Here is a 57,671-nt window from a genome sequence, read left to right as displayed (position 1 = left end):
CAGGGCGGCAACGCCATATTGTCCACTTCGGCCGGATTCCAGGCCGAAACGATATGGCGGCGCGAATTCGGATTCTTGACGAGGCCCTTCACGAGATTGTCGATCTGATCGATATGCCCGCCATCGGGCGCCGGCCAGGAGCGCCACTGCGCCCCATAGACCGGTCCGAGATCACCGTTTTCGTCGGCCCATTCGTCCCAGATGCTGACGCCGTTGTCCTTCAGATAGCGAATATTGGTCTCGCCCTTCAGGAACCACAAGAGCTCATAGATGATCGAGCGCAGATGCAGCTTCTTCGTCGTCAGCACCGGAAAGCCGGCATCGAGATCGAAACGCATCTGATGGCCGAAGACCGAGCGCGTGCCTGTGCCGGTACGATCGCCGCGGTCGGTGCCGTTTTCCATCACATGGCTCAGGAGGTCGAGATATTGCTTCATGGTGTCAGCCGATTCCTTTTGCCAGCAATTTAAGGGCAAAGCGGCTGAAAACCAATGAGCTCTCCTGAATATCCAAGCAAAACTGCGGGAAACCGCGACGCTTTTATGACGTATCCCCTTCCCTTGCGATCACAAAAACACTATATCCCTCCTGCCGGCTTTCGGGCCGGCTATGGCGATAAACGGGCGGTGGAATAAACCTATTGGACCCGGGGGCGGTACCCGGCGCCTCCACCAAAAACAGGCGGATTTCCGTGAGTGGAAAAGGCCTGCTTTTGATGGGGGCGAAATAGGATCGACAAGGGTGTAAAGATCGACTTTTCGCTCGGCATGATACCGCCGTTATCGGGTCACAAGTGTAGTTGCAAACGACAACAACGCTAAGGAATACGCTCTCGCTGCCTAATGGCGGTGTGAGAATTCCGAACTAAGCCCTTACGGTTAGCCCCGTAAGGCGGGGTCCGAAGGCACCTGGCAACAGAAGCCTTCACCTTCTCCCCTTTTTCGACGAAATCATGTATGCTTGATGAACGCATGAATCGGCTTGCGCCTTTCCCAAAGCGCCCGGACGTGCCATATAAGTTCGTGAAAAGACTTCTAAACCGACGAAAGACAGGAAAAGCATGGGGCAGGATCATATCCGCTACGACATTCTGGCACAGGACGCGTTGCGCGGTGTCATCCGCAAGGTCTTGACCGAAGTCGGAACGACGGGCCGTCTGCCCGGCGACCATCACTTCTTCATCACGTTTCTCACGGGCGCTCCCGGCGTGCRCATTTCGCAGCACCTGAAGTCCAAATATCCTGAGCAGATGACCATCGTCATCCAGCACCAGTTCTGGGAACTGAAGATCACCGAATCCCATTTCGAGATCGGCCTGTCCTTCTCCGACGTGCCGGAAAAGCTCGTCATCCCCTTCAATGCCATCAGAGGCTTCTACGACCCCTCGGTCAATTTCGAACTGGAGTTCGACGTCCCGCTGAGCGACGGCGAGGAACTGCCGGCGGCCGAGATCACCGCCTATCCCGTCGATGCCATCAAGACGGAGGGTGCGGACGAAAAGCCTACCGCCGACGGCGAAGAGAAGAAGCCGGGCTCCGTTATCTCGCTCGATTCCTTCCGCAAGAAGCAGTAATGCAGAGGGAGGCGAATGCCTCCCTTTTTTCGTGATGGAGGCAACTGCATGAGCGCCGAAATCGTCAACCTACGCCAGTTCCGCAAGCAGCAGGCTCGCTCCGAGAAGGAAAAGCAGGCGGAGCAGAATCGTATCTCCCACGGCCGTACCAAGGCCGAAAAACAATTGACCCGCGCCCTCAACGAGAAGGCCGAAAAGGCTCTCGATCAGGGCCGTATCGAAGACGACGAGACCTGATCGCCAGTGGGTGAAAAGCCCGAGCGATCAAACAGATGCGATTCCTGCCTGAATCGCTTTCTCAACGAAGACGAAGCAGCCCGATGATCCGCAAACACTCGGCGACATTGCATGGGCACCGCACCAGTTTCTCGCTGGAAGATGAATTCTGGACCGAGTTGAAGGCGATTGCCGCAAGTCGCTCCCTGCCGCTCGCGGCGCTGATATCCGAAATCGATGATGGCCGCCCGCCTGACAGCAACCTCTCCTCGGCGCTGCGTCTGCACGTTCTGTGCTGGCTGAAAAATGCCGCGGCGAACGCCTGATAGGCCGGCCTGCCTGACCAGCCCTCTTACTGCGCCTGAACGCCCGGCAACTGATCGAAATTAAGCTGCCCGGGCGACAAGGGCTGTTCGGCCCGCCGCGCGGCCTCGGCCTCCGAAGCAGCTTTAGCCTTCGCTTCTGCCTCAGCCTTGGCGCGTGCCTCCGCTTCGGCAGCCGCCTTCGCCTCGGCTACCGCCTTGCGCTGTGCGGCTTCCTGCGCAAGGGCCCTCAGTCGCTCTTCTTCCGCCTTCCGCTGGCGCTCGACCTCGGCAGCCGCAGCCCGCTGGGCGTCATTGAACCGGTAGAGCGCCACCTCACGCCGCAGCCGCTGCTTTTCCAGCACATTGGTCTGCAGCCGCTCGACGCGCCGCCGCTCGCGCTCAAAAGCGCGCAGCGAAAGGTAGCTCGTGATGTCGGTCACATCCATCGTCTTGCCTGGAGAAGCCAGCAGGCCGGAGAAGTTCAACCGGATGCCGGGCTCCGCACCCGAAAGCGCCTCCGCGCCGGGATTGAGACCGATGCCCAGCGTCGCGCTGATGCGCCCCTGCGGCAGCTCGACCTGCGCATCGGCAGTCAAATGCGCCAGGTCGTTGGCGACGCTGACATTCTGGACCCGCAGCGTACCGTCAGTCACGTTGAAGGGAATGCCGAGCGGCGGCAGCTTCGCCTCGCCGTTGTTCAGCAGCGTTTCGACGATCGGATGTATCTTGCCGGCATTGATCTGGTCCTGCATCGGATCGGTAGCGGCCAGCAGCGGCGCCAGGATCGCGAGGTTCAGCCCGCGAACGCTGGTCTCGCCGAGCCGGATTTCGCCCGAGCCGTTCAGCGAACTCGCAATGTCCGAAACCGTCTTGCCCGAAGCTTCGAGCGCCAGCGACAGGCCGAACTTGCCGTTGGCGACAGGGGCGCCGTCGCGCGGCCAGACCACGCCGCCAAGATCGGAATCGGCAAGCACCAGCCGCGACTGCAGGAAGCCCGTGCCGTTGGCATTGGTAAAGAGCATATTGCCCGAAAGCGTGCCGCCATCCCAGATGCCCGCCATGTTATTGAGTTGCACCTCGTCGCCCTTGTAGGCGACATCGGAGGTGAAATCATTGACAGCCGTATCGAAGAGCCCTGGCCAGAACTGCTTGGCGGTGAGCTTCAGATTGACGTCGAGATCGCGGAAGAGCGGCTGGCCGAGGGCTGCCGTCGTCAACTGGCCGTTGGCCGGGTCGTTGATCTGCCCGAATACCGCCTCGCCGAGCCAGCCGAGATCGGCCTTGGAAAGCGCAAGGGCGCCGCTTGCCGTCGTCTTCGCCGCCTTGCGGTCGAAGGTCAGCGCGCCGGAGAATTCATTGTCGGCCGCATGGCCCTTGAGGTCGGAGAAAACCACCTTATCGGGATCGATGGCCGCGTTGGTCTGCAGACCAAAGGGCAGCCCGGTGCCAAGCTCAGGCAGCGCGATGCCGTTCATGACCAGATACGGATCGAGATCGGCGCTTTCGAGCGACACGGCGAGATTGCCGTTCATGAAGGTGTCGGGCCGCACATCGACCTTGCCGTTTGCCGTAAACGACGTCCGGTCTGTCGCGAAGGTCAGCGCGGCATCGGCAGGATCGTTGCCCGCCGCCGTTACCTTCAGCGTCATGCGGCCGTTGGCGCCTGCATCGATCGGCAGAGGATCGAGACCCGCCTGGCCGAAGAGGATCGACGGAACGGCGTTGTCGAGCGTCGCCTCCAGCGTCGTCGTGCCGTTGCCGGTCAGCGCCAGAAGGTCTGACATGCGGTAGTCGAGATTGACGCGGCTGCCGTTCGAAACACCTGCCAGCGTCACTGACAGCGCATTGCCGTCATCGCCCCCGAGCGTCAGCGCGCCGCGAAGAGCAGTATTGCCGTACCAGGCGGCATTACGCACCAGCCGGTCCATGACCGGGTGATGCGGCAGATGCTCACGCAGCATGGCAAAGAAGGAGCCGGGATCTGCGGACTTGAAGGTGATCTCGCCGGTGCCCTTGTAGTCGAGCAGCGACCCTTCCGCTTTGCCGGTCGCCGTCAGCTCGGCACCCGCAAGGTTCTTGATCGACATCCGGTCGACGGAAAGAGCTCCGTCGGCGAGCGTAAAGGTGGTCTCGACATTGTCGGCCTGCACACCGAAAGCCGTGAACTTGTCGGCCTTGAGCTGTGCGGCAATCTTGTGGTCGAGCACGTTGTCGCCGGCGTCCTGGCCGGTAAAGAGGCCGGTTAGCGCCCGCAGCGCATCGAGATCGAGCGTATCGCCGTTCAGTGCGACGGATAAAGACGGCGTCTGGCCGTTGGTCGCCTGCCGCTCCAGCCGCCCCTTCAGCGTCGCAGCACCGATCGCGATTTCCAGGTTTTCGAAGCGCTGCAGATCATGTGTCAGGCTGACGTTGGCTGAAAAGCCCGCCCGCCGCAGCTGGCGGATGGCCGGATCGACCGACCCCGCCAGCCAGGAGGCAAGCCCGGTCGGCTGGTTGGAGGCAACCACCATCTGGCCGTTGAAGGACGGATCGCCCGTGAGCGTCAGCTTGCCCTTGCCTTCCACCTGCGTGCGGCCGGGTAGCGTGCCGACGGCATTGCCGATCATCCAGCCATTGCCGGCGGGCTCCAGTTCCAGCGCCACATCGCGGATCGTCGTATCGCCGGCAACGATTGCAGGCAGGCGCACGGTCGCCTTGCCCGGCACCTGCGGGATCGGCACTTGGGCGATGATCTCGATCAGCGAATTCAGCCTCTGACGTGCCGAAACCGCCGGGTCGCGGTTGGTCTTGCCGGCAGCGCCCTGATTGCCGATCCGGTTCACGTCGATCTGCTGACCATCGGCGGTCAGCAGGAATTCCGGCGCGGTGCCGGTATCGAGCGTCGCCTCGCCGGAGATCACATAGGGATCGTCGGTCGAGCCGACTTCCATGCGGTATTCGGGAATGCGGATGCGGTCGTTGGTGAGCTCGAAACGGCCCTTGAGGCGCGGCGGCGGCGGCTCCCCCTTTTCGGCCTTGCCTTCGCGGTTTTCGATCGCCGCAGAGAGCGTGCCCTGATAGTTCGGACGGCTGTCGACGAGCTTCAGCTCGCCATCGAGATCGACGGTGACCGGATGTTTGTCGGGTGCAAGCCGGGTGCGCATGCGCAACACGCCACTCTCGTCCGGCTGATTGCTGGAGATCGAAAAGCTGCCATGCTCGCCGTCGAGCGCGCCGTCGCCCTCGATGTGCCACGGACCTGCGAGCGACTTGGCCGACATCTCGGCATTGAGCCCGGTCACGTTCCGCGAACGGCCGGACTGGTCGTCGACGAACTCGATCTCGCCACCGCTCACATGCACATTTTCCAGAACCACGGTCTTGGCCGGAATTTCCGGCCGGCTGCCGCGTGTCCAGTCCAGCGCACCATCCTTCAGAAGCCGCAGCCGCACCTTGGGGTTGACGACGCGCATGTCGAAGATCAGCGCTTCGCCCGAGAGGAACGGCGCAAGCTCGGCATCCATGGAGAACTGCTCGACCTGCACCACAGGCGTGCCGTCGTCCTCCTGGCCGACGCGTACATCGTGCAGCGTCACGGACGGAAACGGCAGAAGCCGTGCGTCGACCGTGCCATGCACCGTCACCTTCTTGCCGATGATGCGGCTTGCCTGATCCTCGAAATTCTTGCGAAAGTCTGTCCAGTCGATGAACAACGGCGCCAGCAGTGCCACGAAGAGCACTACGACGATCACTCCTCCTAGAAAGACGAGGAAGCGGCCTACCAAGTCAGGGATTCTCCATTCGGGATTCTGTTGCCGACACTAGCGCTATTCATGCCGGGAGCAAGGGCCAAGATCATGAGATTATTCCATTTTCAGCCCAGATGAAAAATCTTGCCGGGATTGAGGATATTGTCAGGATCGAGCGCCCGTTTGATCTGGCGCATCAAATCCACCGTACCGCCGAGCTCCTGCTCCAGAAACGCCATTTTCCCCTGCCCGATCCCGTGTTCACCGGTGCATGTGCCATCCATTGCGAGCGCCCGCGCATTCAGCCGGGCCACGAATTCCTCGGCTGTCGCGATCCCCGCGGCACTCTTGTCGTCGAACAATAGCTGCACATGGAAGTTCCCGTCGCCCGCATGGCCGACGATCGGCGCCAGCAAACCATTTGCCTCGATATCGGCCTGCGTCTCGGCAACGCAATCCGCAAGCCGCGATATCGGAACACAGACATCGGTCGAAAGTACGGCAAGTCCGGGTGCGAGCGCGCGCACCGACCAGTAGGCGTCATGGCGCGCCTTCCAGAGTTTCGTCCGCTCCTCGGGGCTCGCCGTCCACTTGAATTCGCCGCCGCCGCATTCGGCCGCGATCTCGGCAAAGGCCGCCGATTGCAGCGCCACCGTCTCATCCGTGCCGTGGAATTCGAGGAAGAGCGCCGGGCTCTCCTCATAGGGAAGGCCGGCATAGGCGATGCTGGCACGCATCTGCAGCGCATCGACGAGTTCGATGCGGGCCACCGGAATGCCCATCTGGATCGTCATGATGACGGCGTCGCAGGCCGCCTTCACGCTCGGAAAGGCGCAGACGCCGCCAGCGATCTTCTGCGGAATGCCATGCAGCCGCAGCGTCACCGAAGTGAGGATGCCGAGCGTGCCTTCCGCGCCGACGAAAAGCCGCGTCATGTCGTAACCGGCCGACGACTTGCGAGCGCGGCGCGCGGTGCGGATTTCCTCCCCCGTCGCAGTGATTGCCGTCACTGAAAGCACATTGTCCTTCATCGTTCCGTAGCGCACAGCATTGGTGCCGGAGGCCCGCGTCGAGGTCATGCCGCCGATCGAGGCGTTGGCGCCGGGATCGATCGGGAAGAACAGGCCGGTATCGCGCAGATGGATGTTGAGCGCCTCGCGGGTAATGCCGGGCTCGACCGTGCAGTCGAGATCCTCAGGATTGACCTCGATCACCCGATTCATGCGGCTGAAATCGATGGAAATGCCGCCATCCGGGGCATTGACCTGGCCCTCGAGCGAAGAGCCGGTACCGAAGCCGATAACAGGCACCTTATGGTCGGCGCAGGCTCGCACAGCGGTCTTGACGTCGTCAGCCGTCTCGGCAAAGAGCACGCCATCGGGCAGTTGGGCAGGGATATAGGTGGTCGTGTGTGCATGCTGGGCGCGAAAAGCCTGGCCGGTCTGGAAGCGCTCCCCGAAGCGCTGTTTCAGAATGCCCGTGACGGCTTCGATCCCCGCTTCGTTTCGCACCCCAGCCTTCGCGTCGCGCAGTGCCATGCCCTTGATCTCCCTGCATTCCACAGCCTGCTACAGTATCTGTAGCAGGCTGGGTATGAGGCAAGTCAAAGCGGCTGTCCAGCCGGGATTCCGGGAAGATTTCATCCCATCTTTGTTGCAGGGACAGCGGGTGGATTGAGCCGCGCAAAGCCCTCCTGCCGATAATAGGGGAAGTAGGGATAAGGCGGCGTCACGGCACTGGCTGTGTCCAGCCGCTCGATCTGCTCCCGCGTCAGGCTCCAGCCGACGGCACCGAGATTTTGCCGCAGCTGCTCCTCGTTTCGCGCGCCGATGATGACGCTTGAAACCGTTGGCCGGCCGATCAGCCAGTTGATGGCGATCTGCGGCACCGTCTTGCCGGTCTCGGCCGAGATCTCGTCCAGCACATCGACGATATCGAAGAGCTTTTCGTCATCGACAGGTGGACCGTAGTCGGCGGTCTGATGCAGGCGGCTTCCCTCGGGCAGCGGCGCACCACGACGGATCTTGCCGGTCAGCCGGCCCCAGGCGAGCGGGCTCCAGACCAGCGCGCCTACCTGCTGGTCTGCGGCAAGCGGCATCAGCTCCCATTCGTAATCCCGCCCGGCCAGCGAATAATAGACCTGATGGGCAACATAAGGCGGGTAGCCATATTTCTCGGAAATGCCGAGCGATTTCATCAGCTGCCAGCCGGAGAAATTGGAAACGCCGATATAACGCACCTTGCCGGCAGCTACGAGCCCGTCGAGCGTCGAAAGCACCTCCTCCACCGGTGTCGACGCATCGAAGGCGTGAAGCTGCAAGAGGTCGATGTAGTCGGTGCCCAGCCGGCGCAGCGCATCCTCGGTCGCGCGGATCAACCGCGCCCGCGAGCTGCCCCAGTCATTTGGCCCCTCGCCCATTGGCAGCGCCGTCTTGGTGGAGATCAACACAGCATCGCGCCGGCCAGAGATTGCCTGTCCCAGCACCTCCTCCGAAGCACCGGCGGAATAGACATCTGCCGTATCGAAAAGCGTCACGCCGGCCTCCAGGCAGATATCCACCATCCGCCGCGCCTCCTGCGCATCCGTCGTGCCCCAGGCGCCGAAGAGCGGGCCGCTGCCGCCGAAGGTTCCGGCCCCGAAGCTCAGCACCGGCACCTTCAGGCCCGATGCGCCGAGATTTCTGTATTCCATGATCCGATCTCCTATTCTCTCAGGTAGAGATAGACCCCACTATTACGATGATATAGATTGCCTGTGAGCATATCATCTGTGATTTGAATTCATCATCATGAGCCGTCAGGACATCAATCGATCCGGCGAAATGGAAGTCTTCGTCAGCGTCGTCGAGCGCGGCGGCTTCTCCGCTGCCGCGCAGATGCGGCGCATGACGCCGTCAGCCGTGAGCAAGCTGGTCGCACGGCTGGAGACCCGGCTCGGCACCCGCCTCGTCAACCGCTCGACGCGCAAGCTGCAGCTCACGCCGGAAGGCTGCGCCTTCTATGAACGCAGCATCGCAATTCTCGCCAACATATCGGAGGCCGAGCGTTTCGCCTCTGCCGGGGAGCAGGCGGCGGGCCGCATCAGTGTCAACACCAGCGGCTCCTTCGGCAATCATGTGCTGGCGCCGCTGATACCGGACTTCATGGCCGAGCATCCGGACGTCACACTCGATATCACCCACACCGACAAGATCGTCGACCTGCTGGAAGAGCGCGCCGATGTCGCAATCCGCGCCGGCCCGCTGAAGACATCGAGCCTGATCGCCCGCAAGCTCGGGGCCGCCGGAAAGATCATCGTTGCCTCGCCCGATTATCTGCAGCGACACGGTGAACCGCGCTCAGCCGCCGAACTGTACAATCATCGCCGCATCGGCTTTTCCTATGCCCGGGCGCTGGAAGGCTGGCCGCTCATAGACAATGGCGGGACGATCACCATTCCCCTGACACCGGGCCTGCAGGTCGGCGATGGTGAGGCCATGCGTTACCTGGCGCTCTCTGGCGCCGGCCTTGCCCGCATGACCGAATTCACCGTCCGCGCCGATATCGCCGCAGGCCGGCTCGTTACCGTTCTGGAAGAGCTCAGCCCCGGTGATGTCGAGGAGTTCTATGCCGTCTATATCGGCCAGGGCGGACCACTGCCGGCGCGCGTGCGCGCCCTGCTTGATTTCCTTGCCAAACACGTCAGGCTTTAGGGAGAGAAAGGCCAGATTCCGCAATTGACCCTCTGGCCGCCCCGCGCCTATACCGGGTCTGCGCCTGCCGGCCCTCGCAGCCGGCCTCTTCATAATGCCGGGGCCTCCTCCCACCTACGCCTTCGGGCTCGCTCCGGTCGAAAAGTTCGGGATTATAGTTTTGGACGCAAGCAGCTTCCTTCAGAAAGCGAGCCTGCCCAAATGGGCATTGCTGCTCGCCTTGTCGGCCATATCAGTCCTTTTCCTCGAACTCTTCGCGCTGCCCGCCTCGCTGCTGATCGGCCCGATGGTTGCCGCCATCGTACTGGCCCTGACCGTCGGCAGGGGTCAGCTGCGCGTGCCCTACTGGCCACTGCAGTTCGGCCAGGTGCTGGTCGGCCTCTTGATGGCGCGCAACATTACACCCGACATCCTCGGCACCATGGCCAAGGATGCGCCGCTCTTCTTTCTCTTCATCGTCTCGGTCATCGCCATTGCCGCCGGCCTCGGCTGGCTGCTCACGCGCTGGCAGGTGCTGCCCGGCACGACCGCCGTCTGGGGCTCTTCACCCGGCGGTGCCTCGGCCATGGTCATCATGTCGGAGGCCTATGGCGCCGATGCTCGCCTCGTCGCCTTCATGCAATACCTGCGCGTCGTCTTCGTCGCCGTCGGCGCCTCCGTCATCTCCCGTCTCTGGATTGCCGCAGATGGCGAGGAGCCGCCGCCGGTGATCTTCTTCCCACCCGTCGACTGGCCGGCCTTCGCCATGACCATGGTCTTCGCTGCTATCTGCTGCTACGGCGTCTTCCGCCTCCGCATCCAGGGCGGCAATATCGTCATCCCGCTGATTGGCGGCGCCGTTCTGCAGGGCTTCGGACTGTTGAAGATCGAGCTGCCGATGTGGATCCTGGCGCTGAGCTACGCACTGATCGGCTGGAGCATCGGCCTGCGCTTTACCCGCTCGATCATCAAGCATGCCGCCCGCGCCTTGCCGCGCGTCTCCGCTTCCATCCTCATACTGATGACGCTCTGCGGCTGCATGGCGGTGGCGCTCCACAAATTCGCCGGCATCGACCCGCTGACCGCCTATCTGGCGACCAGCCCCGGCGGCGCCGATTCCGTCGCCATCATCGCCGCCTCAAGCGATGTCGACGTGCCCTTCGTCATGGCCATGCAGACCGGCCGCTTCATGATGATCCTGTTGATCGGCCCGGCGCTCGCCCGCTTCATCGCCCGCCGGTCGGGGCTTGCGGAGCAGTCCGTCTAAGTTCGCGGCGAAAACCGAATTTTGCCCTTAGCGGGCATGATCTCAGGTCGTCGGCTCGAACCGGAGTATCCCGGCCACCTGCGGCCCGGACCCGGAATCCGCAGGATGGGAGACACCATCCATGACCTGAACCTCCGGGAAATCAAAGGGGCTGACGCCCGCAATGCATGCGACGTTGATGCCGAACTGGTTTGGATTCGAGCGGCGCTGATGATGGGTATAGATGCCGCAGGTCTTGCAGAAATAGTGCCTGGCGATGCCGGTATTGAATTGATAAAGCGTCAGATTGTCTTCGCCCTGGACAAATTCGATATCCGAAAGCTGTGCCGAGACGACAATTGCGCCCCGCATCCGGCAGTAGGAGCATGAACAGCGGCGAATCGTGTTGAATGCGTCGGCGAGCCGGACGCGGAACCTGACGGAACCGCAGTGGCACGCTGCATCATGTTGTTGTCTCTCGTCGCTCATTGCCAGCCACCCTCGTTGTTCTCAGTAGAAGCGCTACACATTTTTTGCTGAGATTGTTCTACGACCAGCGCTCGCAGAAGGCCTCGATGTCGTTGGACTGGAAGTCCGCGAGCCGCTCCATGATGGTCTCGAATGGCCAATCCCACCAAGCGATGGAAGCAAGCTTCTCTGCGATATCCCGCGTGAACCGCTCGCGAATGAATTTGGCCGGAACGCCGCCGACGATCGTATATGGCTGGACGTCTTTGGTGACGACCGCTCCTGCAGCAAGCACGGCACCGTCTCCGACCTTTACACCCGGCAACACGATGACCCCATGGCCAATCCAGACGTCATGACCGATGACGGCGCGATCTCCCTTGCGCTCATCGAAGAAGGACTGATCGCGCACGGCATCAGCTGAGTAATATTCAGGGCAATAGCTGAAACGATGCATGGACGGGCGGTCCATCGGATGATTGGGCGCGCCGATCCTGACCTCTGCTGCAATAGCGCAGAATTTTCCAATCGTCGCGTCACCGACGATACAGCGAGGGCCCAGATAGGAATAATCCCCGAGTTCGACCGTGTGCAGAGATGTGTCCGCCAAGATCTCGCAGCATCTGCCTATATCGGAATCTCTGATACTCGCCGTCGAGTGGATAACGGTCTCGGCGATTTTGGGGCGATTTGGTTGTGTGGTCGAGTGCATTGACAGTCTCCAGGTGTTGGCCTGCCTACCCGGGGACAATGAAGGATATGTGACGCTAGACTGCCAAAGAACCGGGCAGCGAAATCAGTTATAGAAGGCCATCAGATCAGGAGCGCGGCAGGCTGCCATCGCTGGCCTTCGCCGCATAAAAACGCTGAAGCCCTGCCCAACGCCCCGGCGTCATGCCATAGGCCTTCTTGAAATGCCGGATGAAATGCGCCTGGTCGGCAAAGCCGGTCGCGGCGGCCACGTCGGCAAAACCTTCGCCCTCGCCCATCAGGGCCTTTGCCTGCTGCAGCCGCCGCATCACCATGTAACGGTGCGGGCTGGTGGCAAAGGCTGTGCGGAAATGCCGTGACAGGGTGAAACGGTCGAGCCCGGTAATGCTCTCCAGCTCGCCCGAGCGCACCGGCCGCAGAGCATGCGCCTCCAGATAATCCCGCGCCGCCCGCACCTGTTTCCAGGCGACAGTGCCCAGAACCCGTCGGCGCACCTGCGAATGCCGCGACAGGCCACCTGCCACGCGGCTGACGAAATCATCGACGAAGAGTTCGTCCAGCTCCCGGTCCAGTTCGCCGAGTGCGGCGAGCAGTACCTGGGCCAGCGCTCCGTCGGCGATCACGGGCTGGTCGACGAAGGGAAGACCTATCTTTTCCGCCTCAAGGCATTCCATCAGCAGCGCCGGCTCCATATAGAGCATGCGGTAATGCAGCCCGGCTTCGGTCGCAGCTCCTCCATCGTGCTCCTCGTCGGGATGCAGCACGATGACCTGCCCCGGCATGCTGAAGCGCCGCTCGCCGCGATAGGTGAAGGTCTGCACGCCGTGCAGGGTGACGCCGAGCGCATAGGTATCATGCCGGTGCGGCTCGAACATGTTGCCCGAGAACTGCGCCTCGATGCGCTCGATGCCGGGAAAAGCCGGCGCAGTCAGGATGCCGCTGCCGGCGGGCGCGGCCAGTATGCCGCTGCCGGCCTGCGGCTCGCACAAACGTTCAAGACCTTCGAAGACCTGCGGCGTTAGATCCTGGCTCAATGCCCGTAACTACCCTTATGAAGTCGATACCCTGATGAAAGAGACTGGAATGTTTGATACCAAAATTGCGATCGTCCTGCGAAACAATCTTGCCGGCTGGCAGAAGCTGAATGTCACAGCCTTCCTTTCGACAGGCATCGCCGGGCAATATCCTGACATTATCGGCGAACCCTACAAGGACCGCGCCGGCAATCTCTACAACCCGCTATCCATCCAGCCGATCATCGTCCTGTCGGCCGACGAAGCGACGATATCGACGATCCACCGCCGCGCGCTGGAACGCGAGGTGACCTCCTCGGTCTTCATCGAAGAAATGTTTTCAACCGGCCACGACGCCGCTAACCGGGCCGTCTTTGCCGAATACGCCCCGGACGACGCCAAGGTCGTCGGCATTGCGCTCCGCGCCGATAAGAAGATCGTCGACAAGATCACCAAGGGCGCGACGATGCAGCATTGAGGCAAGACGGCCGGGTAACCCCCGGCCGTTCTCGTTTCAGCCTGGCAGCAGCTGTCGGCAATCTGCACGGCGTTCAGCGCCGCCCCTTCAGCAACTGGTCGCCGACGACGAAGAGCGCAATGCTGCGCCCGGAGGGATCGCCGAGATCTTTCCTGACGCGGCCGACCAGCACATCGTCCTGGCCTGATGCTTCCGACGGCATCAGGAAATGATTGTCCGCGCGGTCGCCCACCAGCCGCAGGCCCGGAGCATCGGCGCCCGGATACAGGTGATGCCGATCGCAAGCTCATCCGCGCCAAGGATACACCTGCCCTCTCTTCGATTCGACGCCTGAAACGCAAACGTCCCCCGCATCGCTGCGGAGGACGGTTAAAATCGACCAAGGACAGGGCAGCCGTCAGGCGCCGCCCGATCAGCTCTGGGTGATCGGCGCGATCTGGATTTCGACGCGGCGGTTCTGGGCGCGGCCGGCTTCGGTTGCGTTGGAAGCAACCGGCTGCGAAGGACCGTAGCCGACGGCCGAAACGCGGCGCTGGTCGATGCCCTGGCCGCCGAGATAATCGGCAACGGACAGTGCGCGGCGCTGCGACAGGTCCTGGTTATGCTGCAGGCTGCCGGTGGAGTCCGTATGACCGTTGATGTCGATCAGCGTGCGGTTGAACTTGCGCAGCACGATCGCGACAGAATTCAGCGTCTGGTAGAAGCCCGGCTTCACCGCATCCTGGTCGATGTCGAAGGTGATGTTCGACGGCATGTTGAGGATGATGTTGTCGCCCTGACGGGTGACTGAAATGCCGGTGCCTTCGAGCTGGGCGCGCAGCTCGGATTCCTGCTGGTCCATGTAGTTGCCGATGGCGCCGCCCGTGAGCGCGCCGATGCCGGCGCCGATCAGCGCCGCGTTGCGCTTGCCATGGCCGCCGCCGCCGACGGCGACACCGACGAGAGCACCGCCGAGCGCGCCGAGAGCGGCACCTCCGGCGGTATTGGATACCTTCTGCTCACCAGTGTAGGGATCGGTCGTCGTGCAAGCCGAGAGGTAGCTCGCCGCAACGGCCAGAAGGATGAATTTCTTGATCATGGACAGGAGGTTCTCCGTTCGAAGCTGATCCGAGCAAAATGTTAAGGAATGCGGCAACAAGATGAAGATGCTCACCTCATAGGTCAAATTCCGTTGGAGAAACATCGACCTGTTGCAGCCGCGCCCCGATATCACCAGCTTTATTGGTAAAACCGCTACTCGAGGCCGCGGCGTTTGGCATAGGCCGCGCGCGCCTCGTCCATCCGCGCGGAATTTGCAACCACCCACTCGGCCAGTCCCCGAACCGGAGAAAGGAACTCTCGGCCGAGGTCCGTCAACGCATATTCCACCTGCGGCGGCGTGACCGGCGTGACGGTGCGCGAAACGAAGCCGTTCTCCTCAAGCTCCCGCAGGGTCGATGCCAGCACTTTCTGGCTGATCTCCCCGACTTCACGGCGCAGCGCATTGAAGCGAAGGGGGCCATGTCCGAGCACCCGCACGACCAGCAAAGACCACTTGTCGCTGATGCGTGCCAGCATGCGGCTGATATGATCGCAGGCGCGGACCTGCTGGCAACTGTCCGTGGTCTCGCAGGCGGCGGTATCCTCGTGGTTATCTGGTTTCAACAAAGTGCCTCCTTGTGCAGTCGCGCAAACCATTCGTAATCTGGTTACTGTAGGAAACCAGCATACAGGAGGTTACTTTGAATTCTAAGCCCCGCATCGCCGTTATTATCGGCTCAACCCGCCCCACCCGATTCGCCGACGCCCCGGCACAATGGATATTGAAACAGGCTCAGGCGCGTGATGACTTCGACGTGGAACTGATCGACCTGCGCGATCACCCGCTCCCCTTCTTCGAGGAGATGGCGTCGAATTTTTGGATGCCGAGCCAGAATCCGGAAGCGGTCCGCTGGCAGGAAATGATCGGGCGCTTCGACGGCTATATCTTCGTCGTCGCCGAATACAACCATTCTATCACTGCCGTTCTCAAGAACGCACTCGACCAGGCCTACAAGGAATGGATGCGGAAGCCGTTCACCGCGATCGGCTATGGCGGCACGGGTGCCACGCGCGCGGTCGAACATCTGCGCGGAATCGGCGTTGAGCTTCATATGGTCTCCACCCGCAGTGCCGTGCACATCGGCGGCGGCGACTTCATGTCGATCCACCCGGCCTTCGGCAACAAGCCGATCGAAGAGATCGAGGCGAACCTGCTGCCGACAGCAAAGGCAGCCTTCGACGAACTGGTCTGGTGGGCCAAGGCAACGATGGCCGCAAAGGCAGCCGCAGCCTGACCTCTCCGAAAAGAAAACCGCGCGGCGAGCAGGGCTTGCCGCGCGGTCATGATGCTGCATCAGAACTTAGAAGTTCTGGAAGAGCTGGCGCACCTTGTCGTAGGAGGCGTTGGCGATGTTCAGCGATTGCAGGCCGAGCTGCTGCTGGGTCTGCTGGGCTTTCAGCTTGCTCGACTCCTCTTCCATATCGGCATCAACGAGACGGCCGATGCCTTCGGTGATGTTGTCGGACAGGCTCTTTGCGAAGTCGTCCTGCATGCTGATGCGTTTTTCCAGCGCGCCGAAGGCCGAGCCGACAGTCGTCAGCTGCTGGAGCGCGGCATCGACGACGCTGATCATCTCGTTGAGGTCCTGTTTGCTTGTCGCCGCCGTCAGGCCGATTTCCACCTGGCCGGCCGTATTGCCGTTCTTGCTCTTCGTCAGCACCCAGTTTTTCGCCGTGCCGAGTTCGGTTGCAAAGAAGGCGGAAGTCAGCACACCATATTCGCCGGTGCCCCCTGCCCGGTCATCGATCACATAGCGCGCATCCTTGGAGGAGGTCGCGCCGCTCGGCGGGATGTCGATATGGTAGCTCAGCATGCCGACCGATACCGTACCATCCGAATTACGGATGAAGGAGGCCGGGATCTGTCGCGGCTGAGTCGGCGTGGAGGTATTGTCGAGGATGATCCAGTTGTCGTTGTTGAAGCCCGCACCTTCCGAAACGCTGCGAAGCTGCGCCTTCAACTGGTCGAGCTCTTCATTGATCTTGGTCTTGTCGACGCCCTGCTCTGTTGCGGCGACAAGCTTTGCCTTGATCTCGGTGACGACGTCGATGACGCTATTAACGCCGGCAGATGCAGTGCCCATGGTGGCGGCAGCCATGCCGAGGGCATCCTGAACGGCCGACAGGGCCTTGTTGTCGTGGCGCGCCGTCGTCGCGACCGACCAGTAGGCGGCATTGTCCTGGGCTTTTTCGACGCGCAGACCCGTCGTGATATGGTTCTGCGTAACCTTCATATTTCGATTGATGTCACGCAGCACATAAAGCGCCGCATCCACGGAGGTGCGCTGATAAATACTCACGGTACGAACTCCAAAAACACTACAAAACGCAACGAAACAGGATGTACCGAAATCACACGGACGTTCATGTCCGCCGTCGCTGGAGGCAGCGCAATGGCCTTCGAAAAACTGAGAAGACCGGCCGGTTACTGATCGCAATCATTGCGGGTTATGCTTAAAAAACGACTAATCTTCAGAAGTAATTTATCTTATTTCACAAGACTTCATATACCATAGAAAAGCCCGCCGATGAGGTCCGGCGGGCGCTTCCGAAAGTATTGATAAAGACTTACTCAGCAGCCTGGAGGTGTTTTTGCGGACCCGGCCGCGGACGCGTCGCCTGCGTCATTTCCTCATGCAGGCGCGCCTCCTCATGGGCATGCGGTTTGGCGAAGCGGGCAATCAGCAGATAGGCGACGGGCGTGATGAACAGCGTCACCAGCGTCGCAAAGCCGAGACCGCCGACGATCACCCAGCCGAGCGCTACGCGTGCTTCGGCACCCGCGCCATGCGCAAAGACCAGTGGCACACCCCCAAGAATGGTCGCGATCATCGTCATCATGACCGGACGCAGACGAAGCGCGCAGGCCTTCTCGATAGAAGTGCGCACATCTTCGCCACGGTCACGCAGCTGATTGGCGAATTCCACGATCAGGATGCCGTTCTTCGCCATGACGCCGACAAGCAGCACGAGGCCKATCTGGCTGTAGATATTGAGGCTGGAGCCGGTGATGACAAGCGCGAAGACGGCGCAGGCGAGACCGAGCSGCACCGTCGACATGATGATCAGCGACGACAGCACGCTTTCGAACTGTGCGGCCAGCACCAGGAAGATGATGACGATTGCAAAGCCGAAGGTCAGCGCCATACCGCTGGAATTCTCTTCGAGCGTTGCGGCTTCGGCGAGCGGCAGCAAGCGCGCGCCGGGCGGCAGCAGCGGCTCGGCCATCTGCGTGACGTTCTTCACGGCATCGCCGAGCGACATGCCGTCCTTCAGGCCGGCGGTGATCGCAACAGAAGCGAGCTGCTGTTCGCGGTTGAGCTGCGGGGCGACCGAGCCTTCCTTCAGCGAAGCGATGACCGACATCGGCACGATCTTGCCGTCGCCGGTCTTCAGGAAGACGTTTTCGAGATCGGTTGGATCGTCGATCGGCCGCATCGTCGAGGTCAAAAGCACCGGATAGGATTCGCCACCGACGAAGACGTCCACCACCGAACGGCCCTCGAGCAGCGACTGGATGGCGGTCGAAAGCCCTGTTATGTCGATGCCGAGGTCGGAGGCCCGCTCGCGATCGATGGCGACCGAGACCTGCGCCTGCGACGGTTCGTTGGTCAGGCGCGGCGTGTCGTACTGACCGCTCGCGTCGAGTTGCTGCACCAGCTTGGCGGCAGCAGCCGTCAGCGCCTCGTGATCGTTGCCGATCAGCGCCATCTGCAATCCGCTGCCGGCGCCGCGGATGCGCAGGCTGTTCGACGAAATCGCATTGCCACGCAGCGCCGGCACCTTTGACGCCGCCTGGTTGATGTCGCGGACGATCTCGGCCTGCGTGCGGTCACGCTCGCCCCAGGGCGCCAAGGTCAGGACCATGAAGCCGCTATTGGAAGAGCCGCCCTGGCCGGAGATCGAGAAAATGTTCCTGATGTCGCCGCTGTCGACGAGCGGTTGGAGGTATTCCTCCACCAACTGCATCTTGTCGCGCGTATAGTCGAGGCTGGAGCCTTGCGGCGTCGTTAGCCGCATCATCACCATGGCGCGGTCTTCCTCCGGCGTCAGCTCGCTGTTGACCGTACCGAAGGCGACCACAGCGGCGGCACCGAAGATGAGCGAAAAGACGATGACGATGAAGGGTGCATTCAGGCAGGCATGCAGCCCCCATTTATAGACGCGGGCGAAAGCCTCGCCGAAGCGGCCGAGCAACCCGTGATCCTCGATCATCGGCTTGGTCAGCATGCGCGAGGCGAGCATCGGACACAGCGTCAGCGCCACGATCGACGACAGGCCGACCGAGAAGGCGAGCACGAAACCGAATTCGCGGAACAGGCCACCCACCTGCCCCGGCAGGAAGGACAGCGGAATGAAGACGGCGGCAAGCGTGGCCGTCGTCGCAATGACCGCGAAGAACACCTCGCGTGTGCCGAGCACGGCAGCCGCACGCGGCCCCATGCCCTCGGAGCGCCGGCGCACGATGTTTTCGAGCACGACGATGGCGTCGTCGACCACGAGACCGGTTGCCAGAACGATCGCGAGCAGCGTCAGAATGTTGATCGAGAAGCCGACCATGTAGAGCGCTGCGAGCGTGCCGATCAGCGCCACCGGCATCGAGACGGACGGGATCAGCGTCGCGCGCCAGTCGCGCAGGAAGAGGTAGATGACGATGGTGACGATGACGGCCGACAGCAGCAGTGCCAGCACCACTTCGTGGATCGCGCCCTCGATGAACACAGCGTCGTCACTGGTGATCGCGATCGTCGTGCCCTTCGGCAACGTCTTGGAAAGCTGGTCGACAGCAGCGTGAATGCCGGTGGAAATATTCAGCGTGTTGGATTGCGCCTGGCGGATGATGCCGAGACCGATGCCCGGCTTGCCGTTGGAGCGCAGCGCCGTCTCACCGTCGCGCGGCCCGAGTGTCACGGTCGCAACGTCACCGAGGCGCACATTGTGCTGCAGGATGACGTTCTGGAAGTCTTCAGGCGTCTGCAGGCTGGCGGTGGCGCGCACCACGATATCCTGCATCGGGCTCTTCAGCGAACCGGCCGGCACGTCGAGCGCGGCATTGTCGAGCGCCTTGGTGAGATCGCCGATGGTTAGCCCGCGGCTTGCAAGCGCGCTCTGATCGACGTCGACGCGGAAGACCTTTTCCTGATCGCCGTATTCTTCGACGTCGGCAACGCCGTCCACGGAGGCCAGACGATCGACCACCTCGTTTTCGACGAGCAGCGTCAGATCGTCCATGTTGAGCGTATCCGACGTCACCGCAAGGCGCATGATCGCCGAAGAATCCGAATCCGCCTTGACGATCTGCGGCGCATCCGCCTCGTCAGGCAGGTTCTGGGCGATGCGGCCGATGGCGTCGCGCACGTCATTGGCGGCAACGGCCAGATCGATGGAATCGGAAAACTCCAGCGTCACGCGGCTCTGGCCGAACTGGGAACTGGAAGAGATGGATTTGAGACCGCTGACGCGCGCGACCGCACCTTCGATGACCTTGGTCAATTCCTGGTCGACCGTCTGCGGCGAAGCGCCGTCGAAGGCCGTGCGAACCGTCACGACCGGCCGGTCGACATCAGGCAGCTCGCGCACTTCGACGCCCACATAGGCCGCAAGGCCGGCCACCACCATCAGCGTGTTGAAGACCAGCGCCAGGATCGGCCGGCGCACAAAGAGCGCAGTGAAGCTCGCCTTGCTGGATTCCGGTTTGTCGTGGTGGATCTCGGTCACGCTCATTGGGCGGCGACCTTGTCGTTCGAGGCGACATCGGTCGCCACGCGCACAGCGCCGTTTTCGCGCACGCGCTGCAGGCCCTGCGTGACGATCTGATCGCCATCATCAAGATCCGCGTTGACCAGCACATAGTCCGGATTGCGTTGCACGACCGTGACCCGCACCTTATGCGACTTGTTGTCGGTCACCCGCCAGACGAAGGAGCCCTGTGCATCCCACTGCACGGAGAGCGGGTTGACGGCGGGATATCTATCGCCGGCAAACTTCATGCTGACCGAAAAGGACATGCCGGCGCGCAGCTCGTCCGAGCGGTTGTCGATGCGTCCGCGCAGGCGCAGCGTGCGGCTTGCCGGATCGATGCGGTTATCGACCGCTTCCAGCACGCCGGAGAACACCTTGCCCGGCCGCGCCACCGACGTCGCCTCGACCCCCTGGCCGACCGAAACCGTATTGGCGAAGCGTTCCGGCACCCAGTAGTCGACGAGGATTTCAGTGCGGTCGTCCAGCGTGACGATCGGCGTCGAGGTGGTGACATTGTCGCCGATATTGACCGGCACGATGCCGACGATACCGTCGATCGGCGCCACGATGTTGCGGCGGGTGAGATTGAGCTCGGCGGCCTGCAGCTGCAGTCGCGCATTCTGCTCGGCGATCTCGGAATCGAAGACGTCCATGCGCGAAACGCTGGACTTGATACTGTGGTAGAGGTTTGATTTCTCGAGCGCGCTGTTCAGCGCCACCTGTGCCTGCCCCTGGGCAATCACCTGCTCTTCGCTGTCGAGCTTGGCGAGAACCTGGCCCTGTTTGACCATATCGCCTGACTTGATGAGGATTTCGCGGATCGTGCCCGTCGCCTGCGGCGTCACCGCAACGGAGCGGATCGCGTCGCCCGTGCCGATTGCGTTCAGCCGGTCGTTGACGATGCCCTGAACGACGGCCTGCGTGACGACGAGAGTAGCTGCGTTGCGTCCACCGCCACCGCCGTTACCTCCGCCATTGCGACGGCTCTGACCTTGCCCCTGATCTTGACCGCCCTGACCTTGTGCCTGCTGCGCATCAACCGTTTCGTCGGCCTTGGGCGCAATCATGGAAACGATATTGTCGGGAATTCCTGCATTCCGCATCGTCTCGCCGGCACCGGGCACAAAATAGACCCACGCGGCAAAGCCGGCCATGATGACGACGAGACAAAGTACAAACTGCTTCCAAAACGGCATTCACGTCTCCGGAGGGACTCGAGGTTGTCCAGGGTCTGTCGAAAGAGGCGTGCGAGACAAAAAGTCTCGCTGGTGCGACAATATCGCACCTTTCCCCGGCCGGCAGCAAGCGTAACCACCCGTCATTACGGATTTGTAATATCAGCAGACTTTGAAAATAACCCGTCCGCTCACTTTTACTTGAGTGGCTACAAAGTATGCCGGCAAAAGCGTGCAGCGGTTTCCGTCCGTAACTGCACCACGCCTTAAATACGTCGCTCCCGCCGCCATGTTCCGGGCGAAATTCCGTTGAGTGCGGTGAAGACCCGCGTCAGGTGACTCTGGTCGGCAAAACCGCAGGCAACCGCGATCTCGGCGATGGAGGCCGTGCCGAGCAGCATCTGCCGCGCCTTCTCCGCCCGATATTCCATCAGCCAGCGATGCGGCGTGCGGCCGGTCGATTTCTTGAAAGCGCGGATGAAGTAGCTGGTCGAAAGCCCACATTGCGCCGCGACATCGGAAACCGTCGCCTCCCGCGCCGTCAGCGAGGCAAGAAACGCCGTCGCCATGTTGAGCTGGCGGGCCGAGAGCCCACCCGATCGCTCCGCGGGCAAGCTGACACCGCCGTAGCGGGTCACCAGATGCGCCTGCAGCGCCAGCAGGACGTGATCGATGAAAAGCGCACTTGCATGCGCCGGTTGGCTCAACGCCGGCAAGAGCGCCATGGCAAGCCCCTGCACGACAGGATCAAGCTGCCCCTGCTTGCAATCGAGGCCCTTGAAGCCCGGCCGCCCCGCCTCGTAGCTGAAATCGGAGAGGCCCTGGCGCGAGATGTTGAAACGCACATTGTCGAAGGAGGAGCGGTGATGGCAGCGCCATTCCTCGCCCAGATCGGTGATGGCCAGCGTTCCCTCGGAATGCCCGCCCTCGAAGACGAGCTTGCCGCTGCGCCAGAGGCGATGGCTGTCGAAGGACTTCAATTGCGCGATGACACTGAAGGCATCCGCCTGGGGAATCGGCCCGCTCTCGTTATGATCCGCGCTGTTGCTGCGCATGCGCACGATCGAAACCGCGCCGGCTCTAAGCAATGAAATCTGTGGCCGAGTTGCCAATTCAATCACCCCCGTTTTCGAATTGCCTCCCGTTATCACAATCGCACGATTTTCCCTCAAAAACCACTCACGGGAACCGAAACGGCAGCCACCGTTCCCGAGGCTGCCGTCCGTCATACCGCTTCCTGAAAGATCAGGCGGCCTCCTGAAACGCCTTTTCCAGCGTGGCAATGTCGATCTTGACCATCTGCAGCATCGCCTCGGTCATGTTCTTGGCATTACCCTTGCGCGTGCCGGTCATCATCTCGATCAGCGCCTTGGGTACGATCTGCCAGGAAAGACCCCAGCGATCCCTGAGCCAGCCGCATTGTTCCGCCGTGCCCCCGTTGGCAAGGAAGCCATCCCAGATGCGGTCGACCTCCGCCTGATCTTCGCACATGACCTGCACGGAATAGGCATGGTTGAAAGGTTCGAACGGCCCTGCCTGCATGGCGACAAAATTCTGGCCGCCGAGCGTGAACTGCACGATCTCGACGCTGCCCGGAGGGCCGCTCGGCGTTTCCGCCGRCACGGTGGTGATCTCGCCGATCGCGGAATTGGGCACGAGCAAGACATAGAATTCGACCGCCTCGCGAGCGCCTTCGGCAAACCAGAGATGTGAAATGACCTTGACCATGAAACGTCCTCCTTGGGTCTGTTGGTCTCTGTTCATGGCTCTAGGACGCGTGAGCCTCGCCCGTCCCGACAGAGAAGTACGAGAATTTTACCGGCCTCCCGTTTCTCGGTCTTCCGAAGCCTCAACGAGGCCCTGCAGGTCAGGACAATTTTCGACAAAAGAGGGTGAAAACAAACAATCGGAATTGGTTTTTGCCAAGTAGGTTCGCCGGCAATACGCGGCCTCGCTCTTGCGGGGAAGCGATGCCGACCGACGCCCTGCCCCTCTCGGGCACGCATGCCGGCAACACATTTCCAGCCTTTAAGGCCTCATGACCAGGGAGAACGACCAATGTCCGGATATCTTGAAGTCCTCACACCCCAGAACAGCCAGCTTATCTTCATCGATCAGCAGCCGCAGATGGCCTTCGGCGTCCAGTCCATCGACCGCCAGACCCTGAAGAACAACGTCGTCGGCCTCGCTAAAGCCGCCAAGACCTTCAAGGTACCGACCACCATCACCACGGTCGAGACCGAAGCCTTCTCGGGTCACACCTATCCGGAACTGCTGGCCGTCTTCCCCGAGAATACGATTCTCGAACGTTCCTCGATGAACTCCTGGGACGATCAGAACGTCCGCGACGCGCTGGCGAAGAACGCTGCCAACGGCCGCAAGAAAGTCGTCGTTTCAGGCCTCTGGACCGAAGTCTGCAACACGACATTCGCGCTATCCTGCATGCACGACACCGATTACGAAATCTACATGGTCGCCGATGCCTCCGGCGGCACGTCTGCCGATGCGCATAAATACGCCATGGACCGCATGATCCAGGCTGGCTGCGTTCCCGTCACCTGGCAGCAGGTGCTGCTGGAATGGCAGCGCGACTGGGCTCGCCGCGAAACCTATGACGCTGTGACTGGCATCGTGAAGGAGCATTCCGGCGCCTACGGCATGGGCGTCGATTACGCCTACACCCATGTCCACAAGGCGCCCGAACGCGTCAAGCACGGCGATCGCATCGGCCCGAACCCGGCGAAGTAAGCTCCATCGGCGGAGGCGGTCTGTGGTCAGCCTCCGCCTGCCTTGCATGCCGCCCTTCCTTGAAGGCGGAAATGAATCGAGGATCCAATGAAAATCTATCTCCTCTCCCTCGGTGCCGGCCTTCTCGTCGGCATCGTCTACAGCCTGCTGAATGTTCGTTCGCCAGCTCCCCCCGTGATCGCGCTCGTCGGGCTGCTCGGCATCCTCGTCGGCGAGCAGGTCATTCCGTTCGCCAAAACGCTGATCAACAAGGAGCCGGCCGCAGTCTCATGGCTGAACCAGATCAAGCCGCACATGTTCGGCCACCTGCCGAAGGGCGGCCAGCTCTCAGACATCAAGGCCGCCGACATCAAGCCCTCCGACAAGGTCTGATAACGCTCGCGCTCGAGGACGAAGACTATGGAAAACACGACCGCCGACCTCATCCTGCATCACGGTCTGATCACCACGCTCGACCGCTCCAATCCGACCGCCAGCGCCGTCGCCGTCAAGGATGGCAGGTTCCTCGCTGTCGGCCATGACGCCGAGATCATGGCGCTCAAGGGGCCGGACACCAAGGTAGTCGATCTCAAGGGCAAACGTGTTCTTCCGGGCCTCATCGACAACCACACGCACGTCGTCCGCGGCGGTCTGAACTTCAACATGGAGCTGCGCTGGGATGGCGTGCGATCGCTCGCAGATGCCATGGACATGCTGAAGCGCCAGGTGGCGATCACCCCGCCGCCGCAATGGGTCCGCATCGTCGGTGGCTTCACCGAGCATCAGTTTGCCGAAAAGCGCCTGCCGACCATCGACGAGATCAACGCAATCGCCCCCGATACCCCTGTCTTCATCCTGCATCTTTATGACCGCGCGCTGCTGAATGGCGCGGCTCTGCGCGCCGTCGGCTACACCAGGGACACGCCGAACCCGCCGGGCGGCGAAATCACCCGCGATATCAAAGGCAACCCGACTGGTCTGCTGCTCGCAAAGCCGAATGCCGGGATCCTCTATTCGACGCTCGCCAAAGGGCCGAAGCTGCCCTTCGACTATCAGGTCAATTCCACCCGTCATTTCATGCGCGAGCTCAATCGCCTCGGGGTAACAGGCGTCATCGATGCCGGCGGCGGCTTCCAGAACTATCCCGATGACTATGCCGTCATCCAGAAGCTTGCCGATGACGGCCAGATGACCGTCCGCCTCGCCTACAATCTCTTCACCCAGAAGCCGAAGCAGGAGAAGGAAGACTTCCTGAACTGGACCGCCTCGGTGAAATACAAGCAAGGCTCCGATTACTTCCGCCACAACGGTGCCGGCGAAATGCTCGTCTTCTCCGCTGCCGATTTCGAGGATTTCCGCCAGCCGCGCCCCGACATGCCGCCGGAAATGGAAGGCGAGCTGGAAGAGGTCGTACGCGTACTTGCGGAAAACCGCTGGCCCTGGCGCCTGCACGCCACCTATGACGAGACGATCAGCCGTGCGCTCGATGTCTTCGAAAAGGTCAATCAGGATATTCCGCTCGAAGGCCTCAACTGGTTCTTCGACCACGCAGAGACGATTTCCGAACAGTCGATTGACCGGATCGCTGCTCTCGGCGGCGGCATCGCCGTGCAGCACCGCATGGCCTATCAGGGCGAATATTTCGTCGAGCGCTACGGAGTTGGTGCTGCCGAGGCCACCCCGCCCGTCGCCCGCATGCTGGAAAAGGGCGTCAAGGTCTCCGCCGGCACCGATGCCACCCGCGTCGCCTCCTATAATCCCTGGGTGTCACTCTCCTTGATGATCACAGGCCGCACCGTCGGCGGCATGGCGATCTATCCGCGCCGCAACTGCCTGGATCGCGAAACGGCGCTGCGCATGTGGACCGAAAACGTCACCTGGTTCTCCAACGAGGAAGGCAAGAAGGGCCGCATCGAAAAGGGCCAGTTCGCCGATCTCGTCGTGCCGGACAAGGATTTCTTCGCCTGCGCCGAAGAGGAAATCTCCTTCCTCACCTCGGATCTGACCATGGTCGGCGGCAAGATCGTCTATGGCGCCGGCACATTTGCCGCACTGGACGAGAACGAAGTTCCGCCCGCCATGCCCGACTGGTCACCAGTGCGCAGCTTCAAGGGTTATGCCGCCTGGGGCGAACCCGAAGGTGCCGGCAAGAACTCGCTGCATCGCCGCCTGATCTCTGCTTGCGGCTGCGCCAATGATTGCAATGTCCACGGCCATGCGCATGCCAGTGCCTGGGGCTCGAAGGCGCCGGTTTCCGATCTCAAGAGCTTCTGGGGCGCACTCGGCTGCGCCTGCTGGGCAGTCTGAGGATCGATGCCATGCATGCCCTTGAAATCCGACTTACGTCGCTTGCCCGTCCCCTTTTCGGCGCGGCCCTCATGCGCTTCATTGCCTATCTCGGCCTCTGCGCCGCCTATCTGCAGGGCGGCCTCGACAAGCTCACGGACTTTCCGGGCGCGATCGGCGAGATGACCCATTTCGGCCTGTCGCCTGCGCCGCTCTTTGCGGTGCTCGTCATCGTCCTGGAGCTTGCCGCCTCGGCCATGATTCTCTTGGGTCTCCTGCGATGGCTGGGTGCGCTCGCCCTCGGTGGCTTCACACTCATGGCCACCTTCCTCGCCCTGCGTTTCTGGGAGTTACCCGCTGGAATGGAGCGCTTCATGGCCGCCAATTCCTTCTTCGAACATCTGGGTCTTGTCGGCGGCTTCCTGCTCGTCGCCTGGCTCGATCTGAGTGAAAAAGCATAGGGCAACCTGCACCTAAGCATCACTTCCGCTGACCATTGCAAAATGTTTCCTGACCGTGTCAGCACCGCGGTGCAAACCATTCGCCCCCTGGGCGTAGATCCTACCAACCCCAGCATAGGACAAGTTCAATGCCGACGATCACCACCAAAGATGGAACGACGATTTACTATCAGGATTGGGGCAACGGTCAGCCGATCCTCTTCTCCCACGGCTGGCCGCTCTCGGGCGATGCCTGGGAAGTGCAGATGCTCTATTTCGCCCAGCAGGGCTACCGCGTCATCGCCCACGATCGCCGCGGCCATGGCAAGTCCTCGCAGCCGTGGAACGGCAACAATATGGATCAATATGCCGATGACCTCGCCGAGCTCATCGAGAAGCTCGACCTGAACAACCTTATCATGATCGGTCATTCCACCGGCGGCGGCGAAGTCGCCCACTATATCGGCCGCCACGGCACGAGCCGCGTCGCCAAGGTGGTGCTCGTCGGCGCCGTTCCGCCGCTGATGCTGAAGACGCCCAACAATCCCGAGGGCACGCCGATCGAAGTCTTCGACGGCATCCGCAAGGGCACGGCCGGCGACCGCTCGCAGTTCTACCGTGACCTCACCATGCCCTTCTACGGCTTCAACCGCGATGGCGCCAAGGTCAACGAAGGCCTGCGCGAAACCTTCTGGCTGATGGGCATGGCCGGCGGCATCAAGGGCCACTACGATTGCATCCGCGAATTTTCAGAAGTCGATTACAGCGAAGACCTGAAGAAGATCGACGTTCCGGCCCTGCTCATCCACGGTGATGCCGACCAGATCGTGCCGATCAAGGCTGCCGCCGAAAAGGGCATCAAGCTTCTGAAGAACGGCACACTGAAGGTCTATCCGGGTGCCCCGCACGGCCTCGCCCAGACGGAAGCCGACAAGTTCAACGCCGACGTTCTCGCCTTCATCAAGGCCTGAACCGCCTTTGCACTGATTTAGCGGCCGGCCGGGCCGAAGGAGATCACCTATGCTTCGTTTATCCCTAGCTTTTACCGTTCTTCTCGGCCTGGCCGGCGTCCCGGCCTATGCCGCCTCGCCGCAATTCGGCGTCGGCGCGCAATATGATACGACCCATGTCTATGTCGCGCCAGGCGACGTGGACGCCTTCGCCAAAAGCTTCCTAGCCACCTTCGGCGGCACGAGCACAAAGCAGGTGACGGCAACCGTCACGCCGACGCCGAGCAGCACCACATCGCAACTTCTGCAGACGCCATCAGGCACCGTCTCGCTCTTCGGCTTCAAGACGCCGATCCCCTATCCCTTCGGTGCCGAACGATCAGGTTACCTCGTCACCGATCTCGACAAGGCGATCGCAGCCGCAAAGGCCGCCGGCGCCGATCTCATCGTCGCCCCCTTCCCGGATCCGATCGGCCGCGATGCCGTCATCCAATGGCCGGGTGGCGTCAACATGCAGCTTTACTGGCATACCACGGTGCCGAACTATCCGGCCTTTGCGTCCGTTCCGGAAAACCGCGTCTACGTCTCCGCCGACCGTGTCGCCGCCTTCACCCACGCCTTCCTCGCCTTCTCGCAGGGCAAGGTTATCACCGACGAGGAGAAGACGCCGGGTATCGAGATCGGCCTGCCGGACAAGACTTTCCATCGCCTGCGCATCGACTCCATCTTCGGCCGCATGACCGTGCTCGTCACCGATGGCCAGCTGCCCTTCCCCTATGGCCGCGAGATGAGCGGCTATGAGACCGCCGATCTCGATGGAACGCTGCAGAAGGCCAAGGACAGCGGCGCCGAGATCCTCGTCGCGCCCTATCAGTCGGGCGACCGCCGTGCTGCCATGGTGGAATTCCCCGGCGGCTATATTGCCGAAATCCACGCCGTCGCGGCAAAGTAACGACACTAAACGATAAGAGGGAAAAAACGATGCGCCCAGCCCTGCCCGTGCTTCTGAGCCTTACCGGCGGTTATGTCGATACCGCCGGCTTCCTGGCGCTTGGCGGCCTCTTTCCCGCCCACGTCACCGGCAACTTCGTGACGCTGGGCGCGGCGCTCACCCACGGGACATCAGGCATCATCGCCAAGCTTCTGGCTCTGCCCGTCTTCTGCCTGACGATCCTCCTGCTGCGTTACATCACGCACAATGTCCCGGCCGGCGACGAGAAGGGCCTGCGCATCCTGCTCGTCATCAAGCTTATGTTCCTCATTGCCGGCGGCGCCTGCGCCATCTGGCTGTCGCCCTTTACCAACCCGGACGGCCTGCCGCTGGTCGCGACCGGCATGCTGCTCGTCGTCGCCATGGCGATCCAGAACGCCGCTCACCGCATCCATCTCGGCGCAGCACCCCCGAGCACGCTGATGACCGGCACCACGACACAGATCATGATCGACCTCGCCGACCTCGCCCATGGCAGTGCCGGCGATCAGGCAAAACCCCTAAAGACCCGCCTGTCGCGCATGGTGGTCGCTGTTTTCGCCTTCGCGCTCGGCTGCGGTCTTGCCGCTCTGCTTTACGCCACCGTCGGCACCTGGTGCTTTGCTCTGCCGCCGCTCTTTGCGCTCGTCTCGGTCTGCCTTGCCTTCGCTGGCCCTCAAACCGCCTGAAGCAGGTCGCGCAAAATTGGGCAGCGGTTTTGCGATTGCGACTTGCGTCAAACAAGGACTTGAGGATAGCTGAGCGCCTGGGAATGAAAGCAGAACAACTTTCTGGTCTTTCCTTCCCGAATCACTACATTACGCGGCATGAGCAATAGTTTCGACGATATGCCCTTCTTCGACGAGGAACCGGGCGAAACGCCGCGCAAGCCGCAACAGCCCGCCGCACCCGCCGGAAGAGCACCTGCCGCCGCCGGCGGTATCGCCGCCCGCGCCATGGCAGCCCGCGATGGCGGTCGCGCCGATTATCTCGCCGGCCTCAACCCGGAACAGCGTGAAGCAGTCGAGACGCTGGAAGGCCCAGTTCTCGTGCTCGCCGGCGCCGGCACCGGCAAAACGCGTGTGCTCACCACTCGCATCGCCCATATCCTGTCGACCGGCCGCGCCTTCCCTTCGCAGATCCTGGCAGTGACCTTCACCAACAAGGCAGCGCGCGAGATGAAGGAGCGCATCGCGGTTCTCGTCGGCGGCGCCGTCGAAGGCATGCCCTGGCTCGGCACCTTCCACTCGATCGGCGTGAAACTTCTGCGCCGCCACGCCGAACTTGTCGGCCTGCGCTCCGATTTCACCATTCTCGACACCGACGATGTCATCCGCCTCATCAAGCAGCTGATCCAGGCCGAAGGCCTCGACGACAAGCGCTGGCCGGCCAAGCAGTTCGCCGGCATGATCGATACCTGGAAGAACAAGGGCCTCGGCCCCGCCGATATTCCGGAAGGCGATGCGCGCGCTTTCGCCAATGGCCGCGGGCGCGATCTCTATTTCGCCTATCAGAACCGCCTGTCGACGCTGAACGCCTGCGATTTTGGCGATCTCCTGATGCATCCGATCGCGATCTTCCGCAAGCAGCCGGATCTGCTCAAGGAATATCACCAGAAATTCCGCTACATCCTCGTCGACGAGTATCAGGACACCAACACGGCCCAGTACATGTGGCTGCGGCTTCTCGCCCAGCGCCCCAAGGGCGAACTGCAGAATGTCTGCTGCGTCGGCGACGACGACCAGTCGATCTACGGTTGGCGCGGCGCGGAAGTGGACAATATCCTGCGCTTCGAGAAGGACTTCCCCGGCGCCAAGGTCATCAAGCTCGAGCGCAACTATCGTTCGACCGCCCATATCCTCGGCACAGCCGCCCATCTGATCACCCACAATGAAGGTCGCCTCGGCAAGACGCTCTTCACCGATCGCTCCGATCCGGATGATGCCAAGGTGCAGGTGCATGCCTCCTGGGATTCCGAGGAAGAAGCCCGCGCCATCGGCGAGGAAATCGAGCGCCTGCAACGCGGCGATGCCGACGGCAGGAAGCATCTGCTCAACGACATGGCGATCCTCGTGCGCGCTTCCTTCCAGATGCGTGAATTCGAAGACCGCTTCGTCACCCTCGGCCTGAACTACCGCGTCATCGGCGGCCCGCGATTTTACGAGCGCCTCGAAATCCGCGACGCCATGGCCTATTTCCGGCTGGTCTCGCAGGGCGCCGATGACCTCGCCTTCGAGCGCATCGTCAACACCCCGAAGCGCGGCCTGGGCGACACGACAGTGCGCGCCCTGCACGACTATGCCCGCGCCCGCAACATTCCGATGCTCGCGGCCGCCGCCGACATCATCGAGACGGACGAACTGAAGCCCAAGGCCCGCAAAGCCCTCTTCGACGTGATTCAATCTTTCCGGCGATGGCAGGAACTGCTTGAAAACACACCACATACCGAGCTCGCCGAGCAGATTCTCGAAGAATCCGGCTATACCGACATGTGGAAGAACGACAAGAGCGCCGAAGCGCCAGGTCGGCTGGAAAACCTCAAGGAACTCATCCGCTCGATGGAGAGCTTCGAATCCATGCGTGGCTTCCTGGAGCACGTCTCGCTGGTCATGGATGCCGAGACCAACGAGAACCTCGACGCTGTCTCCATCATGACGCTGCACTCTGCCAAGGGCCTGGAATTCGACACGGTCTTCCTGCCCGGCTGGGAAGAAGGCCTTTTCCCGCATCAGCGCTCCCTCGATGAAACCGGCCGCGCCGGCCTGGAGGAAGAACGCCGTCTGGCCTATGTCGGCATCACCCGCGCCAAACACCGCTGCCACATCTGGTTCGTCTCCAACCGCCGCATCCACGGCCTCTGGCAGTCGACCATTCCCTCGCGCTTCCTCGACGAACTGCCGGAAACCCATGTCGAAGTCGCCGAGATGGAGCAGAATTACGGCGGCTACGGCCGCGGTGGCGGTTACGGCCAGTCGCGCTTCGACAAGGCCGATCCCTTCGCCAACTCCTATTCGACGCCCGGCTGGAAACGCGCCCAGGCCAACAAGACCGACGCCACCCGTGACAACTGGGGCAGCCGCTCCGGCCATGCGGTGGAGCGCATTGGCTACGGCGAAAGCGGCCCTCGCGGTCGCACCATCGAGGGCGAACTGGTAGCGAAATCCACTGCCACCGAGCCCTCGCGCTTCGTCATCGGCGACCGCGTCTTCCACATCAAATTCGGCAACGGCTCCATATCAGGCATCGAAGGCAACAAGCTGACGATCGATTTCGACCGCGCCGGCCAGAAGCGCGTGCTCGACGGCTTTGTGGAGCGGGTTTGACCGTTCCATCGCCTTGGCCTTTCCAGGGAATCACAGGCCCAGCTTTTCGCTCTTCTCCAGATGACAAAACGCCGCTTTGACCCGACTCGCAAACAGGCATAGCCCGATCACTGCCCGCCCATGAAAGGCAGGCTTCACAAGACCTTCAAAGGAGGTTCAAGTGACCAGTGTTTCAGCCTTGGGCAGCGCGCTGACCCAGTATAAAGTCCCCCTCAATCCACTCGACACGAACGGCGACGGTGTCGTCTCGGCAGACGAACTTGCCGCCGCTTCCCGGTCCTCAACAACCAACGCCTCGACGGCTGGTAAATCCTCCGCCGGCGACGACGATTCTTCCGGCTCCGATGTCGTCCAGAAGATCACAGCCGACATTCTGAAGCTCATGCTACAGCTCCAGAAGACGGACGACAGCGACAGCCAGTCCGGCACCGATGCCGATGGGGACGGTTCCAAGGGAGCACTCGCTGCCCTGGATTCGAATGGCGACGGCAAGCTCACCACCTCGGAAATTCTTTCGGCCGACCCGCAGAAGATTGCCGCTGCCGTCGGTGACGATGATGACAGCGGCCTGATGGCCAAAGTCCTGACCGACATGCAGACTGCGCTTCGCGCATACCAGACGACCTATGGCAACTCGCCCGCCGCTGCCGGCGACAGCGACCAGACGGCCTGACGCAATGAGGCTCCGCCGGGGGAGCCTCGCTGAACAGGCAAAACGCTTTGATAGGCGCAGAGACAGCCTCCCCGCGCCCTCCGCTTGTGCTGGCGTGATTTATCGGAGAGGTTGCCAACATGATTGACCCTTCTTCCATCGACATGAAAGTCTTGCGGCAGATCGGCTGGGATCATTGGGATCCGATCGGCATCAGGAAATGGAAAGATCCGGTGTGGCGCGAAGCTGCAGCCGACGAATACGATTCCTACCTTCTCCGCGCCGCCGGCATGATTCTCCAAAACTCTTCGCTGGAAACAGTTGCGGCTTACCTAGACGAGATCGTCGTCATCAATATGGGGCTTGGGCCTGTTAGTGCTGCAATTCATGGCGCGTCGGTTCGAACCGTCGAAGCGATGGCCGCCTGTCTTCGAAGCGAATCTCACGACGCACGAGATGTCCAATGACGGCAATACCCACGCTACAAACCGAACGACTGATCCTGCGGCCTCCAGTGATGGAAGACTGGCCGGCCTACCACGCCCTGATGATCACCGATCGCGCCCTCTACATGGGCGGCCCGCACTCGACCAAGGCGGCCTGGGGCATGTTTTGCCATGACGTTGCCCTATGGACGCTTGAGGGCCACGGCGCCCTGATGATGGAGGATCGCGCCACAGGAGAATGCCTCGGCCAGGTCGGGATCAACTACGGCCCGCTTTTCCCGGAGCGTGAGCTGGGCTGGCTCGTCTATCGGCAAGCCGAGGGCAAGGGCTATGCCTACGAGGCCGCTGTCGCCTTGCGCGACTGGGCCTTTGCGGTGCGCGGTCTGAAGACGCTGGTGAGCTACATCGCCCCCCAGAATGCGCGGTCGATCCGGCTTGCCGAACGACTGGGCGCCATACCGGATGCGATGGCGGAGCGTCAGGCCGGCGATGAGGACGATCTGGTGTTCAGGCATCCGGTCCCATAGTGCATGCATAAACTCTAATACAAAAGGCGAGATACTTGTCGAATTCGCGTATAGGACGAGCATCACCAGAAAAATTACTTTATGCTGCCATTTGCCACCCTTCATACTAGAAATAGCACTTGCGCGTTGCCTCCCAGAAATCCACTAGTTGATTGCGCTGACACCGGTTGGCATTTTGCAGTGCGATATGCGTAAGGATGGCTTGATGAAGGCGTTGCTGCTCGTCGATATTCAGAATGGTTTCTGTCCCGGAGGCAATCTGCCGGTTCTCGATGGCCATGAAGTCGTTCCCGTCGCCAACAGCCTCATCGATAGCGGCAAGTACGATCTGATCGTCGCCTCGCAGGATTGGCATCCGGCCGATCACGGCAGTTTCGCCTCCTCCCACACCGACAAGAACCCTTTCGAAATGGGCGAACTCTCCGGCAAGCCGCAGATGCTGTGGCCGGATCACTGCGTGCAATATACGCGTGACGCCGAACTACACCCACAGCTCCACTCGGCGCAGATCGACCTCATCCAGCAGAAGGGCGAAAACAGAAACGTCGACAGCTATTCCGCCTTCCGCGACAACGATCAGCATGCCCTGACAGGTCTTGCCGATTTCCTGGTTGATCAGGGTGTCACCGAACTCGACGTCTGCGGGCTGGCGACCGATTATTGCGTGAAATTCTCCGCGCTCGATGCGCTGGAACTGATCCCTGGCGTCAAGGTACGCTTCATCGAGGATGCGAGCCGCGGCATCACGCCTGAAGGTGTAGCCGCGGCGATCGACGAAATGCGTGGACACGGCATCGCCTTGGTCAACAGTGCGGACGTTTTAAGCGAATAGGCGGCTCGTCGCCTTATTTCAGCAGGTAGGCGTCGAATGTCTCATCGCTTCCGGCAGTCGGCCCGAATCGCTTCAGGAGGCTTGTCGCACTCCGGAACGCGGAAATATTCTCCGGTGTGAGAGACAATTCCCAAACGTAGCTTTCCCGTACTGAGAGGGGCGCAGTAATCTGGTCAAGCCGTTGCGAAAGAAGGATGACGACAGGCACTCCCTCGCTTTGCCGCAAGTGGTTGGCCGTCTGCAGTATATCGGCAAGGCTGAGCGACAGGCGAGCGTTGCGGGTAAATCGCACGGTATTGCCGAAACGCTCTTCGCGCATGAGATAGGCGCGATTGGAGATGTAATAGGGCAAGGGTTCCACGAGATAATCGGGATCCGCGATGATAATCGCATCCTTGAGATCGGGGCGCGATTGCATAAGCGCGCCGAAATCCTTGCTTCGGCTCATCGGTATATCGGCAATGAAAGTCTGGTAAACCTTTTCGAGGCCGGATACGACCTGCAGCGACAACACAATCAGGAAGCACAGCTGCCCGATCCTTACGACGCGGCTCGCAGCGTCGTTGCCGGCAATGACCGGCGCCCTGTGCGGAGAACGTGAGGTCAAGGCGGTCATCGCGAGCATGAAAACCAGCCAGAGCGCCTGATGCCTGTATCCACCGGGATAGACAAAGGTAAAAAGCAGGCAAAGTCCGAGCAGCACACCCCCCGCCGCGATCATCGCTGGCGGCCGGTTCACCAATCCCAATAGGCTGCCATAGAGGAGAACGGACATCAGCGACACGAAAATGCCGTAGAGCGCCGGGTGCACACGCATCAGATTCAAAACATAGGCGGGATAAAACGCCACAAAATTCGAGCCGGGAGCGAGGATAGCACGAAGGGCGAGCGAGACGGGATTCTGCCCGCCGAGATCGAGCGTAGCAGCATCATTGAAGGTCGGATAGACCGTCAAGATACATAGGATGACGCCAATCGCGGCAATGACAACGCTTGTCGCAAAGGCCCGGCAGCTCTCGAATGTGGGCCTTGGCCGCTCCTGAATGAGATCGAAAAACCAGTAGGTGAAAAAACCACCGATCAGGATGACCGAATGTACGTTAGTGTTCGCTAGCAAGGCAAACAACAGGCCGAGCAACAATCCGTTGCTCTTCCTCTTCTCCCAGATCACCACGATCAGGAAGACAAAAAGCATGCTGATGCCGTAATTTCGCGACATCGCGGCATATTCGAAAATCGAAAAGTTGCCGAACAATGCCAAAAGCATAACGGGACGCGGAAGTTCCAGCCTGAAAACAACCAGATAGGCTGAAACCGCCGCAACCGCCAGCGCGACGATCTTCAGGACGACAGGCGAGCCGACCACGCTATAGCCGGTGCGCAGCAGAATGTGCCAAAGGGCAGGATGTCCGTCGCCGCGCACATGGCGAAGCATATCGAACAAGTTGTCGCCCTGAAGAGCGAACGACAATGCGCGAACCTCATCACGCCAGACGACTTCGGACCAACAAAGCGCCGATGCCAGCGCCAACCAGACGACAAAGATCAGCGTCTTGCCGACTGTGGCCRAACGGGAACCATCAATATCGGAGACAATCGCAGCCAAACAACGCGAAACCTGGTGGATGAAAGTGCTGCCACGATATCCGTGCGGCCATAATTTAGCGTTAAGCAATGAGCAAGCTCGAGCAACCTTTGCTGAGGTCTAGAACTTCTCGTACCTCTCGATAAGCTGAATGTCATCGACTACGTCTTCCATCCTCTTCAGGAACGCGGCCTGCGCATCTCTGACTCCTCGGTTGTAGAAGTACGGGCAGATTTCCTCAGCGAAAAAGTCGAGCAGGAATTCCGCCGGCAGGGCGCCGATCGGATCGAGCTCACGGTCGAAATAAGCCCGGATGCGCGAAACGATTTCCGCTTTTTCTTCCTTCGTAAATTCGATCTTCTTCATTGTCTCCCTCACCTCGCCGGTGACGTAAACCGGTAACGCTTCAGCAAAATCGATTGATGAATCAAGGAAATTCAATTGCCGCAGCAGGTGAGACACCATAGAGGGAAATTTCAATTCCAATAGGATGAATTCCCATGAATCGCGCCGACTTTGTCGAAGGTGTGCGGGGTGGATTTGCCGTGGCACTCGCCTCTGCCCCCTTCGGAGCGCTGTTCGGCGCCCTTGCAGCCGAGCAGGGCATGTCGCTCTCCGAACTCACCTTCATGAGCGCCACCGTCTACGCGGGCGCAAGCCAGATGGTCGGCATAGAGCTCTTCGGCCATGATGTTCAGGCTTGGGTGATCGTGCTGTCGATCCTCGCCGTCAACTTCCGTCACGTGCTCTATTCGGCAGCGATCGCCCGCTACATCGGGCATTTCACGGCCATCCAGAAGTTCTTTACCTTCTTCCTGCTGGTCGATCCCCAATTTGCCGAGACCGTCAAGCGTGGCGAAGCAGGTCAGCCGGTTACCTTCACCTGGTATCTCGGCTTCGGCATCGTCATCTACATCCCGTGGGTTCTCATCAGCCTCCTCGGCGGCATGCTCGGCTCCTTCATCGGCGATCCCAAGACGATCGGCCTCGATATCCTCCTGCCGGCCTATTTCCTCGCCATCGTCCTCGGCTTCCGCAAGCGTGACAATTTTCTGGCTGTGGCGCTGACGAGCGCTGTCGCCTCCGTCATCGCCTATCATTTCGTCGGTTCCCCATGGCATGTGAGCCTGGGTGCTGCGGCCGGCATTCTGCTTGCTGCGCTGATGCCCCTGCCCACCCAGGAGCCGGATCTCGAAGCCGACGCCCTCAACACCGAAAACCACGAGGTCTGAGATGGAATTCGATCTCCACATGGCTCTCGTGATCCTCGCCGCCGCAGCCGCGACCTTCGCGACCCGCATCGGCGGCTACATCATGATCACCCGCATGAAGCGCATTCCGCCGCGCATGGAAGCGGCGCTGAATGCCGTACCGGCGGCAGTGCTGACGACGCTCGTAGCCCCCGCCTTTTTCATGGGCGGCTGGGATTCGAAACTGGCGCTCGCCGTCGCCCTCGTCATCGGCTTGCGCTTCTCACACACATGGATGCTCGTGGCCGCCTGGATCATCGTGATGATCTGGCGGCACACGATCGGTATTTAAGACCGCCGATCAGTATTCCAGCGGCAGCGTCGCGTTCTCCAGCCATGCCTTGACGTCACGGTCATGGATCAGAGGCATCAACGCTTCGCGCGTTTGGTGGTGATAGTCGTTGAACCAGTGCAACTCATCATGCGTCAGCAATTCCGGAATGACGAGGCTGCGGTCGATCGGGCAGAAGGTCAGCGTGTCGAAGCCGAGCATCGGCATATCGCCCCCATCGATGGCTTCGGCCTCCCGCACATAGATCAGGTTCTCGATGCGGATGCCGAAATGGCCCGGCCGGTAGTAGCCCGGCTCGTTGGACAGGATCATGCCCGGCAGCAGCTCCTGCGTCGACAGCCGCGAAATGCGCTGCGGCCCCTCGTGAACCGAAAGATAGGATCCGACGCCATGCCCCGTGCCATGCGCGAAATCGGCCCCTGCCCGCCATAGCGCAACGCGAGCCAGCGGATCGAGGTCGCAACCACGCGCACCCTTCGGGAAACGCGCCGTGCTGATCTGAATCATGCCCTTCAGCACCAGCGTGAAGAAGCGCTTGTGCTCCTCGCTGACGGTGCCGATGCCAACCGTGCGGGTAATATCCGTCGTGCCATTGATATACTGCGCACCGGAATCGATCAGGAACAGTTCTCCCGCCTGGATGTGCCGGTCGGTCGCCGTCGTCACCCGGTAATGCATGATCGCCGCATGTTCGCCGGTACCCGAGATCGTGTCGAAGGAAATATCCTTCAGCGGGTTCTGCATGCTCTTACCGACCTTGGCGCGGGCCGCCTCCAGCCGCTCGGCTGCACCGATCTCGGTGATCGTGCCGGGCTTGCTCTGCGACAGCCAGTAGAGGAATTCCACCATGGCAGCCCCATCCTGCAGATGGGCGGCGGCCGAGCCATTGATCTCGACGCTGTTCTTCACGGCTCGCGGCAGCTTTGCCGGATCGACACCCTCCACGACCTCGCCGCCCGCCTTGCGAATGATCTCGGCGAGTGCATAGGAGGTGATATCAGGATCGATGAGGATACGGCCGCCATCCTTGGCGACGGCTGCAAGCTTCTCATCCAGCAGCGAGGGCGCAAGCTGGGTGGAGATCTGTGCCAGATAGGCTTCCGGCTCGATGCTGGTCTTGCGCTTATCGAGGAAGAGCTCCGCCTTGCCGTCTGCATGGATGATGGCGCGCGCCAGAGGATGCGGCGTATGCGGCACGTCTGCGCCGCGGATGTTGAAAATCCAGGCGATGGAGGACGGATCGGCGATAAGCACCGCCTTCAGGTTCTTGTCTCCGAGATCGGAGGCGATGGTGGCGATCTTGTCCTTGGCGAGAATACCTGATTGCGCCACGTTCTGGATGACGACAGCGCCAAGCGGCTCTGCCGGCCGGTCGGCCCAGAGCCTGTCGAGCGGATTGTGCGGCAGGTAGACCAGCGCACCGCCGATTTCGGAGAGCGCCTTTTCGAGCTTGCGCACTTCCGCACCCGAATGCAGCCACGGATCGATGCCGAGCTTCAGCCCCTTCTTGCCATGCGCCGGCAACCAGACGTGCGGCGGCTCGTTGACAAGATCGCCGCCGGTGAAAACCGAGCCGTCCACCTGCTCGGCAAGCTGCGTCACATAGCGCCCGTCGACATAGACGATCGCATCCGTCCGGGTGATCAGCGCAATGCCCGCCGAGCCGGTGAAACCTGTCAGCCACGACAGCCGCTCCGCGCAGGCAGGCACATACTCGCCATTATATTCATCGGCGCGCGGCACGAGAAAAGCGTCGATGCCGAGTGCATCGAAACTGGCGCGGAGTGCGGATACCCGTTCCCTGCCGAATTGCGGCGTGGAGGTGACTTCGAAAGACTGGAACATGCTGGAAACCCGAATGAGTGAGACGAATCCGGTTAATGGGATAGCGGCCATGTTAGCGAAATTTCAGTCATTAGGGAGAAAAAGCGACACGAAGCACCGAGAAGCCGCCTGCCGCCCAATAATTTGGCAGAAATGTGTCTCGATCTGAGAAACTGGCACGCTTCATGCATTGCGCGCATGGCTCCCATGAAACAAACCCTCTGCCGCTGCATGAAGGAATAGCTATATAGAGCCCATCGAACGGTTCACGACGAACCACCAACAAAGGATTTCTTGAAATGACCGCCTCTCTCTCGCGCTTCGCTTACAGCAGCCCGGTACAGGCTGGCGAACGCCAGACTGTGCGTCACGTCATCGGCGCCCGCCGCCCGCAGAATGAGGATAGCCTCAAGATGCTCGCAGCAGGCCAGCGTTCCACGCGCCACAAGGGCGCACCGAGCTACGCATTCTGAGCTTAAAGCCTTTCCGATCCTCCTCCCTCCACCGGACAGGCCTATCGGAATGCAGTAGTGCCCGCTCGAGCATCCTCCTCCTTCGAGCTCGCGGGCAAGACCGGATTTAAATGCCGGTCCAAGGCGGTGCCTCTGGCACCGCCTTTTTTCTTGTTCGTAATTCGCTGAGATTACGGGTGATCGAGATGGATCGTCACCCAGCCATTGCGCCAGATCGTGCGCACGTGGCGAAGCTTCGCGCCATTATAGGCGGCAATCACCTTCCAGCGCTGGCTGGCAAGGATGCCGGATAGAATCACCGATCCGCCCGGCGCCAGATTGGTGACGAGCTGCGGCGCCATCCTGATCAGCGGCCGCGCCAGAATATTGGCGATGATGAGGTCGAAAGGTCCATGCTCGGAAAAGGCGGTCGAGTGGAAGCCGGGTGCGGTCACCGTGCTGATGCCGCTGGCAATGCCGTTGCGGCGGACATTCTCGGCCGCGACGCGAATGGCAATGGGGTCGATATCGGTCGCGAGAACGGGAATGTTGCGAAGCTTGCGCACGGCAATCGCCAGCACGCCACTGCCGGTACCGAGATCCAGCGCATTGCGCACCGTGCGCGCCCGAAGCACCCGGTCGATCACCTCCAGGCAGCCGGCCGTCGTGCCGTGATGGCCGGTGCCGAAAGCCTGGCCGGCATCGATCTCGATGGCAATATCGCCTGTGCGGAGCTTGTCGCGATCATGCGAGCCATGCACGAGAAAGCGCCCTGCCCTGACGGGCTTCAGCCCTTCCAGGGATTTTGAAACCCAATCCACATCAGGGATAACCTCACGCGACAGCGCCGCATCGGGAAATGCTTGGCTCAGCGCCGCCTCGACGCGAGAGCGCACGTCCGCCTCGTCCTCCGCCATCATGTAGACAGAGGCTTCCCATATATCTTTCTTTTCGTCGATCTCGGTGGTGCCGATGGCAAAATCTTCTTCGCCGAAGACCTCGCCCAGAAGGTCGAGAATTTCCTCGGCCTGCTTCTCGGTCGTCGATACGTAAAGGCGAATTTCACTCACGATAGGCGGTCTTTCCGGTTGCGCCGCCCGCTCCCGGTYCCAACATATTCAGCGACCGGTCATCCCTTGGCGACGAGATTCTCAAGCTTCTTTATCGCCGTATCCGGGTTTTCGCCATAGGAGATCGTTCCCGCAAAGCGCCCGGACGAATCGAGAAGGAAAACCGAGGCCGTATGGTCCATCGTGTAATCGCCGTTAGGATTGTTCTCGTCGACCGGCACCTTCTTGGCATAGACGCGGAAGCCCTTGATGACCTCGGCGATCTTGTCCGGCGCGCCGGAAATACCCGTAATGCGCTTGGAAACGTTGGAGACGTACTGGTTCATGATGTCAGGCGTATCGCGCTCGGGATCGACGGTCACGAAATACGCCTGCAGCTTGTTGCCCGAGGGATCGACCTTTTCCATCCAGCCGTTGAGCTCGAAGAGCGTCGTCGGGCAGACCTCGGGGCAATGCGTAAAGCCGAAGAACAAGGCGGTGGGCTTGCCACGCAAGGCCTGCTCCGTAATCGGCTGGCCGCTCTGCGATACCAGCGTGAACGGCACGCCGAACGGCCCCTCGGCCACCACCTCCCGCGTCCGGCTCTGGTCCAGAGTAAACCAGCCGAGCACACCGGCAAGCGCGAGCACTGCGATCCAGACGGCGATACGGAAATTCTTCATGATACGTTCCTTGATGCGCGGGTGCCCCACCCGTCTCGCCCGTGTGATTATAGTCGCGATCGCGGACGCGCAATTCAAGAATGCGTTTTCTCACCCGTGATTAATTGCCCCAGCTTGATGAATGCCAAATGCGGGCAAATATCCTGAGAAAAACTTGTACAAAACAAATTATCGCGCCTTTCTAACGGCTTGCGGCCACCACCCCGAAGCAACGCTGGAAAAACATCGTTAGGAAAAGCTTAATCGCGGATATCTATATTTAGTAATGCATACAGTGCTTCAGCGCTGTTCTGACATGACGTCGGCCGGGCATGAACCGGATCAGCATAAAAATCGAGGGAATGGAACCGCCTGGGGCGGAGGGTGGCTTTATGACAAATTCGACGGTTCGCAGAAACCTTTCGGTCGGGCAGCGGCTATGGATGCTCGGCGGCGCTGCCTTTATCGGCTTCGGCTCAATGCTCGGCATCGGCTGGTACGAAAACACACAGGTCGATATCGCCCTGGGCCGCGCCGATGAGATCCAGCAGAGCGTCGATCATATCAACGACATGCGCGTCGCCAATTTGACCCTGATACTCGCCGCTATGGATACGATCGTCGACAAGGACGACAAGACCATCCAGCCGGACCGTCTGAAGCTCGTTGCCGACTCGCTTGCAGCGCTCTCCAGCGGTGCGAAGGAAATGGGCGCCCTCGCCGAGGAGCTGAAAGCCGGCGACTTGCTGAAAAGCTACGATTCCGATGTAGCCGGGCTTCGTCAGGCTATCCAGGTGGACCTCACGGCGCTCGTCGAACAGGGTGCCTCGGATGCCGAATTCGATAAGATCGACGACCGCATCGACGCTGCCGGCGACAAACTGACCGCCACCCTCGATAAATTCGCCGATGACGGCACCGTCTTTGCCCGCAGACACATCGAAAGCGCCAACGAGACCTCCCACAACTCGCTGGTCATCCAGATCATGCTTGGCGTCATCGCCATCCTTACCATGGCCGCGCTGCAATATATTCACGGCGGCTCCATCCGCCGCGGCATCGCCGCCGTGCGCGAAAGCATGCTGCGCATCATGAACGGCGATTTGAGCAGCAATGTTGCCGGCAAGGAACGCGGCGACGAGATCGGCGAAATGGCCCGCGCCGCCGAAAGCTTCCGACTTGCCGCCATCGAAAAGATTGATATGGAGGCTCGTACCGAGACCGACCGCCAGCGCAGCGACGCCGAGCGCCGAGAGCGCGAATCTGCCAAGCTCGCCGATGCAGAGGCGCTGAGCGCCGCCGTCATGGCACTCGCTCAAGGCCTCACCCGCCTTGCCAAGGGCGATCTGACCGCGAGCATCGACCAGCCCTTCCGCGACGAGCTGGAAAGGCTGCGTCAGGACTTCAACCAGACCGCCTTGCGCCTGCGTCAGGCGATGGGCGATATTGCCTTGAACAGCACGTCCATCCAGGCCAACAGCCGCCAGATGAGCGCCGCCGCAGACGATCTTGCCAAGCGCACCGAGCAGCAGGCAGCCTCATTGGAAGAGACGTCAGCAGCTCTGGACGAGATCACAGCCACCGTCCGCAACGCCACCAGCCGCGCCGAGGAAGTCGGCAACATGGTCGCTCATACTCGGCAGAATACCGAGAAATCCGACGCAATCGTCGGTGATGCAATGGCGGCGATGGAGCGAATCGAAGGCGCCTCCCGCGAGATCGGCACCATCATCAACGTCATCGACGAGATTGCTTTCCAGACGAACCTGTTGGCACTCAACGCGGGCGTCGAAGCGGCGCGTGCGGGCGAAGCCGGCAAGGGCTTTGCGGTCGTCGCCCAGGAAGTCCGCGAATTGGCCGGCCGCGCGGCGGGAGCAGCCAAGGATATCAAGACCTTGATCGGAAAATCCGGCGCCGAAGTCAAAATCGGCGGCGAACTGGTGACGGCCGCCGGCGAGGCTTTGCGCCAGATCGGCGAAGATGTTTTGCGCATCGACGGTCATGTTAAATCAATCGTAACCTCTGCGCGCGAACAATCGGTTGGACTGAACGAGATCAATACAGCCATCAGCCAGATGGATCAGGTGACGCAGAAGAATGCGGCCATGGTGGAAGAAACGAACGCCGCCAGCCACACTCTTGCAACCGATGCGGAAAACCTGACGCAGCTGGTACGGCAGTTCAATATCGGCGAGGGCATGAGCGCCCGTCAAACGCCGCGAGAAGCCTCCGCAGCCTCGCATCCGAAGTCTTCACCCGCACGGCGCCTTATGGGCAAGGTTGCGGGCGCATTCACCGGCGGCGCAGCCGCCAGGACACTCGCCTCCTCTCCCGCCGGGGACAACTGGGAAGAATTCTGATCATGAACAACAACAACGCCATCAAGCAGTCGGGTGCCTATCTCGAAATCGTTTCGTTTCATCTGGGCGATCAGGAATTCTGCATCGACATCATGGCCATCCGCGAAATCCGCGGCTGGGCACCGGTGACGCCGATGCCGCATACCCCGCCCTACGTCCTCGGCCTCATCAACCTTCGCGGTGCGGTGATCCCGGTCATCGACATGGCCTGCCGCCTCGGCATGAAGATGACGGAGCCGTCGGAGCGTTCCGCCATTATCGTTACCGACATCGCCGGCAAGCTGGTCGGCCTGCTGGTCGAACAGGTCTCCGACATGATGACCATCAAGAGTGAGGACCTTCAGCCGCCGCCGGAAATCATCCCGGAAGCCCAGCGCGCCTTCTGCCGCGGCATCGTCGCCCTCGAAAAGACCATGGTTTGCTTCCTCAACCTCGACACCGTCATCGCCGACGAACTGTCCCGCGAAGCCGCCTGAACGCTCTTCCTGTCTGGTATCAGAAGGCCCGGCTCGTCCGGGCCTTTTTCATTGCGGCTTGCCATTCTTCCAGACGACATCCTGCCCGTAGAGCGGGATCGTCGAAATCGACATCTTCGCCGAGCCGTCCGTGAGCTCCCGCGAATGAGCGAGATAGATCAGCGTATTGTTGGCCTTGTCGTAGATGCGGTTGACCGCCAGCGTCTTCCAGATCAGCGACATGCCCTGGCGAAACACCTCGTTGCCATCCTTGGAGAGATCGATATTGCCGATCTCGATCGGCCCCGTCTGACGGCAGGCGATGGAGTTGTTGGAAGGATCTTCGAACCAGTTGCCGTTCTTGAAGCGATCGATGAGGCTGCGGTCGAAATAGGTCACGTGGCAGGTCACGCCCTTCACTTCGGGGTCGGAGACCGCCTCGATGATGATATCGTTGCCGATCCAGTCGACCCCGACCTTGCCGACGACTTCTGCAGAAGTCGCACCTGCGGAAACGGTCAGGAATGTTGCAGCGAAAAAAAGATTGCGGAAAGCGAACATGGCAACTCCCGTGTTGATCCCGCTAAGATAAGAAGGGCCAAACCCTTTGCAAGAAAGCGAGGGCTCAGCCCTTGCGGCAGGTGCAAGGCTCGTAGCCGGCAGACATGAGCCTGCCGGGCTTCATGCCGATCAGTCCGGGAATCGCAGCAACCGTCGCCGCCTTGACCGCTCTCGCCATCTCGATGGCCGCTGCCGCGCAGACGGCAGCATCTTCAGCCGCATTGTGATGGACGAAACGCAGGCCGAGATGCTCGGCGATCAGGTTCAGCCGGTGCGACAGAAAATGCGGCCAGATGCGCTGCGCCATCTTCAGGCTGCAGAGATAGGTGAGTTCCGGATAGGATTGCCGGTAGAGATCGAGACTCGCCCGCCAGACGCTGAAATCGAAAGCGGCGTTGTGGGCGATCATCGTCGCACCCCTGAAGTCGTCATGGAACTCGTCCATGACCTCAGGAAACTCCGGCGCATCCTCCACATGCTCCGGACGGATGCCGTGGATGGCAATATTCATCCCGGAGAAGCGCATGTCCCGCGGGCGGATCAACCGCTCCTCGACCCGCGTTACCTGCCCGTCCTTAATCCAGGCAAGGCCGACCGAGCAGGCGCTGCCGCGCTGTTCGTTGGCTGTCTCGAAATCGATGGCGATGGTTGTCAAGGCAGATATCCGAATCGTCTGTTCCTACCGGAATAAAGATAGCCGCAACCGAAGGCAAATTTTGACCTGTTGACATCTGCACGCAAATGGCGAAACTTCCGCCCATGATCAACTCTATGACCCACGCCATGCATCTCATCACCACGACCCTTGCAGGGTACGCGGGAGCGATGGTGCGTCACTAGCAGCCGATCATTCCCGAAAACCCTGCCGAGGCGAGCAGGGTTTTCTGAAAAATCCGCTCTCCTCTTTTCAAACCAAGGAGAGCATGATGTTAGCCAATCAGGATATCCCGCCCAAGAAGCCTTCTGTGAAGGGCCTCACCGTTCGCGCGTTGCGTGTAAGCGATGCCGAAGCTCTCACTGATCTGATCAACCTGCCGGGCTACCGCGCCGGCACGCTGCGCCCGCCCTTTCAAAGCATCGACGCGGTGCGCAAGCGCATGGAATCCCCCTCGCTCGGCGCGCTCAATCTCGTCGTCGAACTCGACGGCAAGCTCGTCGCCAATGCCGGCATGAACCGCTTCGAAGGACGGCGCCAGCACGCCGCCAGCCTCGGCATGGGTGTGCACGACGATTTCACCGGCCGCGGCGTCGGGACCTTCCTGATGGCCGCCATGGTCGATGCTGCCGACAATTGGCATGACATCAAGCGGCTGGAGCTGACCGTCTATACGGACAATGACGCGGCCGTCCGTCTCTACGAAAAATTCGGCTTCGAGAAGGAAGGCCTGCTCAGGTCCTTCGGCTATCGCGACGGGCAATATGTCGATGCCTATACGATGGCGCGGCTGAGGGGCTGAAAGGGATCGGCAGGTACCAACGACGGACAGAGGCCGCTAACTTCTCTTCCGTCATCCTCGGGCTTGTCCCGAGGATCTGCTACATATCGACAGGCAGTAGATCCTCGGGACAAGCCCGWGGATCACGCCAAATAATGACGGGCATACGAAAAACAGAAAAGCTCGTCGGCTGCCGCCGTCCGCTATCCGCCGATCAACGCCAGCCACTCGTCCTCGTCCATCGTCTGGACGCCGAGTTCGCGGGCCTTGTCGAGCTTGGACCCGGCACCGGGGCCTGCAACGACGATGTCGGTCTTTTTGGAGACGGAGCCCGCCACCTTGGCGCCGAGGCCTTCCGCCCTCGCCTTTGCCTCTTCACGCGTGAACTTCTCCAGCGAACCGGTGAAGACGACGGTCTTGCCGGCAACGGGGCTGCCCGACGTGACCGGCTGTTCGGCCTCCTGCGGCGTCACCTCGTCGAGCAGCCGGCCGATCACCTCGATATTGCGCGGCTCCTTGTAGAATTCGACGATGGCGCGCGCCACGACCTCGCCGATGCCCTCGATGGCGTTGAGCTCGTTCCAGGCATCGCCGGAAAGAACAGCTGCTTCCTTCATCGCCGCGGCAAAGGCCTCGTAGCTGTTGTAGGAGCGCGCCAGCAGCTTTGCGGTCGTCTCGCCTACATGGCGGATGCCGAGCGCGTAGATGAAACGGTGAAGGGCAATGCTGCGCCGCTCGTTGATCGCCGCATAGAGCTTGCCGACGCTGACCTTGCCGAAACCGTCGATGTTCTCCAGCTTGGTGATCGACTGCTGCTGGCGCTTCTCCAGCGTGAAGATATCGGGTGCGGTGCGGATCTGCAGCGCCGGATCCTCATTCTCGAAGAAGAAATCCACCTGCTTGGAGCCGAGCCCTTCAATATCGAAGGCATTGCGCGAGACGAAATGCTTCAACTCCTCCGTCGCCTGCGCCCGGCAGATGAAGCCACCAGTGCAGCGGGTAACGGAATCGAGCTTGCCGGTCTTCTCGTGCCGTTCACGCACCGCATGCGAACCGCAGACCGGGCACACCTTCGGAAACTGATACGGCTGCGCATCGGCCGGCCGCTTTTCCATGACGACGTCGAGCACCTGCGGGATCACGTCGCCGGCGCGCTGCACGATGATGGTGTCGCCGATGCGGATATCGTGCTCCTCCTCGCGGATGCGCTCGCCGCTATTGCCGATACCCTTGATGTAATCCTCGTTATGCAGCGTCGCATTGGTCACGACCACACCGCCGACGGTGATCGGCGTCAACCGCGCGACCGGCGTCAGCGCGCCCGTACGGCCAACCTGGATGTCAATCGCATCGACAACAGTGAAGGCCTGTTCGGCAGGGAATTTGTGCGCGGTCGCCCAGCGCGGGCTACGCGAGCGGAAGCCGAGGCGCTGCTGCAGTTCGAGGCTGTCGACCTTATAGACGACACCGTCGATATCGTAATCGAGATCCGGCCGTTCGAGGCCAATCTCGCTGTAATGGGCAAGGATATCGTCAACCGAGTTCAGTCGCTTCATCAGCGGATTGACCGGGAAACCCCAGCTTTTGAAGGCCTCGACCATGCCCATCTGCGTATCGGCAGGCATGTCCGACATCTCGCCCCAGGCATAGGCGAAGAATCTCAGTTTGCGGCTCGCCGTTACCTTCGCATCGAGCTGGCGCAGCGACCCCGCGGCCGTATTGCGCGGATTGACGTAAGTCTGCTTGCCCTCGGCCTCCATCTGGGCGTTCAGCGCCATGAAGTCGCTCTTGGCCATGTAGACCTCGCCGCGCACTTCCACGACGGATGGAGCCCCCTTCGGCAGCTCGTTCGGGATTTCCTTGATGGTGCGGATATTGGCGGTAACGTTCTCGCCCGTCGTGCCGTCGCCGCGGGTCGCGCCCGTCACCAGCTTGCCGTTCTCATAGCGGATCGACATGGAAAGCCCGTCAATCTTCGGCTCGGCGGTGAAGGCGATGGAATTGTCAGGCAGGCGGCCAAGGAAGCGATAGACGCTCGCAACGAAGTCGCGCACATCTTCCTGCGAGAAAGTGTTGTCGAGCGACAGCATCGGCCGGGAATGGACGACCGGCGCGAAGGTGGCGGAAGGGGCTGCACCGACCCGGCGCGACGGGCTGTCTTCGCGGATGAGTTCGGGGAAGCGCGCCTCGATCGCATCGTTGCGGCGCTTCAGCGCGTCATAATCCGCATCGGAAATCTCCGGCTGGTCCTTGCCATGATAGAGCGCGTCGTTACGCGCGACCTCCTTGGCCAGCCGTTCCAGTTCGATGGCAGCGTCTTCAAGGGTCAGGTCCTCAACAGCGACGGATTCGGTCGACATGCAGCTTCACTCCAGAGAATCTGCAATGGTTTTAGAGCAAAATTCCGCGATTGAAATAGCACCAACGTTTTGAAATCATGGCCGCGCATTGCGCAGCCTTATGGCACTGAGATGCAGCGTGCTGTCTCTCAGGGCCTTCAGCGGCGTCAGGCTGTCGACGACGCGAAGTTCGATGCCGCGCAGAGTAAACTCCCGGTCGAGATGGGACACGGCAGTGAGTGCAAGTGGCGTGACGGTCCTGCGAGACACCCACATTCCCGCATCCTGCAGGTCCTCGAAATCATCTGTCGGCATCTCGTAGCGCTGGATGGTTTCACTCTGCAGCCTCTCCAGCCAGCCGCGCTCGATATAGGCGGCACCCCGCCAGCTACCGAGCAATGTCAGGTCGTCCGCAGTTGTCTCCGGCTTCGACCAGATCAGGATACGCGGGCAATCGCGGGGAAAGAGATACATGAAGTCGTTGATATCATCGATCGCCCAGACGAGCGGGCCATTCAGCCATTCCATTCCCGCCAGACGCTCCGAGGGAACGCGCACGGGGCGCGGCTCAAAGACCGCAATAGTGGGATCATCGCTGAAATGGAAAAGCCGCATGAATGGCTGGACCTCGCCAGTGGATGACGTCCCATACCCTCGCCGCCGAGATTTGTCACCGGCGGTCCATGCCTAGCCGTTTCCGGCCAGCAACCGCACAGCCGCCGCCCTCGCCTCTTCCGTCACTGAAGCGCCGGCGAGCATGCGGGCGATTTCTTCGGTGCGGTCCTTCTGGGCCATGGTGGCAACGCGCGTGGCGATCTTGTCGGAGCCCTCGCCGGACGGTCCTTTGGAGATGAGCAGATGCGTGGCAGCACGAGCCGCCACTTGCGGTGCATGGGTGACGGACAGAACCTGCACGCGCTCGGAAAGCCGTTTCAGCCGCTGGCCGATCGCGTCAGCCACCGCCCCGCCGACACCGGTGTCGATTTCATCGAAGACGAGCGTCGGCGCGGAGCCCCGATCGGCGAGCGCCACCTTGAGCGCCAGCAGGAAGCGCGAAAGTTCGCCGCCCGAGGCAACCTTCATGATCGAGCCCGGCCGCGTGCCCGGATTGGTCTGGACGTGGAATTCGACGATATCGATGCCTTCGGCCGTCGCCTCCTCCGCATCGGTGGTGATCTCCACCATGAAGCGGGCGCGCTCGAGCTTCAGCGCCGGCAGTTCGGCCATGACGGCCTGCGCCAGCGCATCGCCGGCATGGTGACGCTTCTCGGAAAGCGATCGGGCGGCCGCATCGAAATTCGTCTTGGCGACGCCCACCTCGGCCTGGAGTTTGGCAAGCCGCTCCTCGCCGGCATCGAGATCGGCAAGATCGCTGATCATGCGCACGGCAAGTGCCGGAAGCTCGGTGACGGGAACGGAATATTTGCGGGAGGCGGCGCGCAGCGCAAACAGCCGCTCCTCGACGCGCTCCAGCTCCTTCGGGTCATATTCGGTCTTGCGCAATGCCGCCTCGACTTCCATCTGCGCATTCGACAGCTGGTCCAGCGCCGCATCCAGCAGCGCCACAGTGTCTTCGAGCAGTCCGGGCGCCTCATGGCTCTTGCGCTCCAGACGGCGCACCAGCGAGGCTATATGCGGCACGGGAGAGGCATTGCCGTTGAGGAACTCGGAAGCCTCGGCAATGTCACCGGCAATGCGCTCCGCCTTCATCATCTTCTGGCGGCGATCGGCGAGCTCATCCTCTTCGCCGTCACGCGGCGAGAGCTTTTCGAGCTCCTCGACGGAGGAGCGCAGATAATCCGCCTCGCGGGCCGCAGCCTCGACCTTCTCGCGATGTTTCTTCAGCGTGCGCTCGCTGTCGCGCCACTGGCGGTAAAGGCCGCCGACACCCTGCGCATCCTCGCTGATACCCGCAAAGGCGTCGAGCAGCGTTCTGTGGGCATTTGTATCGACCAGCGCGCGGTCATCATGCTGGCCGTGGATCTCGACCAGCATCTGGCCGGCCTGCCGCATCAGCTGCACGCCGACCGGCTGGTCGTTCACATAGGCCTTGGTGCGGCCATCGGAGGATTGCTGGCGGCGAAAGATCAGGTCGCCTTCGTCATCGATTCCGTTTTCGCGCAAAAGCTTGCGGGCACCATGATCCATGCCGACATCGAAGACGGCCGTTACCTGGCCCTTGTCCTCGCCATGGCGAACGAGACCGCCATCGCCGCGCCCGCCAAGGGCCAGCGAAAGACTGTCGAGCAATATGGATTTGCCGGCACCCGTCTCACCCGTCAGCACGGAGAGGCCGGTCTCGAAGGCAAGATCCAGCCGCTCGATCAAAACGATATCGCGGATCGAAAGCTGGATCAGCATTGGCCTCAGGAACCGAGAAGGAGTTTCTTGCCCGCTGCAGCGATCCACGAACCCTTGTTTTCACGCGGTTCCGCGCCACCCGACTGCAGCAGCTTGTAAGAATCAGCATACCACTGGCTGTCGGGATAATTGTGACCGAGAACGGCAGCGGCAGTCTGCGCCTCCTCGACGACACCCATCGCATAATAGGCTTCGACGAGACGGGCGAGCGCCTCCTCGACCTGATTCGTATTCGGATATTTCTCGACGACGATGCGAAAACGCGAGATCGCCGCGAGATATTCCTTGCGCTCCATATAATAGCGGCCGACCTGCATTTCCTTGCCGGCGAGCTGGTCGCGCGCAAAGCGCATCTTGGCCTGCGCGTCATCGACATATTCGGAGTCGGGATAATTGTCGACGACGGCCTGCATCGCCTCGATGSTCTTCTGCGCGGCGCGCTGGTCCTGCGTCACGTCGACGATCTGCTTGGAATAGGTGAGACCCACGAGATACTGCACATAGGGCGCATCCTTGGACTTCGGATACTGCGCCATATAGCGGTTGCCCGATGCGAGCGCGTCGTCGAAGCGACCCTGGCGGTACTTGACGAAGGTGCTCATGACGAGCGCCTTGCGCGCCCATTCCGAGAAGGGATTCTGCTGGTCGATCGCATCGAACTTGCGTGCCGCCTCGGCCATGTTGCCGGCCTTCATGTTGGCAAGGCCTTGCGTGTATAGCACATCCGGCGGATCGGTTTCGAGGCCGAGCTTGGTGATGTCGATGTCAGGGTCCGACTGGCAGCCGGAAATCAAGGCGCCTGCGCTCAGCACCATCACGGATGCGAGCAAAGCGCGCACTGTCTTCATCATCATGTCAGACCTTGCATAAGCCATTCGAAAGAATCCCACCGCCGCCGTCCACTCCACAGCAGCCACGCCTAGCTGGCGTTTCTAGCCACAAATGTACATCGAGAGCAACGCAATGATCACGCATTAACGCATTTTTGTGGCAGCGCCGCCGAGAATGTCGGGCTTTTCACCGGCATTCGAGCTGGCAGTGGCTAAATATATGCCGCAAAACATCTATCCGCGCGCCATCTGCCCCTTCCCCATAAAAAAACCGCCCCCGTTAGGAGGCGGCCCTGGCCTTAATTGGTATCTGGAGGTCATGCCGACCAGGGGGCGAATTCCGGAGCGCTGACTGCAATGAATTCACGAACGGCAACGCGCTGGCGCGGCGTCGAGGTCTCGACCACTTCATAGGCCGAGGGATCGCTGAGCAGTGCCTTGAGGGCGTTGGCGTTCATCTTGTGCCCGCCGCGATAGGAACGGTAGCAGCCGATGAACTGTGCGCCGGCAAGCGCCAGATCGCCAACGGCATCGAGCGTCTTGTGACGCACGAACTCGTCCTTGGCGTAGCGCAGGCCTTCGACATTGATGACGGTGTTGTCATCGGAGATGACAACGGAGTTTTCGAGCGAGGAGCCGAGAGCATGGCCCGAAGCCCAGAGACGCTCGACATCGCGCATGAAGCCGAAGGTGCGCGCGCGCGACAGCTCAGTCTTGAAGACGGTTGCGGTGAGATCGCCTTCCCACTTCTGACGGCCGATCAGCGGGCATTCGAAATCGATCTCGACTTCGAAGCGCGTGCCGTCATAGGGGCGGAACTCGCTCCAGGAACCGCCATGCTCGATACGAACTGGCTTGGTGATGCGGATGTAACGGCGCTTGACGCCGAGGGAAACGAGGCCGACCTGCTCGATGGCTTCGACGAAGGGAACCGAGCTGCCATCCATGATCGGCATTTCGGTGCCGCTGACTTCGATCACGACATTGTCGAGGCCGAGAGCATAAACGGCGGCCATCACATGTTCGACCGTCGCGACGGAATGTGCAGCCGAGAAGCCGAGCACGGTGCAGAGATCGGTATTGCCAACCTGCGAGGAAACAGCCTTCAGTTCGGTAACGTCGCCATTGTCATGGATGCGCTGGAAAATAACGCCGGTGCCGGCTTCGGCCGGATTGAAGGTGATCGAAACGTCAGCACCCGAATGAACGCCGATGCCCGAAAGTGTCACCGGACGCGATACCGTCGTCTGAAAGCCCAGCAAGCCAATGCCCATAAAATTCTGCCTTTATTATTCCGTACCCGTTGATGCCAACCGGTCCGCTTATCTTCTATGCTGCCCGGCACCACTCGAGGCGGAGTCTTGGGGCAGTTCGCTTGCTTCATACTTACGTGGACGCGCGCTGCAATCCAAATCACTGTTTCTTTCGCTTTGTTACGAAATCACACAGACTAAAAACATTTAGAATTCAGGCATATAGAAATGCAAACGCCCGGGATTTCGGTCCCGGGCGTTTTCTGTGGAGAAGTGCTTTTCTCAGTTCGACTGACGGCGCAGGAAGGCCGGGATTTCCAGCTGGTCGTCTTCCTGCATCATGCGGGCCTGCGGAACCGCACGCCCCTGGTCGTCGAGGTTGCCGCGACGCGGTGCGTAGAGGCTTGCTTCCGGCGACAACGGGCGGCGCTGCTGCGATGAGGCAGCCGGCGCAGACGTCATTTCCGGCGCGACTTCCTCTTCGCGGCGGCCAAGCGAATTGGTGATTCGCTTAAGCAGACCCATCGGGCCACGCTCTTCCTGGACGTGCGAAGCAGCAGGCTGCGAGCGATGGTCGATCTCGGCCTGGACGACCGGCGGGAAGTCTTGGACCTTCGGCATGCGAACCTGTTCAGGAGCCTGACGGATCACCGGCTCGTGACGTTGCTGCATGACCGGCGTCGGAGCCGGCTGATGCATGACCGGAGCCTGCTGTACCGGAGCCTGGCGCATGACCGGGGCTGCTTCCGGTGCAGAAGCGAAGATCTTGCTCTGCGGACGGAAGGTTTCCTGCATCACCGGCTGCTGCTGGATCGGAGCAGCGGCACGCGGGGCCGGCATTTCCAGTTCGCGTTCCATTGCGATTTCAGCTTCGCGAATGGTCTGTGCAATCTGGTCGGCCTTCGGTGCCTGCATGATCGGAGCAGGCTGAACTGCGGCCGGTGCCGGAGCAACGGCCGCGGAGGGACGGATAATCGGCTTTGTTGCCGGCTGGAACGTGCGGTCGGTTCCTTCGCGCATCGCACGGTCGATGCCAGTAGCGACGACCGAGACGCGGATGATGCCTTCAAGCGATTCGTCGAAGGTTGCGCCGAGGATGATGTTGGCGTCCGGATCGACTTCCTCGCGGATGCGGGTCGCAGCTTCGTCGACTTCGAAGAGGGTGAGGTCGCGACCGCCGGTGATGGAGATCAGCAGGCCCTGTGCGCCCTTCATCGAGGTTTCGTCGAGCAGCGGGTTGGCGATCGCCGCTTCGGCGGCCTGCATGGCGCGGCCCGAACCGGAAGCCTCGCCCGTGCCCATCATTGCACGGCCCATTTCGCGCATGACCGAGCGGACGTCGGCGAAGTCGAGGTTGATGAGGCCTTCCTTCACCATCAGGTCGGTGATGCAGGCAACGCCCGAGTAGAGAACCTGGTCGGCCATGGCGAAGGCGTCGGCGAAGGTCGTCTTGTCGTTGGCGATCCGGAAGAGGTTCTGGTTCGGAATGACGATCAGCGTATCGACGGACTTCTGCAGTTCCTGGATGCCGGATTCGGCCAGACGCATGCGGCGTCCGCCTTCGAAGTGGAACGGCTTGGTGACCACGCCGACCGTCAGGATGCCCTTGTTGCGGGCGGCCTGTGCGACGACGGGAGCAGCGCCCGTACCCGTGCCGCCGCCCATGCCGGCGGTGACGAAGCACATATGCGTACCGTTCAGGTGATCGACGATCTCGTCGATGCATTCTTCGGCGGCCGCACGGCCGACTTCCGGCTGCGAACCGGCGCCAAGGCCTTCGGTAACGCTGGCGCCGAGCTGGATGATCCGTTCGGCCTTCGTCATGGTCAGTGCCTGGGCATCCGTGTTGGCAACGACGAAGTCGACGCCCTGGAGGCCTGCGGAAATCATGTTATTGACGGCATTGCCGCCGCCGCCGCCGACGCCGAACACGGTGATGCGCGGCTTCAGCTCGGTGATGTCAGGCTTTTGCAGCTTGATAGTCATGGTACCAGTTCCTTCTCTCTCTGGCCGCATCGCCACGCCGGCCAATTCACTCAATTTCAAAAGCTTTCCTTCAGCCACTGGCCCATGCGGGCGATGCGGCTGTTATTACCCCCAAGCGACATGAGCAGGCTGCTCTGTGACGCATGTGTCTCCATGTCCGCGACTTGCGGATAGATCATCAACCCGACAGCCGTCGAAAAGGCCGGGCCCTTGGCCGCCGTCGGAAGACCCGAGACGCCCATCGGACGACCGATCCGGACGTTGCGGGCCAGAATGCGCCGTGCCACTTCGGCAAGACCCGTCAGCTGGCTGGCGCCCCCCGTCAGAACGACACGCTTTCCGACGATCGGGCTGAAGCCCGAACGCTGGATCCGGTCGCGGATGAGTTCCATCGTCTCCTCGATGCGCGCCGAAACGATGCGCGAAACCAGAGCCCGCGGCACCTGGCTAGGCTGATCACGGTCATCCTCGCCGATCGGCGGAATGGAGATCAGTTCGCGCTCGTCGGAAGAATTGCTCAGCGCCGAAGCGTGGACCACCTTCAAACGTTCTGCATCCTCGATCCGAGTGGAAAGGCCGCGCGCAAGGTCGGTCGTCACATGATGACCGCCGAGGCCGACAGCATCGGTATGGACAAGCTTGCCTTCGGCAAAGACCGAAATCGTCGTCGTGCCGCCGCCCATGTCGATGGCCGCACAGCCAAGTTCGACTTCATCGTCGACGAGTGCGGCAAGACCAGATGCATAAGGTGTTGCAACGATTCCTTCCACCGAAAGATGCGCGCGATTGACGCTAAGTTCGAGATTTTTGAGTGCCGAGCGTTCCGCCGTCACCACATGCATGTCGACGCCGAGCGCATCGCCATACATTGCCAGCGGATCGCGGATCCCGCGTTCGCCGTCGAGCGAAAAGCCGGTCGCCAGCGAATGCAGGACGGCCCGGTCCTGGCGCAGCGACTGCTGGCAGGCGGCGGACAGCACTTTCTTCAGGTCGTTTAACTCGACTTCCTGGCCGCCGAGATCGATGGTCGCCGTGTAGATGTCGCTGCCGAGACGGCCGGCCGTCAGGTTGACGATCAGGCTTTCGACTGTGAGCCCCGCCATGCGTTCGGCCGCATCGACAGCGAGACGGATGACGCTTTCCAACGCATCGAGATCGGCGATCACGCCGGTCTTGATGCCGCGCGAGCGCTGATGGCCGATGCCGATGATCTCGATATTGTGCGTACGGCCAGGCAGGATCTGGCTTTCCTCGCGCGGCGTCAGCCGGCCGATCATGCAGACGACCTTGGTCGAGCCGATGTCGAGCACCGAAACGATATGCGACCGCTTCGACGAAAGCGGCTTCAGGCGCGGCAATCCAAAATGGGACGAACCGAACAAGCTCATATATTCTGCCCCGCCTTCTTCAAGTCCTTGGTGCGCGTCGTAACTGCTGCCTGTCGGCGGGCTGCCGCCTCAGGCGTCAGCTGGATCGTCGTGCGATCCGGCAGCCTGAGATCGACTGCAGCGATATCGCGCTCCAGAAGCTGCTGTTCCGTATCAAATTTCGAAAGCGTCGCGAGTGCCTGGTCGATATCATCTTCCGGCAGCTTGACGACGACGCCATTATCCATGTGCAGGTCCCAGCGACGGCCGGAAACCCAGACAAAGGCCTTCACACGGCCCTTGACGTCAGGCCACTTGGCGAACGCATCCTGGATGGACGCTGCAGCCGTTTCGGCATCGCGGCCAACGACGAGCGGCAGGGTCGAAAACTTGTTGTCGCGAAGCGGTGCAATCACGCTGCCGTTCTTCTCGATCAGCGAAAGTTCCTGGCCATGCTGCCAGATGGCGTAAGCGCTACGCTCCGAGAGCTTCACCTCGATCGTCTTCGGATAGACCTTGCGGACTTCGACATCTTCGACCCAGGGGAGGCGCGCGATCTTCTGGCGCGCAGCATCGACGTCGAGGGCCACCAGCGACGTCGCGCCATCAAGGCCGAGAAGCTGCAGGATCTCGATTTCGGAGGTCTGATTGTTGCCGGAAACCTTCACGTCCTCGATGGCAAAGCCGACAGCGCTGGTCGTTGCCTGCGCGACGGCCTCCGTATGACCGCCGAGCGACATGCCGTAGAGACCGGTTGCCGCCAGGAAGCCGAGCGCCGAAACCGTCCCCGTATGAACAGGGATATGGATGCGGCCGCTACCGAGGCTGACGAGGAAGCGCACGACGCGGCGCAGCGGACGCGGCAGCACGCGGCGCTCGTCGGCTTCCATAACGGGAAGCTCGGCATAACGGCTGGGGCGCCCTATCCTTTTGACCGTCAACGCAAACAAGACGCGTCCTCCACCATCCACCGGAGAAATGCACCAAAGGAATATCCGGCATGGCCGGCCATTTCGGGCACAAGGGAGGTTGGAGTCATGCCCGGCTGGG

The 57,671-nt window shown here is 61.3% G+C and carries 55 protein-coding genes, 1 other RNA gene and 1 pseudogene (2 of these 57 cut by a window edge); 26 read left to right on the top strand and 31 right to left on the bottom strand.

The features are described from left to right. Positions 1-437: the 5' portion of a thymidylate synthase gene (locus AC1D35_RS00535; RefSeq protein ID WP_113300157.1), read on the bottom strand. The gene continues 358 nt to the left of window position 1, outside the view; only the first 437 of its 795 coding nucleotides appear in the window; it begins with the start codon at positions 435-437; the stop codon falls past the left edge of the window. A 114-nt stretch (positions 438-551) separates the two neighbouring features. Between AC1D35_RS00535 and ssrA the strand changes: the two genes are divergently transcribed. The 4 genes from ssrA to AC1D35_RS00515 all read left to right on the top strand — a co-directional run bounded on the left by ssrA (position 552) and on the right by AC1D35_RS00515 (position 2,115). Continuing rightward, positions 552-929: a transfer-messenger RNA gene (ssrA, locus tag AC1D35_RS00530) on the top strand. Positions 930-1,060: 131 nt separating this feature from the next. Then, complete coding sequence (locus AC1D35_RS00525; protein WP_477938159.1) at positions 1,061-1,573, top strand: SspB family protein; 513 nt, start codon at positions 1,061-1,063, stop codon at positions 1,571-1,573. A gap of 48 nt (positions 1,574-1,621) precedes the next feature. After that, entirely contained in the window at positions 1,622-1,810 is a 189-nt protein-coding gene (locus AC1D35_RS00520) for a DUF4169 family protein (protein ID WP_113300155.1), read from the top strand. A gap of 83 nt (positions 1,811-1,893) precedes the next feature. After that, positions 1,894-2,115 (top strand): ribbon-helix-helix domain-containing protein, encoded by a 222-nt coding sequence (locus tag AC1D35_RS00515; protein WP_113300154.1) that lies wholly within the window; start codon positions 1,894-1,896, stop codon positions 2,113-2,115. 26 nt (positions 2,116-2,141) lie between these two features. Here AC1D35_RS00515 and AC1D35_RS00510 read toward each other — a convergent pair whose 3' ends face one another. The 3 genes from AC1D35_RS00510 to AC1D35_RS00500 all read right to left on the bottom strand — a co-directional run bounded on the left by AC1D35_RS00510 (position 2,142) and on the right by AC1D35_RS00500 (position 8,514). Further along, positions 2,142-5,858 carry an AsmA family protein gene (locus AC1D35_RS00510; protein ID WP_113311950.1) on the bottom strand — a complete coding sequence of 1,239 codons (3,717 nt, stop codon included), beginning with the start codon at positions 5,856-5,858 and terminating at the stop codon, positions 2,142-2,144. 89 nt (positions 5,859-5,947) lie between these two features. Then, positions 5,948-7,360, bottom strand: a complete 1,413-nt coding sequence (locus tag AC1D35_RS00505) for an FAD-linked oxidase C-terminal domain-containing protein (RefSeq protein ID WP_113300152.1) — start codon at positions 7,358-7,360, stop codon at positions 5,948-5,950. Positions 7,361-7,461: 101 nt separating this feature from the next. Next, on the bottom strand, positions 7,462-8,514 hold the full coding sequence (locus tag AC1D35_RS00500; RefSeq protein WP_113311949.1) for an aldo/keto reductase: 1,053 nt from the start codon (positions 8,512-8,514) through the stop codon (positions 7,462-7,464). A 97-nt stretch (positions 8,515-8,611) separates the two neighbouring features. Between AC1D35_RS00500 and AC1D35_RS00495 the strand changes: the two genes are divergently transcribed. Both AC1D35_RS00495 and AC1D35_RS00490 read left to right on the top strand, forming a co-directional pair. After that, a complete protein-coding gene (locus AC1D35_RS00495; protein ID WP_113311948.1) occupies positions 8,612-9,514 on the top strand; it encodes a LysR family transcriptional regulator in 903 nt (300 codons plus the stop codon). Between the two features lie 151 nt (positions 9,515-9,665). Further along, positions 9,666-10,760 (top strand): AbrB family transcriptional regulator, encoded by a 1,095-nt coding sequence (locus tag AC1D35_RS00490; RefSeq protein ID WP_477832140.1) that lies wholly within the window; start codon positions 9,666-9,668, stop codon positions 10,758-10,760. A 42-nt stretch (positions 10,761-10,802) separates the two neighbouring features. Here the strand turns inward: AC1D35_RS00490 and AC1D35_RS00485 are convergent, their stop codons facing one another. The 3 genes from AC1D35_RS00485 to AC1D35_RS00475 all read right to left on the bottom strand — a co-directional run bounded on the left by AC1D35_RS00485 (position 10,803) and on the right by AC1D35_RS00475 (position 12,952). Continuing rightward, complete coding sequence (locus AC1D35_RS00485; protein WP_113311946.1) at positions 10,803-11,228, bottom strand: GFA family protein; 426 nt, start codon at positions 11,226-11,228, stop codon at positions 10,803-10,805. Positions 11,229-11,286: 58 nt separating this feature from the next. Beyond that, positions 11,287-11,919: a DapH/DapD/GlmU-related protein gene (locus AC1D35_RS00480; protein ID WP_113311945.1), complete on the bottom strand. Its 633-nt coding sequence runs from the start codon at positions 11,917-11,919 to the stop codon at positions 11,287-11,289. A gap of 106 nt (positions 11,920-12,025) precedes the next feature. Next, on the bottom strand, positions 12,026-12,952 hold the full coding sequence (locus AC1D35_RS00475; protein WP_113311944.1) for an AraC family transcriptional regulator: 927 nt from the start codon (positions 12,950-12,952) through the stop codon (positions 12,026-12,028). Between the two features lie 49 nt (positions 12,953-13,001). On the opposite strand from AC1D35_RS00475, the gene AC1D35_RS00470 reads away from it, so the two are divergent. After that, positions 13,002-13,409: a DUF2000 family protein gene (locus AC1D35_RS00470; RefSeq protein ID WP_113300145.1), complete on the top strand. Its 408-nt coding sequence runs from the start codon at positions 13,002-13,004 to the stop codon at positions 13,407-13,409. Between the two features lie 53 nt (positions 13,410-13,462). Here the strand turns inward: AC1D35_RS00470 and AC1D35_RS00465 are convergent. The 3 genes and pseudogenes from AC1D35_RS00465 to AC1D35_RS00455 form a co-directional block, all read right to left on the bottom strand. Continuing rightward, positions 13,463-13,665, bottom strand: a pseudogene (locus AC1D35_RS00465) (Asd/ArgC dimerization domain-containing protein); the annotation flags it as partial. 156 nt (positions 13,666-13,821) lie between these two features. Continuing rightward, complete coding sequence (locus AC1D35_RS00460) at positions 13,822-14,487, bottom strand: YiaD family glycine zipper/OmpA-like lipoprotein (RefSeq protein WP_113300175.1); 666 nt, start codon at positions 14,485-14,487, stop codon at positions 13,822-13,824. A 155-nt stretch (positions 14,488-14,642) separates the two neighbouring features. Continuing rightward, on the bottom strand, positions 14,643-15,053 hold the full coding sequence (locus AC1D35_RS00455; RefSeq protein WP_113300144.1) for a winged helix-turn-helix transcriptional regulator: 411 nt from the start codon (positions 15,051-15,053) through the stop codon (positions 14,643-14,645). A 77-nt stretch (positions 15,054-15,130) separates the two neighbouring features. Between AC1D35_RS00455 and AC1D35_RS00450 the strand changes: the two genes are divergently transcribed. After that, a complete protein-coding gene (locus AC1D35_RS00450; protein ID WP_113300143.1) occupies positions 15,131-15,724 on the top strand; it encodes an NAD(P)H-dependent oxidoreductase in 594 nt (197 codons plus the stop codon). Between the two features lie 66 nt (positions 15,725-15,790). Here the strand turns inward: AC1D35_RS00450 and AC1D35_RS00445 are convergent, their stop codons facing one another. The 5 genes from AC1D35_RS00445 to AC1D35_RS00425 all read right to left on the bottom strand — a co-directional run bounded on the left by AC1D35_RS00445 (position 15,791) and on the right by AC1D35_RS00425 (position 23,134). Next, on the bottom strand, positions 15,791-16,789 hold the full coding sequence (locus tag AC1D35_RS00445) for a flagellin N-terminal helical domain-containing protein (protein ID WP_113300142.1): 999 nt from the start codon (positions 16,787-16,789) through the stop codon (positions 15,791-15,793). A gap of 268 nt (positions 16,790-17,057) precedes the next feature. Next, positions 17,058-20,213, bottom strand: coding sequence for an efflux RND transporter permease subunit (locus tag AC1D35_RS00440; protein WP_477938158.1), 3,156 nt, complete (start codon positions 20,211-20,213; stop codon positions 17,058-17,060). Next, positions 20,210-21,427: an efflux RND transporter periplasmic adaptor subunit gene (locus tag AC1D35_RS00435; RefSeq protein WP_113308088.1), complete on the bottom strand. Its 1,218-nt coding sequence runs from the start codon at positions 21,425-21,427 to the stop codon at positions 20,210-20,212. The genes AC1D35_RS00440 and AC1D35_RS00435 overlap by 4 nt, the downstream gene beginning before the upstream one ends. A gap of 245 nt (positions 21,428-21,672) precedes the next feature. Then, entirely contained in the window at positions 21,673-22,461 is a 789-nt protein-coding gene (locus tag AC1D35_RS00430) for a helix-turn-helix domain-containing protein (RefSeq protein ID WP_113300174.1), read from the bottom strand. Between the two features lie 190 nt (positions 22,462-22,651). After that, positions 22,652-23,134 (bottom strand): VOC family protein, encoded by a 483-nt coding sequence (locus tag AC1D35_RS00425; RefSeq protein WP_477938157.1) that lies wholly within the window; start codon positions 23,132-23,134, stop codon positions 22,652-22,654. A 330-nt stretch (positions 23,135-23,464) separates the two neighbouring features. Here AC1D35_RS00425 and AC1D35_RS00420 point away from each other — a divergent pair, with 330 nt between their 5' ends. From AC1D35_RS00420 to pncA, 12 genes are all read left to right on the top strand, one after another. Continuing rightward, entirely contained in the window at positions 23,465-24,154 is a 690-nt protein-coding gene (locus AC1D35_RS00420; RefSeq protein WP_113300137.1) for a hydrolase, read from the top strand. Between the two features lie 87 nt (positions 24,155-24,241). After that, complete coding sequence (locus AC1D35_RS00415) at positions 24,242-24,526, top strand: XapX domain-containing protein (RefSeq protein ID WP_113308086.1); 285 nt, start codon at positions 24,242-24,244, stop codon at positions 24,524-24,526. A 27-nt stretch (positions 24,527-24,553) separates the two neighbouring features. Continuing rightward, positions 24,554-26,440: an amidohydrolase gene (locus AC1D35_RS00410; RefSeq protein ID WP_477938156.1), complete on the top strand. Its 1,887-nt coding sequence runs from the start codon at positions 24,554-24,556 to the stop codon at positions 26,438-26,440. Between the two features lie 11 nt (positions 26,441-26,451). After that, positions 26,452-26,880 (top strand): DoxX family protein, encoded by a 429-nt coding sequence (locus tag AC1D35_RS00405; protein ID WP_113308084.1) that lies wholly within the window; start codon positions 26,452-26,454, stop codon positions 26,878-26,880. A gap of 128 nt (positions 26,881-27,008) precedes the next feature. Beyond that, entirely contained in the window at positions 27,009-27,830 is an 822-nt protein-coding gene (locus AC1D35_RS00400) for an alpha/beta fold hydrolase (protein ID WP_113300133.1), read from the top strand. A gap of 49 nt (positions 27,831-27,879) precedes the next feature. Next, the gene (locus AC1D35_RS00395) at positions 27,880-28,761 is read left to right on the top strand and encodes a glyoxalase (protein WP_113300132.1); all 882 of its coding nucleotides are present in this window, start codon (positions 27,880-27,882) and stop codon (positions 28,759-28,761) included. A 29-nt stretch (positions 28,762-28,790) separates the two neighbouring features. Beyond that, entirely contained in the window at positions 28,791-29,468 is a 678-nt protein-coding gene (locus AC1D35_RS00390; RefSeq protein WP_113300131.1) for a YoaK family protein, read from the top strand. Between the two features lie 138 nt (positions 29,469-29,606). Beyond that, positions 29,607-32,102 carry an ATP-dependent helicase gene (locus AC1D35_RS00385; protein ID WP_477938155.1) on the top strand — a complete coding sequence of 832 codons (2,496 nt, stop codon included), beginning with the start codon at positions 29,607-29,609 and terminating at the stop codon, positions 32,100-32,102. 160 nt (positions 32,103-32,262) lie between these two features. Next, a complete protein-coding gene (locus AC1D35_RS00380; protein ID WP_113308082.1) occupies positions 32,263-32,775 on the top strand; it encodes a hypothetical protein in 513 nt (170 codons plus the stop codon). A gap of 119 nt (positions 32,776-32,894) precedes the next feature. Continuing rightward, positions 32,895-33,221, top strand: a complete 327-nt coding sequence (locus AC1D35_RS00375) for a hypothetical protein (RefSeq protein WP_113308081.1) — start codon at positions 32,895-32,897, stop codon at positions 33,219-33,221. Then, a complete protein-coding gene (locus AC1D35_RS00370) occupies positions 33,218-33,727 on the top strand; it encodes a GNAT family N-acetyltransferase (protein WP_113308080.1) in 510 nt (169 codons plus the stop codon). Before AC1D35_RS00375 ends, AC1D35_RS00370 begins: the two co-directional genes overlap by 4 nt. A gap of 205 nt (positions 33,728-33,932) precedes the next feature. Continuing rightward, entirely contained in the window at positions 33,933-34,559 is a 627-nt protein-coding gene (pncA, locus tag AC1D35_RS00365) for a bifunctional nicotinamidase/pyrazinamidase (protein WP_113308099.1), read from the top strand. A 13-nt stretch (positions 34,560-34,572) separates the two neighbouring features. Here the strand turns inward: pncA and AC1D35_RS00360 are convergent, their stop codons facing one another. Continuing rightward, positions 34,573-36,165 carry a hypothetical protein gene (locus AC1D35_RS00360; RefSeq protein WP_477938154.1) on the bottom strand — a complete coding sequence of 531 codons (1,593 nt, stop codon included), beginning with the start codon at positions 36,163-36,165 and terminating at the stop codon, positions 34,573-34,575. Between the two features lie 99 nt (positions 36,166-36,264). Further along, positions 36,265-36,510 carry a DUF2164 domain-containing protein gene (locus AC1D35_RS00355; RefSeq protein ID WP_113308098.1) on the bottom strand — a complete coding sequence of 82 codons (246 nt, stop codon included), beginning with the start codon at positions 36,508-36,510 and terminating at the stop codon, positions 36,265-36,267. Between the two features lie 134 nt (positions 36,511-36,644). On the opposite strand from AC1D35_RS00355, the gene AC1D35_RS00350 reads away from it, so the two are divergent. Continuing rightward, complete coding sequence (locus tag AC1D35_RS00350) at positions 36,645-37,376, top strand: AzlC family ABC transporter permease (RefSeq protein ID WP_113308078.1); 732 nt, start codon at positions 36,645-36,647, stop codon at positions 37,374-37,376. Position 37,377: 1 nt separating this feature from the next. Continuing rightward, on the top strand, positions 37,378-37,686 hold the full coding sequence (locus AC1D35_RS00345; protein WP_113300125.1) for an AzlD family protein: 309 nt from the start codon (positions 37,378-37,380) through the stop codon (positions 37,684-37,686). 9 nt (positions 37,687-37,695) lie between these two features. Here the strand turns inward: AC1D35_RS00345 and AC1D35_RS00340 are convergent, their stop codons facing one another. Then, entirely contained in the window at positions 37,696-39,531 is a 1,836-nt protein-coding gene (locus tag AC1D35_RS00340; RefSeq protein WP_477938153.1) for an aminopeptidase P family protein, read from the bottom strand. Positions 39,532-39,809: 278 nt separating this feature from the next. Between AC1D35_RS00340 and AC1D35_RS00335 the strand changes: the two genes are divergently transcribed. Continuing rightward, positions 39,810-39,983, top strand: coding sequence for a hypothetical protein (locus AC1D35_RS00335; protein WP_477852433.1), 174 nt, complete (start codon positions 39,810-39,812; stop codon positions 39,981-39,983). Between the two features lie 170 nt (positions 39,984-40,153). Here AC1D35_RS00335 and AC1D35_RS00330 read toward each other — a convergent pair whose 3' ends face one another. Beyond that, positions 40,154-41,032, bottom strand: coding sequence for a 50S ribosomal protein L11 methyltransferase (locus AC1D35_RS00330; protein ID WP_113308077.1), 879 nt, complete (start codon positions 41,030-41,032; stop codon positions 40,154-40,156). A 59-nt stretch (positions 41,033-41,091) separates the two neighbouring features. Further along, on the bottom strand, positions 41,092-41,694 hold the full coding sequence (locus AC1D35_RS00325; RefSeq protein ID WP_113308076.1) for an SCO family protein: 603 nt from the start codon (positions 41,692-41,694) through the stop codon (positions 41,092-41,094). Between the two features lie 371 nt (positions 41,695-42,065). Here AC1D35_RS00325 and AC1D35_RS00320 point away from each other — a divergent pair, with 371 nt between their 5' ends. Both AC1D35_RS00320 and AC1D35_RS00315 read left to right on the top strand, forming a co-directional pair. Beyond that, positions 42,066-44,033, top strand: coding sequence for a methyl-accepting chemotaxis protein (locus tag AC1D35_RS00320; protein ID WP_113308075.1), 1,968 nt, complete (start codon positions 42,066-42,068; stop codon positions 44,031-44,033). A 2-nt stretch (positions 44,034-44,035) separates the two neighbouring features. Beyond that, entirely contained in the window at positions 44,036-44,509 is a 474-nt protein-coding gene (locus tag AC1D35_RS00315; RefSeq protein ID WP_007814360.1) for a chemotaxis protein CheW, read from the top strand. A 48-nt stretch (positions 44,510-44,557) separates the two neighbouring features. Here the strand turns inward: AC1D35_RS00315 and AC1D35_RS00310 are convergent, their stop codons facing one another. Further along, entirely contained in the window at positions 44,558-45,049 is a 492-nt protein-coding gene (locus AC1D35_RS00310) for a CreA family protein (RefSeq protein ID WP_113308074.1), read from the bottom strand. A 64-nt stretch (positions 45,050-45,113) separates the two neighbouring features. After that, positions 45,114-45,704, bottom strand: coding sequence for a 3'-5' exonuclease (locus AC1D35_RS00305; protein ID WP_113300119.1), 591 nt, complete (start codon positions 45,702-45,704; stop codon positions 45,114-45,116). Between the two features lie 271 nt (positions 45,705-45,975). Here AC1D35_RS00305 and AC1D35_RS00300 point away from each other — a divergent pair, with 271 nt between their 5' ends. Next, positions 45,976-46,506, top strand: coding sequence for a GNAT family N-acetyltransferase (locus AC1D35_RS00300; RefSeq protein WP_113308073.1), 531 nt, complete (start codon positions 45,976-45,978; stop codon positions 46,504-46,506). A 182-nt stretch (positions 46,507-46,688) separates the two neighbouring features. Here AC1D35_RS00300 and ligA read toward each other — a convergent pair whose 3' ends face one another. From ligA to AC1D35_RS00255, 9 genes are all read right to left on the bottom strand, one after another. Beyond that, positions 46,689-48,845, bottom strand: coding sequence for an NAD-dependent DNA ligase LigA (gene ligA / locus AC1D35_RS00295; protein WP_113308072.1), 2,157 nt, complete (start codon positions 48,843-48,845; stop codon positions 46,689-46,691). A 75-nt stretch (positions 48,846-48,920) separates the two neighbouring features. After that, positions 48,921-49,439 (bottom strand): DUF6886 family protein, encoded by a 519-nt coding sequence (locus AC1D35_RS00290; RefSeq protein ID WP_113308071.1) that lies wholly within the window; start codon positions 49,437-49,439, stop codon positions 48,921-48,923. A gap of 72 nt (positions 49,440-49,511) precedes the next feature. Continuing rightward, complete coding sequence (recN, locus tag AC1D35_RS00285; RefSeq protein WP_113308070.1) at positions 49,512-51,185, bottom strand: DNA repair protein RecN; 1,674 nt, start codon at positions 51,183-51,185, stop codon at positions 49,512-49,514. 5 nt (positions 51,186-51,190) lie between these two features. Beyond that, on the bottom strand, positions 51,191-52,060 hold the full coding sequence (locus AC1D35_RS00280; RefSeq protein ID WP_477938152.1) for an outer membrane protein assembly factor BamD: 870 nt from the start codon (positions 52,058-52,060) through the stop codon (positions 51,191-51,193). A gap of 272 nt (positions 52,061-52,332) precedes the next feature. Further along, a complete protein-coding gene (gene lpxC, locus AC1D35_RS00275) occupies positions 52,333-53,289 on the bottom strand; it encodes a UDP-3-O-acyl-N-acetylglucosamine deacetylase (RefSeq protein ID WP_113300114.1) in 957 nt (318 codons plus the stop codon). A gap of 261 nt (positions 53,290-53,550) precedes the next feature. Next, positions 53,551-55,254, bottom strand: a complete 1,704-nt coding sequence (gene ftsZ, locus AC1D35_RS00270) for a cell division protein FtsZ (RefSeq protein WP_477938151.1) — start codon at positions 55,252-55,254, stop codon at positions 53,551-53,553. Positions 55,255-55,310: 56 nt separating this feature from the next. Continuing rightward, complete coding sequence (gene ftsA, locus AC1D35_RS00265) at positions 55,311-56,642, bottom strand: cell division protein FtsA (protein ID WP_113300112.1); 1,332 nt, start codon at positions 56,640-56,642, stop codon at positions 55,311-55,313. Beyond that, positions 56,639-57,571, bottom strand: coding sequence for a cell division protein FtsQ/DivIB (locus AC1D35_RS00260; protein ID WP_113308069.1), 933 nt, complete (start codon positions 57,569-57,571; stop codon positions 56,639-56,641). The genes ftsA and AC1D35_RS00260 overlap by 4 nt, the downstream gene beginning before the upstream one ends. Then, positions 57,559-57,671, bottom strand: partial view of a D-alanine--D-alanine ligase gene (locus AC1D35_RS00255; RefSeq protein ID WP_113300110.1) — the 3' portion only. The gene runs 814 nt beyond the window's last position; the window shows 113 of its 927 coding nt (coding positions 815-927); its start codon lies off the right edge, out of view — the gene reads right to left on this strand; the stop codon is at positions 57,559-57,561. Before AC1D35_RS00255 ends, AC1D35_RS00260 begins: the two co-directional genes overlap by 13 nt.

It is taken from the genome of Rhizobium sp. P1_E6 (assembly GCF_056405875.1).
Note: the sequence above shows the minus strand (reverse complement) of the source record. Positions and strands in the feature narration are given on the sequence as shown.

Coding starts and splice junctions, on each gene's coding strand:
- AC1D35_RS00520 (WP_113300155.1), top strand. CDS start 1,622: ATGAGCGCCGAAATCGTCAACCTACGCCAGTTCCGCAAGCAGCAGGCT.
- AC1D35_RS00515 (WP_113300154.1), top strand. CDS start 1,894: ATGATCCGCAAACACTCGGCGACATTGCATGGGCACCGCACCAGTTTC.
- AC1D35_RS00505 (WP_113300152.1), bottom strand. CDS start 7,360: ATGGCACTGCGCGACGCGAAGGCTGGGGTGCGAAACGAAGCGGGGATC.
- AC1D35_RS00500 (WP_113311949.1), bottom strand. CDS start 8,514: ATGGAATACAGAAATCTCGGCGCATCGGGCCTGAAGGTGCCGGTGCTG.
- AC1D35_RS00495 (WP_113311948.1), top strand. CDS start 8,612: ATGAGCCGTCAGGACATCAATCGATCCGGCGAAATGGAAGTCTTCGTC.
- AC1D35_RS00485 (WP_113311946.1), bottom strand. CDS start 11,228: ATGAGCGACGAGAGACAACAACATGATGCAGCGTGCCACTGCGGTTCC.
- AC1D35_RS00480 (WP_113311945.1), bottom strand. CDS start 11,919: ATGCACTCGACCACACAACCAAATCGCCCCAAAATCGCCGAGACCGTT.
- AC1D35_RS00470 (WP_113300145.1), top strand. CDS start 13,002: ATGTTTGATACCAAAATTGCGATCGTCCTGCGAAACAATCTTGCCGGC.
- AC1D35_RS00460 (WP_113300175.1), bottom strand. CDS start 14,487: ATGATCAAGAAATTCATCCTTCTGGCCGTTGCGGCGAGCTACCTCTCG.
- AC1D35_RS00435 (WP_113308088.1), bottom strand. CDS start 21,427: ATGCCGTTTTGGAAGCAGTTTGTACTTTGTCTCGTCGTCATCATGGCC.
- AC1D35_RS00430 (WP_113300174.1), bottom strand. CDS start 22,461: ATGCGCAGCAACAGCGCGGATCATAACGAGAGCGGGCCGATTCCCCAG.
- AC1D35_RS00420 (WP_113300137.1), top strand. CDS start 23,465: ATGTCCGGATATCTTGAAGTCCTCACACCCCAGAACAGCCAGCTTATC.
- AC1D35_RS00415 (WP_113308086.1), top strand. CDS start 24,242: ATGAAAATCTATCTCCTCTCCCTCGGTGCCGGCCTTCTCGTCGGCATC.
- AC1D35_RS00410 (WP_477938156.1), top strand. CDS start 24,554: ATGGAAAACACGACCGCCGACCTCATCCTGCATCACGGTCTGATCACC.
- AC1D35_RS00405 (WP_113308084.1), top strand. CDS start 26,452: ATGCATGCCCTTGAAATCCGACTTACGTCGCTTGCCCGTCCCCTTTTC.
- AC1D35_RS00400 (WP_113300133.1), top strand. CDS start 27,009: ATGCCGACGATCACCACCAAAGATGGAACGACGATTTACTATCAGGAT.
- AC1D35_RS00395 (WP_113300132.1), top strand. CDS start 27,880: ATGCTTCGTTTATCCCTAGCTTTTACCGTTCTTCTCGGCCTGGCCGGC.
- AC1D35_RS00390 (WP_113300131.1), top strand. CDS start 28,791: ATGCGCCCAGCCCTGCCCGTGCTTCTGAGCCTTACCGGCGGTTATGTC.
- AC1D35_RS00385 (WP_477938155.1), top strand. CDS start 29,607: ATGAGCAATAGTTTCGACGATATGCCCTTCTTCGACGAGGAACCGGGC.
- AC1D35_RS00375 (WP_113308081.1), top strand. CDS start 32,895: ATGATTGACCCTTCTTCCATCGACATGAAAGTCTTGCGGCAGATCGGC.
- AC1D35_RS00370 (WP_113308080.1), top strand. CDS start 33,218: ATGACGGCAATACCCACGCTACAAACCGAACGACTGATCCTGCGGCCT.
- pncA (WP_113308099.1), top strand. CDS start 33,933: ATGAAGGCGTTGCTGCTCGTCGATATTCAGAATGGTTTCTGTCCCGGA.
- AC1D35_RS00355 (WP_113308098.1), bottom strand. CDS start 36,510: ATGAAGAAGATCGAATTTACGAAGGAAGAAAAAGCGGAAATCGTTTCG.
- AC1D35_RS00350 (WP_113308078.1), top strand. CDS start 36,645: ATGAATCGCGCCGACTTTGTCGAAGGTGTGCGGGGTGGATTTGCCGTG.
- AC1D35_RS00345 (WP_113300125.1), top strand. CDS start 37,378: ATGGAATTCGATCTCCACATGGCTCTCGTGATCCTCGCCGCCGCAGCC.
- AC1D35_RS00340 (WP_477938153.1), bottom strand. CDS start 39,531: ATGTTCCAGTCTTTCGAAGTCACCTCCACGCCGCAATTCGGCAGGGAA.
- AC1D35_RS00335 (WP_477852433.1), top strand. CDS start 39,810: ATGACCGCCTCTCTCTCGCGCTTCGCTTACAGCAGCCCGGTACAGGCT.
- AC1D35_RS00325 (WP_113308076.1), bottom strand. CDS start 41,694: ATGAAGAATTTCCGTATCGCCGTCTGGATCGCAGTGCTCGCGCTTGCC.
- AC1D35_RS00320 (WP_113308075.1), top strand. CDS start 42,066: ATGACAAATTCGACGGTTCGCAGAAACCTTTCGGTCGGGCAGCGGCTA.
- AC1D35_RS00315 (WP_007814360.1), top strand. CDS start 44,036: ATGAACAACAACAACGCCATCAAGCAGTCGGGTGCCTATCTCGAAATC.
- AC1D35_RS00310 (WP_113308074.1), bottom strand. CDS start 45,049: ATGTTCGCTTTCCGCAATCTTTTTTTCGCTGCAACATTCCTGACCGTT.
- AC1D35_RS00300 (WP_113308073.1), top strand. CDS start 45,976: ATGTTAGCCAATCAGGATATCCCGCCCAAGAAGCCTTCTGTGAAGGGC.
- ligA (WP_113308072.1), bottom strand. CDS start 48,845: ATGTCGACCGAATCCGTCGCTGTTGAGGACCTGACCCTTGAAGACGCT.
- AC1D35_RS00290 (WP_113308071.1), bottom strand. CDS start 49,439: ATGCGGCTTTTCCATTTCAGCGATGATCCCACTATTGCGGTCTTTGAG.
- recN (WP_113308070.1), bottom strand. CDS start 51,185: ATGCTGATCCAGCTTTCGATCCGCGATATCGTTTTGATCGAGCGGCTG.
- lpxC (WP_113300114.1), bottom strand. CDS start 53,289: ATGGGCATTGGCTTGCTGGGCTTTCAGACGACGGTATCGCGTCCGGTG.
- ftsZ (WP_477938151.1), bottom strand. CDS start 55,254: ATGACTATCAAGCTGCAAAAGCCTGACATCACCGAGCTGAAGCCGCGC.
- ftsA (WP_113300112.1), bottom strand. CDS start 56,642: ATGAGCTTGTTCGGTTCGTCCCATTTTGGATTGCCGCGCCTGAAGCCG.